A 57,671-nucleotide genomic window follows, 5' to 3' on the forward strand; every position below is an offset into this window, starting at 1 on the left:
GCCTACGCACGCTCGCTGGCGCGCAACAGTTCTGCGCGATACGCAGCTACCTGTCCACCGCAGCCAAACACGGCATGCAACAGCTCCACATCCTCATCAGCCTCGCCGAGCGACGCCCATGGATACCCGCAAGCCAATAACCTGACCAGTTACCGCCCAGCTACGTCTCGTCGAGATGATCATGGAAAACTTCTCCTACTCCGACGCCGTCGGGCAGGATCTCCAGCGCATCATGGGCGAACTCAAAACGTCAGTGGGCTGGTACTCATTCGACGCCAACATGTAACAGCAGGCTCATCAGTACCTGACCGAGGCCCTCAACCTTGCCTACATGACCAGCGATCAACTACTGGTCACCCGCACCCTCGCCAACATGGCCCGTCAAGCCGTTCATATCGGCCGCCCTCGCGAGGCTGTCCTGCTATCGCAACGCGGCCTTGACCACGCCAAGCGGACCGTCACACCCCGCGTCCGAGCACTGCTGTCAATACGCGAGGCCCAAGGCTGGGCCGCACTCAAACAAGCTGGACCGGCGACCGAGGCGATCCGGCGCGCCCACGATCAGTTCGAACGCGGGCCTGACGACCGCGACCCGGAGTGGATCTCGTTCTTGAACGAGGCCGAATTGGCCTGCTTGGAGGGCATGTGCCAGTCTGATCTCGGTCGTCATTCTACCGCCGAACGTCTACTCAAGCGCTCCATAGCTCTGCATACCGACGGCTATCGGCGCAACATGGGCATTGGACTAATCCGGTTGGCAAGCAATTCGCTATCCCTGCATGACCTGGACCAGGCAGGCGAGCACGCCGCGCGGGCCGCCACCGTCGCTACCGAGATCACCTCTACTCGCGTACGCCAGGAAATTACGTCGCTGGGCCGTCAGCTCGGCTCGCATAAGCGAGTGCCGGCTGTAGCCGACGCCTTGGAGCGCATCGCCGATATCTCTGTCCCGCAACGGAAGGGAAAGACCCTTGGATCTGGCGCGCTACGACGCCCGTGACGCCAGGCAACACCTGCCGGCTATCCTGGAGCTATACGCCGATGTCTACGGCGTACTGCCCTACGTCAACGACCCATTCTTCACGGTCGACATGTATGCCAAACGCCTCGACGGCGCGATGCAGATGGCAGGATTTGAGGTCGCTATTGCCAGCGACGGCGATCAGGTCATTGGAATCGGGCACGGCGTTACGCTGCCACCGGCAATCCCATGGTGGCAGAGCTTGCGGAACTCACTGCCTCCCCCTCTGGTCGACGCTGCTGATGAAGGACGCATATTCTGGCTTCGTGAATTGCAGGTGCGCGAGCCTTGCCGAAACAAAGGCATCGGCCACGCCATCCACGACTTTCTTTGCGCAGGTCGGAGTGAAGGCCATGCCGTCCTAACGGTCATCATCGATAACGAGCCGCCTCGTAGCGCCTACCTCCGCTGGGGCTACCAAATCGTAGGACGCATCCGGCACGCGCCAGAAAGCCCACTTTACGACGCCATGGCACGACCCCTGGGGTCGGATTAGCACGACCTCGTGTTGCGACGAGGGCGAACGGGTATGCTGGCGCCGCGCCTTGCGGACGACGGCGAGCGTCGACAGCTGCGCCGGCCCGAGATTGCCGCCGCGGCCGGAGGGCCAGGCCCGTCCGCGAAGCCCGGTGGGGCACCGCCCAAGACATCGAGGTACCCGGCGGCTACAACCTGTGCGACCGATGTTCAGGCGACCGTGGCGGTGATCTGGGACTTGGTGCGGCGCCGGGACAATCTCGACAGCCGTCCCTCCTGCTTGAGCCGGTTGAGGACCTGATAGAGGTGGGTGTCGTCCGGGAAGGTCGGCGACGCGGCGGGGGTGGCCAGATCGGCGTACGGGCTACCGAGGTTCGCGAGGACGGCGATGATTTGGTCCGTCGAGATGGCGTTCCCGAGCTGGTCGACCAGCAGGACCACCAGCGCCGCGTCGCGGGTCACCCAGGCGATCCGCTCCAGCTGGGCGGGGCTCAGCGGCACCTGGGCCGCCGCAGCGAACCGTCCGGCGGCCCGCAGCGCGTCGCGATGGTCGCTCGGTACGAACTCGTCCAGCCGGGACAGGACGGCCTGCCGGACCGTGTGGCTGATCGAGGCGCTGCCCAGCAACCGGGCCGTCATGGCCTCGTCGAGCAGGGCGGGCGTAACGTAGTCGGCGAACTTCGCCGAGCACTCGATGCCGTGCCGCAGCGTCTCCCAGCCGCTGGTCGCGAACTGCTGGAACAGTTCGGCGGTGTCGTCGCAAATCTGGTGGCGGAGCAGCTCGCCGAGCAGGGGGCCGTTCTCCGGCTCGACACGGCTCGCAGCGATCGACTCGGTCAGGGCGAGTGTGGCGACCAGAGCGGCACGGGTCTCGGGAGCGGGGATCGTCTCCCGGCTGCGAAGGATCGTCACGGCGACCTGCGTCTTCTGCTCGGCGAGTTGATCCGGCTCTTCTGCGGGAGCGGTGATCGCGCCTGCTTCGACGAGCAGGCCGGCCAGATCGTTGTCGACCCCGCCGGTCTGCTCGATGTACGCGGCGGTGTTGGTCACCGTCGCCGGGAACCGCCGGGACCGCGCCAGCACGGGCCAGACCTCCGCAGGTACCTCGCCGAGACGCTCGATCCTGCACTCCGTCGCCGCGGCGCGGCAGGCCCGCTCCGCCAGGCCGGTCTCCCAACCGGCGATCTCCGTGACGATATCCGCGAAGGTTCCGGGATCCGCGACCGTGACCGTGGTGGGCTCGTCGTTTTCGACCGCGGTGAGGTAGGCGGCGGGATTGGCGATGCAGTAGCCGTAGACGGTGGGATCGATCGCTCGGACGGTGTCCAGGCTTAGGGCCGGCGGATTGTGCAGCGCGCTGCGCAGGTTCCCCGCGGTGAGGGTGTACCTGCTATCGACGACGACCAGGGCACGTACGCCGTGATCGAGAACGGTCAGGTCGTCGATCACCACCTGAGCCTGCCCGAGCAGCGCGACCGCGTTGCGTGCCGACGGCTCGTTGACGGGCCGGGTCAGGCAGTCCAGGCGAGCGTAGTTGTCCTGGAGATAGGTCGTCACCTGCTCCTCGATCTGCCGGTCGAGGTTCGGGTCGGCGTGCGCGACTGCCTCGTCGACCAGGTCGAGGCGGCGTTCCGGCTGTAGGTCCGGGACCTGCAGGATTCGGCTCAGGATCGGCGGCCACGTGGCGGATAGTCGCCGGACCGCTTCCGCGGCCTGCGCTCCGCCGCTCAGGTAGGCCGGGAGGAAGGCGCGCTCGACCGGGCCGTCGATCTCGGTGAGGCGGTTGAGGACGGTGCGGGCGCCAGGGTGCTGATTCGCCAGCAGGTGGTCCAGGATCTCGATGTTGTAGGCGCTGTTCAGGTCGAGGAAGTCCGCATTGGTCTCCCGTAGGACGCCGGCGATGTCGTCCGGCCCGTTGAAGGCGTAGTAGGTGTCGGGGACGTTGGGCTGCACGTGCTGCACGATGAAGTTCATGGCGCGGATGGAGACGCGCTCGCCGTAGTACTGGGCCACGTAGAGGGCGAAGTTCTGGTCGATGAAGCCGCGGCGGATCAGGTCGCGGGCGACCTCGGAGCGAATCGTCTCCCCGAGGAACGCCTCGAAGGTGACCTCCGCCGAGTCACGGTCGAGGGTGAAGGCGGGGTTCGCGGCGAGGTCCGTGAAGTCGGCCTTCCGCAGCACCGTGATCTCGGCGTTCACCGCCTCACGTTCGGCGTCCAGCGCCTCACGTTCGCGGGAGTCCCAGTCGTCCAGATCGAGTTCGCCCCGGAAGAGCTCGCGGATGTCGGCCTCCGAGATGTGAACCTGCAACGGGGACTGGTACGCCGCCCTGAAGTTTGCGGTCAGTCCGTTTCCCTCGGCGATTAGCGCTCGCCAGAATCCCACGGTTCCGGCCTGGGCGTGGGTGAACGTTTCGGCGCCGATCATGTAGCTCTCGAGGGTGTAGTGATGATTGTTGCCGGAGCGTCGGATGACTTCGGCATGCCAGTTCAGGCGTTGGCCGAACCGTTCAGGCTTCTCCCGGAGGACGTGGGCCAGTGCCTCGGAGGCGGCGATCTTGCTGAGGCGGTCGCGGCGCCTAGCGATGGACTGATTCACCAGGTCGCGGCTGAGTTTGTAGAGCTTGTCGAGGTCGCTGCGGCCCAGCGAGACCTGCTCGAAGTCGGCCAGGTGGACGTTCTTGTAGACCATCATCGCGAAGACCGAGTCGGCGCGTAGCTGGGGTACACCGTGCTTCGCGGTGATAAGGCGGGCGGCGAACACGGCGTACTCGTTGCGGATGTTCTTCAGCAGCCGCATGTCGCTGATGTGCCGCGCGACCAGGTCGACCAGCTCGGGTGTTACCGGGACGAGCGCCGGGTCGGCCAGCAGCTGGGTGAGCAGGTCACGTGACGTGCGGTGGGTGATGAACGGAACCACCGGCACGACCAGGTCGAAGAACTTCGTGCGGTTCGCCCGCACCGACTCGGCGGAGGCGCCGTCGTCCAGCTGCATGGTGTCGTTGCCCAGCCGCTCGAAGATGCTGTCCTTGAGCGCGTAGACGAACCGGATCGTCCGGCCTCGCGCCGCGTGCGAGGTGTTGAGCAGGGTGTTCAGCTCGCGCAACGCCTCGAAGATGTGTGGGTCGTCGAACCGGTCGAGGTCCTCGAAGACGACGATGTCGAAGTTCGTCGACTCGAAGAAGTAGACGATCTCGTCGAGGTACTTGTCGAAGTAGCTGACCTCTACTGCCTCGAGCGCGACGGTGGCCCCGGCGGCGGACACCGAGGAGACGACTCGGTTGTGGATGACCTGCCGGATCCACGTCAGCACGGCCACCATCAGCAGCCCGAACAGCAGGACCGTCCCGGCCCGCACCGGCCATGGATGGTCCTTAGTGGCGCCGGGCAGGCGCGGGAAGCGGCCGAGGAGGAACAGGATCAGCGCGACCACCGCGACCTGCGTCGTGGCGAAGGCGACGGCCCGACGGAGGTTCGGCTTGTCGATGCGCCGGAAGTGCGAGCGGGGCAGCGTCCGCTGCGGCTGGCTGTGCAGCAGTTGTTTGACGAGCTCCTTTTCGATCCGGTTGGTGATCGACTGCTCGTCCTCGGATGGCCCGAGGGTCGACAGGGAGAGGTTGAGAACTCGTCCCGTGTGTTGGTCGGTGAACGCCTTCAGGACGCTCGACTTGCCCGCACCGTAGCGACCGGTCAGCGCGATGTTGCGGACGTCCGGTTCCTGCAGGGCGGCGGTCAGCCGTACGACATACTCCTCGTGCTGCTCCGGCTGAAACTGCGGCGTCAGGGGAAGCAGCGCGACATCACCGTCGGCAGACCTCGACGTCCCGACCCGCCAAGCCCGCAGCCGTTCCCACCAGCGCACGTTCTTCCCCTCCCCCTGTGACCAGCCAAGGTTAGGGGAAGCGCTGCGTCGTCCACGCGCGGTTGCCGCCGTCGAGCGGTGATATTGCGGACCATGATTGGGTGTCGATCTTGCCCGGCCCCCAACGGTGGAGCGGGAATCCGTTCGCTGGGCTGGGGAAAGACCGACATACTCATAGCCGCGATACCGCTCGCGGTAGAAGCTGACGCCTGCGCCTGTCGGCCTATCCGGTGCGGACGTCTACCATCGGCTGTTGCGGGTTCAAGCGGCCAGAACCTAGCGTTCGGGTCTGCCGATACGGCTACTGGTGAGCGGGTCGCCGTCGACCGGCTACAGGTCCCTGGTCTGGGCGACCAGAAATATGTGTCAGATTTCGGACACCGGCTTGCCCACGCCAGCGGTCCCCGCGACCACACACCGCAGACCCGGCCGCGCCCGCACCGTCGCCGGCGAGCATTTCATCCATGTGAGCCAGTTCCGCATCGCGCCCGACCAGATCCGCGATGTTCAACGGGAGCTGCGCCGGTACCGGGTCGGATCCCGATTTCGCCGTCGTCGTCCTCGCCGTGCCGGCCTCAGGATCGCGCTCGCCGCGCAGGATCGCTTGGTGGATGCCCCGCAATGCCGGACCCGGTTCGATGCCCAGCCGGTCGACCATCAGTTTCCGCGTGGCGGCGTAGCAGTCCAGCGCCTCGGTCGTGCGGCCTGACGCGTGCATCGCACGCATCAGCACCGCCGCCAGTGCCTCCTCTGTTGGGGATTCGGCCAGCAGCTCTGCGAGGGGGGTGACGAGGGCGGTCGTGTTGCCGAGCCGCAGTTCTACGTCTGCCCAGGTGACCATTGCCTCGATGTGCTGGCGCTGCCATCTTTGGCGTACGCGCTCGATCCACTCGCCGGAGAGATCGGCCAACGGCGTGTCCCGCCACAGCCCGAGCGCTTGCCGCAGCGACGCGGCACGCTGCTCGTCGGTGGCGTCCGCTCTTCTGGACTCGATGACGAGCCGGTCGAACCGCAGCGCGTCCACCCGGTCGGGATCGATGTCGAGCTGGTAGCCACGAGCTTGCCGTGTCAGACGCACCGGTTCGTTCCACTCCGGCGTACCTGCGCGTTCGATCGCGCTGCGCAGCCGAGCGACATAAACATACAGCGCTTGGCGTACCTTGGCGGGCGGCCGATCGCCCCAAACCCGATGAATCAGTGCATCAGCCAGTACGGGCCGGCCAGCCGTCACCGCCAAGGCGGCCAGCACACAACGCTGTCGAGGCCCACCTACGTCCACACCGCGGTCCTGAACGTGCACTTCGACTGGTCCGAACAGCCGTATGCGCATTAAGCCCTGGATCGGGCTGTGCCTGCCGGTCACTGGCCGTTCTCGGTGACGGTGGTGTTGGGGTGCCGTATGTCGGTCGCCTCGGTGACGTACCTAACGGTTGTGGGGCCGTCGCGGTCGGGCCGCTTACCGCCGCCTCCTTTCACACTCGGGGGAATGTTTGCTCCTCGGGTGGTGCGATAGACCGCTCCGGAGGCGGCGATGACGAGAACGGCTCCGGCGGCGTAGAGGGCGGTGCTGCCGAAGTGGTCGAAGACGAGTCCACCTGCTCCTGCACCGATCGCGATCGAGATCTGCACCGCGGCGACGAAGATGCCGCTGGCGGTCTCCCGCTGGTCTGGGACCATCCGGGTGAGCCAGAGCGACCACGCGACGGGTACGACCCCGTATGCCAGGCCCCATCCGAGCATGAGTCCGATGTGGGGCAGGGCGTCGGCGGAACCGAACGCGATGGCGAGACCGGCCATCGCCATCACGATGGGAGTGAGGGTCAACGTGAGACGGAGGTTCCGTTCCATCAGCACACTCGATGCCGCGGTGCCGAGCACGCCTCCCACGCCGAGCGCGAGGAAGGCGAGCGCGATGCTCCGGCTGTTGGTCTCCGGGACGCTTTCGAGCACCGGCCGGATGTAGGTCTGGTAGGCGACGTGGACGATGTAGAGCGCGGTCGCTGACAGGATGCCGACGGCGATACCGGGGCGCATCAGGACGTCGCCGATCGTTCTGAGTGTCGTGGCCGCGGTCGGCGCCAGGCGTGGCAGCGTCAGGAACTGGAAGAGGAGGACACCTCCCGACATTAGCGCCATCAACCAGAACGCGTTGCGCCATCCGATCGCGTCGCTGACGTAGGCACCCAGTGGTGCGGCGACGACCGTGGCGGCGGCGATACCGCTGAAGACGACCGACAGTGCTCGCGGCGCCCGTCTCTCGGGAACCATTCGGACGGTCGCCGCGGCAGACATCGACCAGAAGCCTCCGACGGCGATTCCGAGAGCGACGCGTCCGGACATCATCCCGACATATCCGGTGCTCCACGCGACCGCGATGTTCGAGATGGTGAGAAGAAGGCTGAGAATCAGGAGCACTACACGTCGATCGACTCTCGACGTCGCCGAGGGAGTCAGGACGCATACCACCATGGCGACGAGGGCAGAGATCGTCACGGATTGTCCCGCGAGCCCTTCGGAAACATCGAGGTCGGATGCCATGGTCGTGAGCATGCTGGCCGGCAGCAGCTCGGAGCCGACTATTGTGAACACGCCGAGCGACATCGCCGCGACTGCGGGCCAGTTCGCTCGGTCCGGATGGTGAGGCACGCTCATCGTGGCGCGCCCGTGCGTCGATTTGCGGTGGCGCGATCATCGTCGGCCCCGTGCGCAGCGGCCGATGCGGGCCGTTGACGGCGATCGCCCGGGCGGTTGGTGACGATCGAGGAGAGCCAGAATAGTTCGAGCCGCCGCCGTTCGAACAGACGCCGGGACAGTGCCGCTGCGCGCTCCGCCGGACTCCAGCGGGTGTCGATCGGCGCGTCTGGCAAGGCGCTGAGCATCTGGCAGTTCTTGTAACGGTCGGTGCCGCCGTCCCTCATGGCTTCCAGAGCTGAAGCGATGCCTACTGCTTGCTCCATCATCACGGAGTCTCCTCTGCTCACCCCACGGCCCCATGCGTAGGGCGGTACCGGCCTGGACGAAGCCCGAACTGTTACCGGTATACAGCGTTTAGACAGCAACATCTTATGGTGACCCTGAGGGCCGGGTCAACTAGTGAAGTTCGGTTTGGTGGAAACAGCCTTCAATCGTGCACGGCTTCGACTCGTCGGCGGCAGCTTCGCGCTGGACTTCGTGAGCACGCGGCCCGGCCCTTCCGCCTGGCGGCCGGACGACGACGTGCTGACGGATACGACGAGCTCGTGGAGTAATTCGGCGGTGGCGGCGTTGACAATTCGTACGTACGGTGAGGTCCTGGGCCGGGACGAGGATTTGGGTTCAGCCGGTGCCGATGGAGTCAAGCCGGCGACGCTGGAGCGGTACCGATGGTGGTTCCGCTCTCCGTCGCCTTCCTCGCCAGCGTGCTGGTGTCGCTGCTCGGCATCGTTGGCCTCGCCACCGGCGCTGGAGTCACCGGGTACATTGCCTTCGCCGACCCAGGGCTGACGCTGGCTCCCACCCGGTTATGTGCCCACGCTCGTGATCCCGATCGGCGCGGTCGTCCTGTTGGCCCCGGTGCTGGTGGGGCCGCTCACCCGTCTGCTGACGGCACCGTCGCGCGGAGCCCGGGCGCCGGGGCGATGGTGGTGCGCCTGAGCGCGCTCACGGCCCGCCGGCGTACCGCGGCGACCGCCGTGCCGGTCCTGCTGACCGTCGGCCTGGCGGTGTCGCTGCTCGGCGCGGCCGCGACGGCGTGCTGGCTGTGCTCAGCGCGGCGCTGCCGCACCTGCGTCCCCGCCAGCCGAGCCTGACCACCCGCGACCAGCCACGCGGTACTTCAACGCTCAGCGGATTTGATAGGTGGCCGAGTCGAAGTCAGCGAATCCGCCCTCAGCGCCTAGATCCTGCACCCACAGGCCGACGAAGGCGCCGGTGAAGCCCCAGGCTTCTGGCTCGCCGTCCGCCTGGTACGCCGCGTACTCGTCGGACAGGATCGTGGCGTCCAGCTCGGCGGGTAGTTGGTGCCAGTCGGTCGTCTCGTGGTCCAGCGCGTAGTCGAACCTGATCAGTGGGCCGTCGAGTCGAACCCGGAGGCGGATGTGGTCGGCGCCGGTGGTGTCGACCCGGCAGCCCGGGTGCAGGGTGCGCCGGCCGGCGTCGCACGACATCAGCTCGAGCACTCGCCGGTCGCCGTCGAGGCTTAGGTACGCGTAGTGCCAGTTGCGGGTGTCGTAGTAGGTGGTCAGGCCGGCGAGCTGCCGGAAGGTGCGCGGTTGGAACTGCATCGTCGTCTCGAGGGTGCAGCGCTGGGCGGTGACCCGGCGGGCCACGAGGCTGGGGCGTTGTCGCCCGACCGGTGACTGTCCACCGTAGATCCGAAGATGTGATGGTCGGGCGGTGAGCTCGATCCAGTCGGGGGTGGCCGGGCGGCGCAGGGTCGACCAGTCGGGGCCGAGCACCGGCGTCGTAAAGTCGTCATGGTCGATGCTCGTTTTCGGCTCCTCCGGCCCGTCCGATAGCCCACTTGGTGCAGCGACAATGTCGGCCGGCACCCCGCCGTCGATGCATGGCCAGCCGTCCCGGTCCCAGGTGACGACCTGGATCGCGGTCTCCCGGCCCAGCACGCACCGGCCCAGCGGCGCGTACGGCCGGGCCACCAGGTGGGCCAGGTACCATTCTCCGTCCGGTGTGGACACCAGGCAGCCATGCCCGGCCTTCTGCAGCCGCAGGTCGGGACGCCTCGCCGAGGTCAGCATCGGCGCGCCCGGTGCCGTCTCGTACGGGCCGAACAAGGTTCGCGACCGGGCCACCGTTACCTGGTGCTGCCAGCTGGTTCCGCCCTCGGCCGTGACCAGGTAGTACCAGCCGTCGTGGCGGTAGAGCCGCGGCGCCTCGGTCACGCCGGCGGGGGTTCCTTCGAAGATCAGCCGGGCCGGGCCGACCAGCGTCCCCGTCGACCGGTCGTAGCGCTGGATCTCGATGCCGGCGAACCGGTCATGCCCCACCCGCCAGTCGGCAGACATGGACAGCAGCCACGTGCCGCCGTCGGCGTCGTGGAACAACGACGGGTCGAAGCCGCGGGCATGCAACGGCACGGGGTCCGACCAGGGGCCCGCCACGTCGCGCGCGGTGATGACGTAGTTCTGGGAGTCCCAGTACCCGCTGGCGAAGCTGGCCACATCGGTGTAGACGAGGAAGAACTGCCCATCCACATGGGATAGATCGGGCGCCCACACCCCGGCTGAGTCACCGGCACCGTTGAGATCGAGCAGCCGCCGCTCGGTGAGGATGCCACCCAGCGGTCGCCAGTGCACCAGGTCGGTCGAGTGGTGCAGCCGGACGCCCGGGTACCACTCGAAGGTGGACGTGGCGAGGTAGTAGTCCGCGCCGACCCGCAGGATGCAGGGGTCTGGGTGGAAGCCGGGCAGCACCGGATTGTGGATCGACCCGTTCGTCATGACAGCTCCCGCTGTTACTAGCAAAGTCGCTTACGGTGGGAACGCTAGCGGAGGGCCGCCGGGCCGCACAACCGGTAAACTGCTGTACGATGGAAACCGCGAACGACGTCACACGGATGCGAACCGTCGGGGGCAACCTCACCCTCGACTACCTGAACACCCGCAGCGGCCCTCCCGTAGGGGCGCCCGACGACGACGTCCTCCTCAGCTACGACGACGTGCTGGCCTGGGCCCGGCACGTCGACCTACTTGCCGACCAGGAGGTAACGCGCCTGCTTCGACGGGCACGCAAGGACCCGGATGGAGCCCACGTCGCGTACCAGCGCGCGCTCGCCGTCCGCGAGCACCTCGATGAGCTGTTCCGGACCGTCGCCGCAGGTGGCCGGCCGGCGAGCCAACGGCTGGCGTGGCTACGCGACACAACCGCAGAAGCGCTCGCCCACGCGCAGCTCGCCCCCGGCCACGATCGCTTCGGCTGGCACTGGACCGCCGACCAGGACCTCGCTCGGCCCCTGTGGCCCATCGTTCACGCCGCTGCTGACCTGCTGACAAACGGCCCACTCGACCGGATCAAAGCCTGCGCCGGCTGTCGATTCCTATTCATCGACGAGAGCAAGAACCGCAGTCGACGCTGGTGCAGCATGGAGGACTGTGGAACCGCCGAGAAGATCCGGCGCTACGTGTCGCGCCGCGCCGCTACCCACACCCGTACCGCCCGCTAGCGCACCCGCCGCTCCGGGCCGGACGGTGATCATCCGCCGGTCATCGGTCAGCGTCCAGCTCCCGTCCGTGCCCTGGTCGAGGTGGACCACGACGGCATCCGCCCCGGTGTGCACGCGTACGTTGAGCAGCAGGCTCTCGAGGGCGCGCTCGAGAGCGTCGGCGTGCGCTGCGGAAAGTTTCAGGTCGGCGCCGAGGTCGAGCAACGCCTCGATGTTCAAGTCGGCGAAACCGGTCGCACACCCGCTCGATCATGGCTGCGAACACTACGGAGGGGTTGGAACCGGCCGCTGCGTAGGCGGCGGACCCATCCCCGTCCGGCGCTCGGCCACGCAAGTAGGAGTACCGGTCGCCGCCGAGTATCGCCACCTGCTGCCTAACAGCACGCTCGTCGACGTGCCCGACGTCGGACACGACATCGTCCGCGACCAGCCACAGGTCTACCACGAACGGATCACCCGGTTCCTCTCGGACTGGGCTGTTGACATCTGATCGGAGGGGTGTCACTGTCTTCTGACAGGGGGGTCAGAGAAAGTTGACACCCCCTGGAGAGGGTGTCGAGATGGAGCGTGCCGCGCCAACCGGCGATGAGCTGTTGCGGGTGATGGCGGCGCTGGCCAGCCCGCACCGGCTGCGGATCGTCGCGGCCTTGGCGCAAGGCCGTGCGTACGTGAGCGAGCTGGCCCGGCGGCTGGAGATGAACCGGCCCCTGCTCTACATGCACCTCCAGCGGCTGGAGGCTGCCGGCCTGGTCACCGGCACGCTGGTGACCGCCGCGGACGGCAGCTCGGTCAAGTACTTCGATGTGGTGCCGTTCGCGTTGGAGCTGACCCCCGAGGCGATCACGGCAGCGGTGCGGACGTTGAGCCGCGACGATTCGGGAAAGGGTGAGTAGAAGGTGGACATCGCGGAGATCAGCACCGTCGCGACGGCCGTGATGACGGTGGCACTGATCGGCATCGCTGGCTTCGTGGGGCTGGGGATCTATCGGGCTCGGCATTCGACTGCCCGGGAAGCGGAGTATCGGGCGCTGGCCGAGCGTGTTATGACCGCCCAGACCGAGGCGGCCGACGCCGCGCGGTCGACGGCCACCGAGATGAGCGCTGTCCGTGCCGAGTTGGCGCAGGTCAAGCAGCGCTTGGCGGCCCTGGAGTCGCTGCTGAGCCAGATCGGCTGACCACGTCCACGGGGGAGGAGACACCATGCGCATCGCCCTGTTGACGGCCGTCGCGCTGGTAGCGGCCGTGATGCTGCCGGCCAGCGCGGCGAAGGCGGCACCGGCCGACGAGCGGCTGGCCGAGGTCGAGCGCTATCTGCGCGAGCATCACGCCGAGATCCGCGCACCCGGCTTCGCGTACGCGATCGTTCGCGGTGACCGAGTTGTCGCCCGCGCCGCGTGGGGCGTCGACGGCGACGGCCAGCCGGTCACCGGGCAGACCCCGTTCGTGTTGGGCTCGGTGTCCAAGTCCTTCACCGCGTTGGCGGTGATGCAACTGGTCGAGGCGGGCCGGGTCGACCTCGACGCGCCGGTGCTTGGCTACCTGCCCTGGTTCCGCCTGGCCGACGAGTCCGCGTCGCGGCGGGTCACGGTGAGGCAGTTGCTCACCCACTCCAGCGGCATCCCGGGCGTGGCCACCCGAGGCATGACCGACCGGTACGACAACACGGCCGGCGGGCTGACCCGATTGGTGCGCGCCCTGGCAACTGTCGAGCCGACCCAACCGCCTGGTCGGTCCTACCAGTACAGCGACGCCAACTACATTGTCGCCGGTGCGCTCGTGGAGGCGGTCACTGGCCAGTCGTTCGGCGCCTACCTGCGTGCCCACGTGCTGGACCCGCTCGGCATGCGTGGCGCCGCCACCGCAGCCGAAGCCGACGCGCTCGGCGGCGTGCCGGCTGGCTTCCGCTACTACTTCGGACGGCCGAGGCATTTCGACCGGCCGTTCGACACCTCCGGCGTGTCGTACGGCTTCCTGGCCGCCAGCCTCGACGACATGACCCACTACGCGATCGCGCACCTTCGTGGCGGCGAGTACGGCGGCCGGCGGGTCCTCTCTCCACAAGGGATCGAGCGGTCGCACGCCGGCCAAGTGGCCACCGGCGCTCGGGGCGCGTACGGGTTCGGCTGGCGGGACAGCGCCCTCGACGGCACCGGTGCACGGATCGTGTGGCATGCCGGCGCGGTCGCCAACTCGTTCAGCCACATCCTGCTCGTACCGGAGGAGGGCCTGGCCGTCATCGTGCTCGCCAACATCTACGGCATCGCGATGGACGGGCCGTTGACGACCGCCGCGTTCAACACCGCCCGGATCCTGCACGGTGGGCAGGCCGTCGCGGTCGCCGAGGATCCCTTTTTCGTTTGGGCGCGGCGGGGCTTGCTCGTCACGGTCGCGCTGCTGGCGGTGGTCCTGGCCTGGAGCGTGCTCCGGGCCGTACGGCGTCCCCGCCCTCGACCCAGCAGCGGTTGCCACGTGGTCGCCGTCACCGCCGCCTGGGTCGCCGGCTGCGCCGCGCTGACAGCCGCGGCCGGATGGGCGCTGCCCGCCTCCTGGGACGGCGCGGGCCTGCCACAGGCGCTGCTGTTCGCACCGGACATCGGCCACACCATCATCGCCGTGATCGTTCTCGCCGCCGCAACGGCGCTCGCGCGCGTCGCGGCCGCCCTCCGGATCCTCGCCGGCCCAGGATGAGGTAGCGCCCCGGTTGGGCGCGGCGGCTGGCGAAGGTGCGCCGTACGACGCGGACATGTTCGCGTTTCGGTGACAGGTCGGATGTGGCTGATCGCGGCGACGACGCGTCCGACGGCGCCGTATGTGGCGACCTCGCGATGATGGCCGGCTGGCTCGACGAGATTGTCAAGGACACCTGAGTCACCCCTCGCGCGGCTGACCGCGATGGGCGTCCCGGCCAGGGGGTCTCGGCCGTCGACGCTGTCACGTACCGCAACGGCGAGTCCTACATGGATCTAATCCGCGGGCTTCGGCCGACCCGCTCGGTGGGCTCGTCAAGCTCACGGACGTCGGTCAGTTCGTTGCCGCGCCAGACCAGCCAGGCCGCGAATAAGAACACGATCACCACCGTTGCGATCCTTGCCCGGCGCGAGGGCCGGGCGCACGGATCGGCGTGGCGGCACGTGTCGACGGCTGGATGCCGCGGTTTGCCGGCGTGAAGGTTCGCAAGATCGTTAATGCGGGTCCAGGACGGCCGGGTGTCGAGCTAGTGGACGCGGCCGGCGTGCCGGTGGCTGATGTGGTGGGGTTCCTGCGGCTGTTGGTGGTGCGGGACTACTCGCCGAACACGGTGCGCGCCTACGCACATGATCTGCAGATTACGGACCTTACGCAGATCCCCTAACTTCGACGCCGTGAAGATCCTCTGCCGCAGCCGCCGTACGTTCTCCTCAACCGCCCGCCAGTCAATGGCTGGCCAGTCGAGCAGCTCGTCTTCCGGTCCGTTCACCATCGCGGCGCGCTCAGCGGCCGAGGCCGCGGTCGGTGCCGTCATGGTGTCCAACTTGCCCTTCGGTTCCGGTGTCGCAAGCGTCGAGTCTTCACAGGCTCACCTGACCCACGTCAGCACCCTTTCGGGTTCGGGCACGCCGCCCGTATCCGGCCAGTTATCCGGGACGACCGGCGGAGGAGCCGATCAATAGTTCTCCCGATTTCCTGCTGCCTTTCGGCGGCCGGCGTTCGCTTCTTGGATCATCCTGTTCCCGCTGGGCGATCCGCCCTCCTCACGGTCGGCGCACCGAGCGACGTCACCGTGCTCGGACCCAACGGGGTTGCCGTGTTCCGCACGAGCGAGACACGACCGGGGTGGGCGCCCCCTATACCCCGAGACTGGCGGTGTTCTCCGGTCGGTTTCGAGTCTCCCGACCGGCGCCTGCCGCGATTCCAGCGGCCAGTCCTCACCCCGCTACCGCTTCCCACCAGCGGGGCTTTCGATGACGAGGCATCAACAGGGGTTCACTTACGTTCGCCCGTCCGGTCTTCCCCTTCACCTGTAGCGTCCGGATGGGACGAACGCCCTTGGGCTTGACCACCTGAGCTCCGCACCCAGCCGTTACCAGCCACGCACGTCAGGCTGGGGACAGGCCATCGAACACTGACCCGGAGCTACACCCTCAACATCGCGAACCTCCACGGTGTGCTCACTCAACTCGGTGAGGTCGGCCCGGGGCGCGGTGCCGGCCTCTCAGCCGGTCCGTTACCCCGAGCCGCCTCCCGAACCCGGCGTGCCTGTTGGCCAGGCACCGGGCTCTCCACACGCCCCGGAGGGTTGAGGACGTTCCTCATGCTGTGCTGAGCCACGGCGTCGGGATCTTTGTCCCCCGGTATAGGTAGCGCTTAGTGCGCACCTTGGCCGGGTCGAACAGGATCACCTCGCCGTCGGTGGGCCACCTGCCGTAACGGCGGCGTAGTGCCCGCCATGTGGTGCGTCGATGTTTGCGGCCTTGCCACCCGATGACCCGCTTCCAGAGGTAGGCCCGCAGGTAGCGGAAGGTCGCGCTCGAACAGCCCCACCTGAAGTAGGCGGTCCACCCGCGCAGCATCTGGTTGAGCTGGAGGAGGAGTTCCTCCAGCGGCTGGTTCGTGTTCTGCGAGCAGATCGCCCTCACCTTGGCCGTGACGGCGGCGAGCGCCTTCTTGGCCGGATAGACGTAGACGTAGTGCTTGCTCGTGCCTCGTTTACGGTGGCGCTGGATACGCCAGCCGAGGAAGTCGAGGCCGTCATCGATGTGCGTGATCACCGTCTTCGCCTGGGACAGGCGCAGACCCATCCCGGCCAGGACCTGCGCCATCTCCTCACGAAGGGCTTCGGCGTGTTCCCGGGTGCCTGACACGGCCAGGCACCAGTCGTCCGCGTACCGGCAGAGCCGGTAGTTGGGCAGACCTTGACGGCGACGCTTGGCCCGTTCGTAAGGGCTGGCGGCCGGACCTCCGGGCGCTCGGGCGATATGTTCGTCCAGCACTGACAAGGCCACGTTCGCTAGCAACGGCGACAGGATATTTCCCTGCGGTGTACCGGTGTAGGTGTCCGTGCGCACGCCATCCTCGCTGAGGATGCCCGCCTTCAGGAACGCCTTCACCAGGGCCAGGACACGGTTGTCTCCGATCCGAGCCCGCACGCGGTCCATTAAGGACGAATGCGAGATCTCGTCGAAGCAGCTTTGGATGTCTCCCTCCACGATCCACTCATACGAGCGGGACGCGAAGTGATGCACCTCAGCCACCGCGTCATGAGCCCGGCGCTTCGGACGAAACCCGTAACTACACGGGAGAAAATCCACCTCGAAGATCGGCTCCAACACCAGTTTCAAGGACGCCTGGACCACCCGGTCCGTCACGGTCGCGATCCCCAACCGACGCAGCTTGCCGCCAGCCTTGGGGATCTTCCGCTCACGCGCCGGAAGCGGCCGGAAGCTACGGCTCTTCAACGCAGCCCGTAGCTCGTCGAGGAACTCCTCGACCCCCTGCCCGGCCTCGACGGAGTAGGCGGTCTGCCCATCCACCCCGGCCGTGCGAGCACCCTTGTTGCCACGCACCCGATCCCACGCCACCAGAAGAAACGCGGGATCGCAGACGAGGTTGTACAAATCCACGAACCGGCGATGAGGATCATTCATCGCCCACCGATGCAGCTTGGTTTGGATCTCCAGTACCCGCCGCTCCGCCACGCTCAACAACAACGGCTCAGACGACGGCGCGTCGGTGTTCACCAACGACCTCCTGGCATTCCAATCTCCTCACTGCCGACCTGCTGGCCCCCTTCGCCATGCGCACGCCTCTCGCGTGCTCGGACTACTACAGGGCCTCCGTCCCGCCCACGGCCATCAGCCGACGACGGACCTGCCCGTGACCGGACCGGATGCCCGGTCAGGAGGGCGGCCGCAGACGGTTCCCGCGTTCACCATCACCCGGTCGACGAGGGAGATGCCCAGCTCTACTCCGACAGCATCGCCACGCCTACGCCGCAGACATTCAACGTGGCCTCCCCACCGGCGTCGCATAACCGGTTTCGGAGTTGACCCCACCACCCGGCGGGAATCATGCGCTGCACTCCGGCCCACATCCACCAGGTTGGAGCCGGCGACACGCTTACGGAGCATCACCACTGGTTCCTCACGTACACCTTCTCGTCTCGCTTGCCGAACCCGCACCGTCTGGCAGTGCCGACGCGTCCCGGCGTTGTCAGGGCCGCTTGCCACCCGAACCGCGCGTCTCCACGGCCGAGCTGCCCCCAGCTTCAACCGACCTGCTGCGACAGGTCGGCGGCGGGTCCTTCCACCCCGCCCGGTAAGTGATGGCGCCTCGCGGCGCACTGCGACCTCGTGTCGCACCGGGAATTACGTGAGCGCCGACAGGGTTCAAGTCGACTGGTATAGATCGGCCCTCGGCCGGGTCAGCAGGCGATGCGGCGGTACTGGGACCAGCGCGCATCGTCCCTTGTCGGTCGGCCGATGCGGCACCAACTACTCGCACTTAACCCCACCCCGCCGCACCGCCTGAACACCGCCCAGACACCCCGGCGGCGATACTCCACGCCCACCCACCAGAACACATGCCATAAACAGTCCGAAAACAGACAGCCAACCCAACCCCACCGACACCACGACCACGCCAGACCGACCAAACCAACCCCTCAACCCGCCACAATCACGACCCGCCACACATCCGACGGCCCTGACTCGCTTATTTGAGGACTAGGCTCCTTCTATGTCTGTCAGTTGATCTCTCGATGGCGTTGAGGGGTGCGGTAGATCTGTCGGGCGAGGTACCGCTTGAGACAGCGGCGGATCTCACTGGGGTTGCGGCGTTCTGCCCGGCGTCGTTCGACGTAGGCGCGTGTCAGCGTCGTGGGTCATACGGGTGATCGTTGGGATGCGCAGGGCGCGGTTCGGCCGCCGGTCACCTGGGCGGCTGCCACGTGGAAAGCGGATCGGTTCGGCTCTCCGCGGAGACGAGATTGGCACAAGGTCCTCAGCAGGCGCCGATCGGTGTCCATGGGCCGGAGGCGGTGGCGCCGGGCTCCTGGTTGCGGGTCCACCAGGTGGCGGTCCACTGTTGTCCGTTGTGGACTGCGGTCTCGCCGCCGAGGTAGATGGACGAGGGCGTCCATTCGCGGACGGCGCCGTGCGGACAGGCGACGTTGTCACCGAGCTCTGCCCACGGTCCCCACGGCGAAGCGCCCGGGACCTGGTTGCTCGTCCACCACTGCGCCTGGTACACACGCCCGTCGTTGTAGACCAGGTCGCCGGCCTCGTACGTCTGTGTGGAGTCCCAGGTCGGTGCGGTCACCGTCCACTGTGCATAGAGCGTGGCCACGTCGGTGCCGCGGGTGGAGGCGTCGTAGGCCGTGGTCGTTGCCGTGACCGTCGTGCCGCTGCCGTCGCGGGCCGTGTTCCAGCCGGCGAAGGCGTAGCCGGTCCGGGTCAGGTCACCGCTTGGGGAGTCCAGCCCGACGTCTGTCCACGCAAGACCGGTTATGGTTGGCGGCACCGTCCCGGCGCCACCGGCCACGTCGTAGGTGAAGTCGGGCGGCGTTGTGTCGACCTGCACGGTCAGCTCGCGCCACGGCTCGACGTTGCCGAGCCGGTCGGTGCTGCGGAAGGCGATGGTGTGTTCGCCGTCCGTGGTCAGGTGCACGCTCGTGCCCTGCTGCTCGGTGCCGCCATCGACGATGTACGAGGTGCCTGCGACGCCGGCCATGTCGTCGGTCGCCGTCAGGGTCACCGTGACAGCCGAGGTGTACCACTCGTCCTCGCCTGCCGTGCTGCCGGTGCCGGCGACGGTGATCGGCGGTGTGGTGTCTGATACCTGGTCGAACCGCACGGCGTCGGCCACGACGTAGCCGTCGGACGTGCCCGTGTTGGAGATCCGGACGTAGTCGGTCCCGTCCCCGGCGAGCAGGTAGGTGCCGATCGGCCTCCAGCGCGAGCCGCTCTGCCGCTGGTTGACCGTGACGGTCGACACGCTGTCCTTTCCTTGGATGGTGATGGGCACGACTGTGGATCGGTTGCTGTGCGAGGGATACCAGACCGAGATCTGGTAGAGTCCTGGCGGCAGGTCGGGCGTGTAGGTGACGCTCTTCGTCCCGCGATTGGCGGCCCAGTCGTGCAGATAGTTCGGGCCGTAGTAGCCGCCGCTCGTGCCGAGGGCCCAGTCGCCCACGATGGTGACCTCGGTGGGGTCGGAGTTGTCCACGACGCCGCTGTAGAGCGGCGTTGCTGAGCCCTCCGTCGAGTCCGGGCCGGCGCCGAGCGTGTTGTAGGCGGAGACCGTGTAGTAGTAGGTCTGGCCCCCAGTCAGGCCACTCACCACGTGCTTCGTGGCCAGCCCGACATCGACGGTCGTGGTGTAGTTGCCCGGGGTCGTGCCGTACTTCACCACGTAGCCCTGGGCCTGGCTCGCGGGGTCCCACGACAGTTGCAGTTGCCCGCCGGCCGAGATGGTGTCGCGTAGCACGGGCGCCGCGGGCGCGGATGTCACCGGCGCGAAGCTGAAGCCGGCGTGGAATGTCGTGCCGAGCGACCCACCGGGCTCGACCTGCAGTTTGATCGTCGGACTCAGCTGGGTCACCGTGACGCCCGGGTCGAGCGAAAGTACCGAGGTCGCGGCGCGGTCGATCTCCAACGCGATCGTGCCGGTGTTGCGCTGCGAGGGGTCGGCGACCGAGATCTGCAGGCCGTCGGCGGTCTCGGCGGTCATGACGGCGGCGCGGGCGTTGCTGGTGACGCCGGCCGCGGTCGCTGGGTTCCAGAATTGGATTCCGGTGACCCCCAGGGTGTTCTCCTGTACGGCCTGCACGTCGGGCGTGTTGGCCAGCACGGTGAAGTCAGGGTGATCGCCGTAGGCGTCGACCTCGGCGGCGCTTTGACCGGGCAGGAGCGCGTACTGGTACGTCCCGTTCGTGGGGTTTGATCCGTGGTCGAGCCACAGGGTGAGGTATTGCGCGGTGATTGGGTCGGTCAGCGCGGTCGGTCGCTGGTCGATGTCGCTCCAGGCGCCCGTGCGCGACTGGCGCAGCGCGTCGACTGTGGCGCTCTTGGGGAAGTAGTAGCCGAGGTCAGCGCCCGGGACGTTTCCCGCGAGGTGGATGGTGCCGACATCGTCGAGTTGGGCGCTCCAGCCGAGGTTCGACGGCTCGACCGTGCCGTCGACGGTGAGTTGCTGGTCGCCTGCGCCGGCGAGCTTGCGATTGTCCACTGTGGTCTGGATGGCACGGTTGTCGGTACTGGTGATGCCGGTGCCGAGGGCCACGATCTCGTTGTCGAAGGCGAACCAGGACTTCTTCGCCCGTAGCGTGCTGGACTGGGCCAGCAGTTTCATCGACGAGGTGCCGTACAGGCCCAGGATCTCCGCGCCGCCCGCCTCGCGCTCGGCGTTGCGGTAGCGGTTCCCGTCCGCATCCGTGCGGGCGTGGGTGTCGATCGTCGTGCCCGGCAGGTGGTACGGGTCGACCGTCGGCCAGAAGTCGGTGTACTGGGAGATGTCCGGGTTGTACAGGTAGGTCATCCCCTCGCCCTGGTACCACCCGCGGACGTTCTCGTCGTTGATCGACTCGTGTGTGGCGATCCGATCCGACGACATGCTTAGGGCGAAGGTGTAGTCCGGCCGCCACTGGACGGCCCGATCCATCGACGCGTACTGGTGGTACTGGTCGGCGGCCCGCAGCGGTGCGACGCTCGCGTCGCCCACGATGGCCTTCGCCTTGACGATGTCCGGCAGGGAGGCGTACTGGAAGTAGTCGCGGTAGGTGTCGTCGAGGATCCAGCCCTTCACCAGACCCCGGAAGTGCGCCGCGTCGGCGGCCGGCGCGAACCCGACTACCCGCATGACGGTGCCGATGATGGAGTGCCCGCGGCTGTGGTCCGTCAAGTAGGAGCGGGAGACCTCGCGGCCCCGGGTCATGTCCATCATCAGGCCGCGGTACATGAGCGGCTCGAACGCGTCGTACACCCAGCGCGTGACGTTGGCACGGCCCGGGTCGGTGATCTCCCACGGGGAGCCCTCGAGCCAGTCGATGATCTCGGTGAGGTCCTCCAGCAGCGACGACCCGTACCCACCGTTGTAGGCGACCACCTTGTGCTGCACGAACGAGCCGTCCTCGTAGAAGCCGTCGCTGCTCGTTACGTAGAGAAATACTTCGTGGAGTTCGTCGCGGGCCCGGGCGATGCGCGCGTCGTTGTCCAGCAGGGCACCGCTGCGGGCCCACACGTTCGCGACCCAGACGAGGTTCGCGCCCGTCATGCCGGAGAAGTTCGGGAACTTCACCACCGGTCGCATGAACCGCTGGATCTGCTCGGCGGACAGGTCGGATCGCATGAGGTCGACGGCATCGACGAGCTGAGCGGGCACCCCGATGAACCAGTCCCACCAGTTCCCGCTCTGGGTCATGGTCTCGTTATAGGCATTCGCATAGAGCCATTCGAGCGCATTGACGATGTCGTCCCGCAGCGCCTGGTCGCCCGCCAGTGCCGAGCCGTGCGTCCGGTAGGCCAGCGCGAGGGACGCGACTCGGGTGTAGGACGTGGTCTTCTGCGCGGAACGGGTGACGTTGGCCGCGTCAGGCCAGAGGTAGATGCGGTCCGGCGAGGTGTCCATGGCGTCCCATAGGGCTTGGGCGTCAGCGGTGATGCCGGTGATGCGGGCGGCGATGTCGGGATCGTCGACGTCGTAGTCCGACCCGCCCGTCAGGCTGACCTCCCACTTCTGACGGAGTTGGGCGAAGTCCTCGGCGGTTGCCGCATTTGCCGCGACGACGGCGACAAGGCTACCTGCCAGGACGGTGGCGGTGGCGATGAGCGAGGCGATACGAGTTCTGGGCTTCATGCGGGGTTCTCCTCCGCGGGGACGTGGCGCAAAGCAGCGCCGCTGCGAAGGTTAGGAAGCCGACCCACGGATGTCAACGTGCCCACGGCCGCCAACGCGGCTGCGGAACGACCACGACGGCACGCGGCCATGTTCCTGGCTATCCTATGTGGACTGTCCGACTTACCCACGCCTGCGCCGAAAGGGGAGGCCCGTTGAACGGCGGTCAACTCGTTCCGTCCCCTATGGACGGGGCCAGCGCGAGGCGCTTCTCGCCGAAGCGGATCGGCTGAAGGCGACGTTTGACGCCTTGTGCTCGGGCACGCCAGCGACCCCTTCACCTCGTCGGCACGCCACGGCGAACGATAGAACGGCGGACCTGGGTCGGCTGCGGCCATGGCGATGGACGCCCCGACCCGCGAGCGCGCCGCGGGCAAGGTGGCGCACGGCCCCCGGTCGGCGACTCTGACACGCTGCCTGCCGCAACTCGGTCACGACGGGCGCCGCTCCGGTTGATGCCGCCGGGGGCCGAGGCGTACCGGGAGGCGAGCAGTCTCGGTTGACGCGCTCGTGTCGCCGTGGTTACCATCCCCGAACATCGCATCATAATACGAAGGAGATTTGGTGGCTTCCCCGAGGACCGGGTCGCGAGAACTGCGCTGCGACGTGCTGGTGGTCGGTGGCGGCGTCGGCGGAGTTGCGGCGGCGCTGGCGGCGGTCAAGCTGGGGGCCTCGGTCATTCTTACAGATCAGTTTCGATGGCTTGGTGGGCAGTTCACGAGCCAGGCCGTGCCACCGGACGAGTCGATCTGGGTCGAGCAGTTCGGGGTGACGGCCTCGTACGCAGATCTGCGCGAACGGATCCGCGCGTACTACCGTCGCAACTATCCGCTCACCACCGCCGCTCGCGCCCAGCGCCACCTGAACCCCGGTGCCGGCTATGTCAGCAAGCTCTGTCACGAGCCGAGGGTCGCGGCAGCGGTCATCGACGAGCTCCTAGCACCCGGCATCGGTTGCGGGCGCCTTCGTATGCTGCAGCCGGCCGTGCCGACTGTCGTCTTCACGGCGGGGGATCGCATCGAATCCGTAGAGCTGCTGGACCTGCGCTCTGGTGACCTGGTTCAGGTAACGGCCGACTACGTGCTCGACGCGACCGAGACCGGTGAGCTACTCGCGCTCGGGGGCGTCGAGCACGTCGTCGGCGCGGAGTCGCGGGACCAAACCCAGGAACCGCACGCAGCGCTCGTCGCGGATCCGACGAACCTGCAAGCGTTGTCGGTCTGCTTCGCAATCGACCATATCGATGGTGACCACACGATTGACAAGCCTGCCCGGTACGACTACTTCGCGGCGCTGGAGCCGGATGTCTGGGGCGGGCCCTTGCTGTCCTTCGTCGCCCCGGATCCACGGACCGGGCGGCCGCTGGCGCGAACGTTCGATCCCAATCCAGGTCTCGATCCCCTGGTCGTCGAGTCTGACCAGCGCACGAATCGTGGCGATGTGCCGCTGTGGCTGTTCCGCCGGATCGCAGCGCGGCACAACTTCGAACCCGGCTACTACGAGAGCGACATCTGCCTCGTGAACTGGCCCATGCACGACTATTTCCTCGAGCCGTACATCAACTCTGATGATCCGGCCCGGGTCGAGCATGACGCCCGCCAGCTCGCGCTCTCACTCCTGTACTGGCTTCAGACGGCGGCGCCTCGGCTGGACGGCGGAACCGGCTATCCCGGCCTGCGGCTGCGCGGCGACGTGACCGGCGGGCATCCCGACGGCCTGGCGGAGTCGATCTACCACCGGGAGTCACGTCGGATCGTCGCCGAGCAGACCATCCGGGAGCAGGATGTATCGCTGGCCATTCGAGGCGATGCGGGCGCAACGTCCTATCCGGACAGCGTCGGGCTCGGGATGTATCGGATCGACCTGCATCCCTCCACCGGAGGAGATCCGTACATCGACATCGCGTCGTGTCCCTTCGAGATTCCGTTGGGTGCCCTGATCCCGGTGCGGCTGGACAACCTGCTCCCGGCCGCGAAGAACGTCGGCACAACGCACATCACCAACGGCTGCTATCGGCTACACCCTGTCGAGTGGAACATCGGCGAGGTGGCCGGCGCCCTCGCCGCGCACTGCGTGGCGTCGCGCCGCCTGCCGCGACAGGTCCGCGCCGACCCGGCGCTTCGAGAGGGCTTCCAGCGGCTGCTCGGCACCCTCGGTGTCCAGCTTCGATGGCCGTCCATCTCCGGCTACTAGGCCCTCAGTCCCGTCCTATGTTCAATGGAGAGGAACTATGAGAACGCCCCACATTGCAGCGCTCGGCCTCGCGGCGGCGGTCGTCGTCGGCGCGTCGGCCTGCTCGGCGAGTGCCGAGGACAGCGGTCCGATCAGCCTTCGGATGACCCTGTGGTCATCGGCGCAACCGCACCTCGACCTATTCAATTCGATCGCGAACGACTACCTGAGCGAGCACCCGGACGTCAAGGAGATCACGTTCGACTCGCTTCCGTACGAGGACTACCTGACCACGCTCACCACCCAGATCGCCGGTGGCGAGTCGCCCGACTTGGCGTGGATCCCCGAAGCATCGTCGCCCGACTTCATCGCCGACAGTGCGCTTGCGCCGTTGACTGAGGCGTTTCGCGCCACGGAAGGATATGACTACGACGACATCCTCGAGCCGCTGACTCCGTTGTGGAGCCAGGATGGCCAGCTCGTGGCCTACCCATTCTCGAACTCGCCTTTCATGGTTTATGTGAACGAGGACCTCGTCGCGGCCGCGGGACTCCCGTCCGTCGCCCAGATGCAGGAGGCCGGTGACTGGACGTGGCAGGACCTGTTCACGGCGGCGGCGCAGATCCATGCCGTGACCGGTAAGCAGGGCCTGCTGGTCAAGAACTTCGACTACCAGGCCTGGCACCAGCTGCGGCAGATCTGGCAGGGCTGGGACGCGTACGCGTGGTCGGCTGACGGCAAGGAATGCCAGTTCACGTCACCGGAGATGGTCTCGGCGTTCGAGGCTATTCACGACGCGATCTTCGTCGGGCAGGCGATGCCCGGGCCGGGCACCACCGCCGACTTCGCCGCCGGCGATGTGGCGTTCCAGGTGGCGCAGATCTCGCAGGCGGCACCGCTGGCGAATGTCTCCTTCCCGTGGAGCATCACCCACCTGCCCACGGGTCCGGCCGGTGAGTACGCCATCGTCGGCCAGGCCGGCATGGGCGTTCTCGCCAGCGGCGAGCACGTGGCGGCCGCCACCGACTTCCTGGCCTTCCTCACCGCCCCGGAGAACGCGGCGAAGCTCGCCCAGTTCTTCCCACCGCCACGTCAGTCGCTGCTGACGGCCGAGACACTCGCGGCGGCGAACCCACTGATCAAGAAGGAGCAGCTCCAGGACGCGGTGGTGAGCCAGGTTCCGTTGGCCGCACGACCGCTGGTGCACACCGGTTGGGCTGAGATCCAGCAGACGGCGCGGGCCGCGCTCGACGCGATGTGGGTCCCGGACGCCGATGTCGAGCAGGTACTCGATGCGACGTGCCAGGCGATCGACCCGCTGCTCGAGCAATGACGACCCGCACATCGACCGAGCCGCCGGCCCGCGCTTCTGCGCGTGCAGGCGGCCGCCCCGCAGGCGGTCGCCGCCGGGAACGGCGGCTCGACGCGGCCTTCGGGTACGCGCTCATCGCGCCCCAACTGCTTGGCGTCGTGCTCTTCGTCTTCGTGCCGCTCGGCCTGCTGTTCTACTTCAGCCTCCACGAGTGGCGGGTTCTCGCCGGGTCCCTGGATTTCGTAGGGGCGGCCAACTACGAGCGGTTGCTGAACGATCCTTTGCTGCCGGGCGTTCTCCTCACCACCGCCGTGTTTTCGGTCATCCTCGTCGCCGCCAACATCGTGCTGGCGATGGTGCTAGCCGTCCTGCTCAACCGGCGGTTCCGCGGGCTGACCGCCTTCCGCGCTGTCTTCTTCTCACCCGTCGTCGTCTCGCTGGTCGCGTGGACGATCGTCTGGGGCTTCCTCCTGCGAGACAACGGCACGATCAACGGGTACCTGCAACTGTTCGGCATTGACGGGCCGAACTGGCTCCGCGAAGGCCCCAGCGCGCTGGCCAGCGTGATCGTGGTGCAGCTGTTCAAGACCGTCGGTCTGAACATGGTGCTCTTCCTCGCTGCGCTGCAGGGTGTTCCGTCCGAGCTGGTCGAGGCGGCCCGGGTCGACGGGGCGGGACCGGTGCGCACGTTCTTCAAGGTCGTGCTTCCCCTCATCTCGCCGACGGTGCTGCTCGCTTTGATCGTGACGGCCGTGGGATCGCTGCAGGTCTTCGCGCAGATCGACGTCCTCACTCAGGGAGGGCCGGGGCACTCGACCACGGTGCTCGCATACTACATCTACGAGCAGGCATTTCTCTTCAACAAGTTCGGCTACGGGTCCGCGCTGTCGCTGGTGCTCTTTCTCGTGGTCCTCATCCTGACGGTGATCCAATGGCGTCTTCGCACCCGGTGGGTGTTCTATGAGCAGTGAGCGCGTGGGATCCGGCCGTCGACGAGGCCCGCGTCGGTTCCGCTGGCCGGTGCTCGTGTTGGTGGTCGTGCTCGCGGTCATGGCACTGCCGTTCGCCTTCCCCACGATCTGGATGGTCACGGCGTCGTTCAAACCGGCGGCGGAGATCTTCGTCTATCCGCCGACACTTCTGCCACGAGCGCCGACCGGGGCCGGCTACGTGCAGGCCTTCGTCGACCAGCCGTTCGCCCGGCAGTACTTCAACAGCCTCTACATCGCCGCGGTTGTCACGCTGGGCAGCATGACCGTCGCGTCGCTCGCGGGGTACGCCTTCGCCCGCGTGCGCTTTCCGGGTTCGAACGTAATGTTTGTGGCCGTCGTCGCCGGACTACTGGTGCCGTCGGAAGTGACGATCGTGCCGATCTTCCAGATGTTCAACGCCGTCGGGATGAACAACACGCACTGGCCGCTCATCCTGGTCTCGACGTTCGGCGCGCCCTGCGTGATCTGCACCTTCATCATGCGGCAGTTCTTCATCGCCTTGCCAGCCGAGCTGGAGGAGGCTGGGAGACTGGACGGCGTGAGCCGGTTCGGCTTCTGGTGGCGAGTGGCGCTGCCGCTGGCCCGGGCACCGCTGGGCGCGGTGGCGATCTTCGCCTTCCTGCACGCGTGGAACATGTACCTTGAGCCGACGGTGTTCCTGTCGTCGCCGGAGCTCTTCACCCTGCCCCAGGCGCTCACCCGGTTCGTCGATGTGCTGGGCAGCCCCACCTGGCACGTGCAGCTCGCGGCGGCGACCATGACGGCGGTGCCTGTGCTGCTCGTCTTCCTTGCGGCGCAACGGCAGTTCGTCGAGGGACTCGCTCACTCCGGTTTGAAGGGCTGACGACAACAGTATGGATGGACGAATCAAGGCTGCGCGTGCGCACCACGACGTCGTGGTCGTGGGGGGTGGACCGGCAGGGATCGCGGCGGCCGTGGCGGCGGCACGGCAGGGCGTCTCGGTCGCGCTGCTCGAACGCTTCGGCGCGCTCGGCGGCAACCTTACCTCCGGCCTCGTGGGTCCATGTATGACGTCCTTCGATGCCGATGGATCCACGCAGGTGATTACCGGCATCTTCGACGAGTTCGTCCGGCGGATGGAGGCGATGGGGGGTGCCATCCACCCGTCACGCACGCACGCCGGTGACGCCTACGCAGGTTTCATCGTCTATGGTCATGACAAAGTGACCCCCTTTGAACCAGAGGCGGCGAAGTTCGCCGCGACGGACCTCTGTCGAGAGGCCGGGGTCGAGGTCAGCCTGCAGACGGCCGCCGCCGACGCCGAGCTGACCGGTGATCGTGTGACGGGCGTGATCGCGGCCGAGAAGGGCGGGATTCACGCCTGGCCGGCATCGGTCGTTATCGACGCGTCCGGCGACGGTGATGTCGCCGCCGCCGCCGGCGCGCGGATGCTGCATGGTCGCTCGTCGGACGGCCGCACGCAGCCAGCCACCCTCTTCTTCCGAGTCGCCGGCGTCGACGACGATGCCGTGGAACAGTACGTCGCCGACCACCTCGACGATCACCGGCCATTCGCGTCGATCGTCGCGCGGGCGCGCGCCGAGGGAAGGTTCCCCGCCCCGCGGCGGGGCGTCGGCCTGTACAAGACGCTGCGGCCCGGCGTCTGGCGCATCAACACCACGAGAGTGCTCGACGTCGATGGAACGGATTCGAAATCGCTGACGGCGGCGACGATCGCCGGTCTGGACCAGGCCCGCGCGCTGCTCGAGTTCTTCCGCAGCGATCTGCCGGGATTCGAGAACGCCGAGCTGTTCGACACCGCCGCGACGCTCGGTGTGCGCGAGACCCGGCGGCTGGCCGGGGTCGAGACCCTGACGGTCGACGACATGAGGCGACCCCCCGATAGTCGAGCCATCGCCTACTGCGGCTACCCGGTGGACATCCACGATCCCACGGGCGATGGCGGAGGAGTGCTCGAGGACGGGCTGCTCGCGACCGTGTACGGGATCCCCTACGGCGCCCTGGTTCCGGAGCGGATCGACGGCCTGCTCGTCGCCGGGCGCTGCCTTTCGGCCACGCACGAGGCGCTGGCCGCCGTCCGCGTCATGCCCCCGGCGTTCGCGACCGGCGAGGCCGCGGGCATCGCCGCCGCGATCGCGGTGCGGGCGGGGATCCCGCCGCGCGAGGTGAGCGCCGCGGAACTGCGTAGCGCGCTGGCGGCGGCGGGTGCCTACATCCACGACACGACGACCGACACTACGACCATGAGGAGAACTGCATGACTCTCGTGCCCCGTGACTATAGAGGGTTCAACTACTCGGGATCCTGGGGAACGAGCGCGCTGGATCTCTGGCAGCACCATGACCACGGTTTGATGGCGGTGGAGATCGCGCGCGGAAAAGGATACTTCCCTGGCTGGAACGTGGCCCGATGGTGGCTCTCACACGAGTCTTATCAGCGCAAGCCCGCGCGGTTCCTCGCGAACTTCGAAGCAGGCCTGAACATCTTCGCCGACCACGGCATTGCGGTGATGCCGGTGCTCTTCAATCGATGGCGCGACCCGACCTGCGACTTCGGGGGAGTCCCGCTCGAGCACATCGTGCCCTGGTTCACCAACCAGGGCAACGCGCCGGACCTCTTCCAGGACGACGACCTCGCGAGCCGCGACGTCACCCGGGTGCAGCTACTGTTCAGTGACTATCTGCGCGCCGTGGTCGGCGAGCACCTCGACGACCCGCGGATCGCGGCGTGGGACATCTGCAACGAGCCCTTCTCCGGGCCCTATCTCCACGACGACTCCTCAGAGGTGCGCGCCGCGGAGGTGCGCTGGCTGGACTGGTGCTATCGCGCGATCAAACGCCTCGGGGCAGCGCAGCCTCTCACGGTCGGGAACCGGCAGTACGTGAAGGCGGTGCAGCTCACCGAGCACATCAGCGACTTCTTGACCTTCCATCCCTACTACGTAGGATCGCTGACGGATCGCGAGAACCAGGCCCGGTGGGAGGATCGGCTCGACCAGATCATGGCGATCGGGCGAGCGGCCGGCAAGGAGGTGGCGGCGACCGAGACGATCTGGGGAGCGCTCGACGACGCGGCACATGTCGCGCTCGCGGAGTACACGCTCGGCGAGCTGCGCAAGCGCGATCTCGGATTCATCGTGCACGCGCTGCACCACAGCCTCGTCGCCGACCTCCACTTCCCGGAGTATGGGCCGGTCGGTCCGCCTGAGTGCCTGCACTTCATCAACGCCGATGGCTCTCTGCGCGCGGGCCACGAGATCTTCAACCGGTTCGTGTGAAGCGGCTACTGTTCCCGGTCGCCGCCGACTATGGCGTCGACGTGTAGGCCGCGATCGCGGCGGCCGCCGAGGCGTGTGGCGCGATGAGCAGCTTGCCGGTTGTTGCCGTTGATTGAGCTAAATACTCAATTGCCTCGCCGTACTGGTCGATGCCGTACGTGCTCGTCACGAGGACACCGGGACGGACCGTTCCGGCGGCGACGCTCCGGACGACCTCGGGCCAGACGTTCGGACTGCCGAGCGAGCCCACGATCTCCTGGTCCTGGACAACAAGGTCGTCGATCGGGATCGGGAGGCTCGTCTGGCCACTGAGCCCGACGAGCACGGCGCGGCCGCCCGTGTCCAGGCGCCGAATGGCCTCCGCGACCCCGTGGGGCGTGCCGGCGGCCTCGACGACATAGCGGAAGCGCTCGCTGTCCCCGGGCGGCCGGCACCCGAGGGCCTCGACGCGGGCCCGTCGTTCGGGGCGGCGTTCGGCTACGGCGACCTTCAGTCCGAAGACTCCGGCGAGCAGCGCGGCGGCGAGGTAACCCAATGTGCCGGCTCCGACGACGAGTACCGTTTCGCCGGGTCGGGGGTTCAGGCGGAGGATGGCGCGGTAGGCGACGGCGGTTGGCTCGATCAGCGCGGCGTCGTCGAGGGGTACCGGTGTGGGCACCACATGCGCCGCCCCGGCGGGGAAGCTGATGAACTGCGACATTGCGCCAGGCCGTCTCATGATTCCGGTTTCGGTCCGGCTCGGGCACTGGTGGTAGTCGCCCCGGATGCACACCTCGCAGGAACTGCAGCCGATGCTGCACTCGCCGACCACGTGGTCTCCGACGGCGAAGCCCGGTGTGTCCGGTCCCGCATCGATGACGACGGCGACCCACTCATGCCCGGGGACGAGCGGACGGGTAGCCCGGCCGTTGCGCAGATAGACCATGGAGCCGTCGAGCAGCTCAAGGTCGGTGGCGCAGATTCCCACCCGCAGTGGCGCCAGGAGGAGCTCACCGTTCTTGCGCCCGGGTATCGGCGCTTCAGAGATCTCGAATGTCTCGGGTGCTGTGATGACAACCTGGCGCATGAGGCGGCCGGACGTCATCGGGCCGCCCCGTCCGGACGATCGAACAGATCCTCCGGATGCTGACGGATCCGCTCGAGGTGTTGCCGCGTCGCCTCGCGGGCGGCCTCCGCGTCGCGATCGCGAATGGCGTCCAGGATGGCCTGGTGCTCGGCGATCGACACCTGCAGCTTGACCACATACGCAGACGGAACCCGGTACGACTCCCGTAGACACTCGTTGATCGGCTCGACCAGCAGCGACATGATCGCATTGCCGCTGGCACCGCCGAGAAGCAGGTGAAAGTTCAGGTCGTCGCGGAGACCGGCCTCGTAGTCGTCACGGTGCCGTTCGGCGGCGTCGATCGAAGCCTGCAGCATCGCGAGGTCGTGATCGGTCCGGTGCTGTGCGGCCAGGCCCGCAATGCACGTCTCGACGAGGACGCGCAGGTCCATCAGCTGGTCGAACGCATCCGGCGTGGCCTTGAGCAGCAGTGCATAGTGCCGCGCGATGGGCGTCGTCGATGGGCGGGTCACGGTCATGCCCCGACCGGGCCGGATGTCGACGAGTCCTCGCTGCTCGAGGATGCGGGCCGCCTCCCGGATGACGGTCCGGCTGACGTCGTGGCGCTCCGTCAGCTGGGACTCTGTGGGGAGCTGGGCTCCAGGCTCCAGGCGCGTCGCAAGGATCTCGGCCTGGATCTGGTCGGCGACTAGTTCGGGGAGCCGTCCGGGTCGGGCGGTCGCTGCCATGACACTCCTATCACGCGCGTCGGAACTCCTCTATTATATGATGATCCGATCAAGCATCCCGGGGCAGGGGCCATGAGTAACATGCGGCATGTCGTGGTGACAGACCACCCGTCCGACGACGTCCATCAGGAGCGCGCCGTAGCGGCCAGGTTCGGCGTCCCAATCACGGTGAACGACTGCTCCACGGAGGCCGAAACGGTCGCAGCGACGCGCGGCGCTTCGGCTCTGCTGGTGAACCTGGCACCCATCACGGCTGCGGTCATCGAAGGGCTCGCCCCGGGCGCATCGGTCATCCGGTACGGCATCGGCTACGACAACATCGATGTCACCGCCGCCCGGGCCCGCGGTATCCGGGTCGCCAACATCCCCGACTACGGCGCTGAAACGGTAGCCGACCACGCACTCGCCCTCATGCTCGCGCTGGTACGGCGCCTGCCCGCCTACGACGCAGCACTCCGGAGCGGTTGGTGGTCCGGCGCTGGCGCCTTCGGGCCGGTGCGAGGGCTCCGCCGAACCACCGTAGGTCTGATCGGGACGGGCCGAATCGGACTGGCCTTCGCCCAGAGACTCCGCCCACTCGGTGTCAGGATCATCGCCCACGACCCGTACGTCAGTCGCCTTGCCCTGTCCGCACACGAGATCGAGAATCTCCCATTTATTGACGTTATCGAGGCGGCGGACGTCGTCTCGCTCCATCTGCCGCTCACCGCCCAGACCCACGGCCTGCTGGGGGCCAGCGAGCTGGCTCGCATGCGCGCGGGCGCGCTCCTGATCAACACATCGCGTGGTCCGTTGGTCGACGAGCGGGCGCTCGCCGAGGCCCTGCAGACCGGCAACCTCGGCGGGGCAGGGCTGGACGTATTTGCGACCGAGCCCCTCGAGCCAACGTCGCCGCTGCCCGAGCTGCCCAACGTGATCCTGACCCCGCACATCGGCTACTACAGTGACGAGTCGATTGATCGGCTTCATGAGCTTGCCGCAGCGGAGCTCGAACGGGCTCTCGCTGGGCTCCAGCTCGTCGGCCAGGTTGCTTAAGCAGACCGAGGCGTCGTCTCGGTCGGCACTTGTAGGTCAAGGCGTCACGCACTGCGGCTCGCGGCTTCGAGCAGTTCGAGGATGTGGCGGTAGGGCTGCCCAGTGGCACGGGTGAGAGCGATCTCGCAGGTGCGGTTGACCGATGCGTGGGCCTGGTAGCCCGCGGCGACGACCTCGGCGGCCTCACGGCTCGTGGCTGAGGCGGTCAGCGCCGGGTGCAGCAGTCCGCGGTCTCCGGCGAAGGCGCAGCAGCCGGAGTCGACCGGCACGTCCACCTGCTTGGCAACAGCGGCAGCCACCCGAGCTGCCGCGCCGTCGATCCCGAGTCGCGCAGACGAACAGGTCGGGTGCAGCACGAGGCGGCTGATCGGCCTCTCCACCCGGATTCGGGGCAGCACCTGCTCATCCACAAAGGTGACCGCATCGACAACCCTGATGCGAGCGTCGACAGAGGCAAGCATGCCAATAAATCCATCGGTGCAGGAGGCGGCGTCACACACCACGGGTAGGCGGCCACCGTCGGTGGCTCTCCAGAGCCGGCCGACGACCCGACGTCGCATCGTCTCGTACCCCGCGGTGTGGCCCTTCGACGACCACGGGGTACCGCAGCATAGTCCGGCCACACCATCGGGGATGCGAAGCCGAACCCCGCCACGCTGGCTCAGCGCAAGCACGGCTTCCTGAACGCCCACACCTCCGAGGGCTGGCCCGAAGATGGAACCGATGCACGCGGGCAGGTAGACGGCGGCCGGGTCATCGGCGGGCCGCGGACGGCGCGGGCGGCCACCGCGGGGTAGGTCTGCCTGCCAGAGCGGCACGCGTTCGGGCCCGAGGAGCGCCCGGCCGAGCGCAGTCGTGCGGGTGACGATCGGGGCCGGGAGGTGCTTCGCGATGGTGAGCGCGCCACTGCCAAGGCGCGTGGCCGGACCCCATACGCGCGCGGCCATGTTCCAGACCGTTCGACTGAGCCCGCCCCGCCGTTGCCCGCGCAGGCGCTTGATGAGCTGACCTGTGTCGATATGTACCGGGCAGGCGACCTGGCACATCCCGTCCGCGGCACACGTGTCGGTCCCGTCGTACCGGTACTGCCGGCGCAGCTCGCGCGCGAGCGCGGCATCCCCGGCCTCCTCGGCCCGAGCCAGTTCGCGGCGCACCACGATGCGCTGCCGTGGGGTGAGTGTGAGGTCCTTGGACGGGCAGGCCGGCTCGCAGTAGCCGCACTCGACGCAGCGGTCCACCTCTGCCTCGACCGGCGGGCTCGATTTCAGGTCGGTCACATGCGCGTCGGGATCCTCGTTGAGCAGCACTCCTGGGTTCAGCACGCGATGCGGGTCGAACAACTGCTTGACGTGTTGCATGACCTCATACAGCTCGTCACCGTACTGGCGTCGCACGTAAGGCGCCATGACCCGGCCGGTTCCGTGCTCGGCCTTGAGGGTTCCCTGCTGGGCGAGCACGAGATCGACCATCGCCTCGGTGAAGGCGCGGTAGCGCCTGGTCGTCCCGCCTGGGTCGAAGTTCTCGTTGAGCATGAAGTGGAGGTTGCCGTCTTTGGCGTGACCGAAGATCACGCTGCCGTGGTAGTCGAACTGGTCGAACAACTCGACCAGCCCGTGGCAGGTCGGCAGCAGGTTCGCCACCGGCACCGCGATGTCCTCGAGCAGAGCGGTGGTCCCCGCGGGCCGGTCGCCGGCCACGGTCGCGTATAAACCTTTGCGAATATGCCACAGGGCCGCTCTCGTCGCCGCGCTGGTGGCGAACTCCGTCGCCGTATCGAAGCCGAGCTCGGTCATGGTCGCCTCGGCGCGGGCAAGTCGTGCGCTCAGTGTCTCCGCGTCGGCCTCCTGGTACTCGACCAGCAGGGCCGTGTGGCGTTCCACATCGAGGGCGAGCAGCTTGGCATCGGCGACGGGGGCGCGCTGCGCAACCCGCAGCGAAGTGGCATCCAGCAGCTCGACTACCGCCGGGTCGGTGGCAACGAGCGCCGGCAGTGCCGCTGTCGCGTCGGCGAGCGTGGGGAAGATCAGGAAACCGGTCGCGACCGCGGGCCGGATCGGGACGGTGCGCAGCGTGGCCTCAGCGACGAACGCGAGTGTGCCCTCGCTACCCACCACGAGGTGCAGCAGCATGTCGACCGGCCGGTCATAGTCGACAAGGGTATTGAGCCCATAACCCATCGTGTTCTTAATAGAGAACAGCCGCTCCAGCGTCTCGATCGACTCCGCCTTGGCCCGAATCCGATCACGTAGGCTGCTCAGCCCTCGCCACAGCCGGGGCTCCAGCGCTCGCAACACTCCGTCGGCGTCGGCGGCTCCGGTGTCGAGGATGGTGCCGCTGGGCAGCACGAGCACGGCGGACTCGATCGTGTGGTAGACGTTCTGCGCGGTGCCACACGCCATGCCGGACGAGTTGTTGGCGATGGCGCCGCCGATGGTGCACGCCACCTCGCTCGCCGGATCAGGCCCCAGCTTTCGGCCGTACCGCAGCAGCCTCGCGTTCACCTGCCGGATCGTCGCGCCCGGTTGCACCCGGACCCGTGCTCCGTCGTCGAGAACCTCGATGTGCCGGAAGTTTCGCCGGACATCGACCAGAATCCCCCCAGTCGATGCCTGGCCGGACAGGCTCGTGCCGGCGGATCGGAACGTCAAGGCGAGGCCCAGCCGGTGGCTCGCCCGCAACAGGGTGGCGACCTGCTCCGCGCTGGTCGGCGCGACCACCGCCTCGGGGATGATGAGGTAGTGCGAGGCGTCGTGCGCGAAGGCGAACCGATCGATCGTGCGGGCCCGCACACCGTGGGGAACCAGCTCCTCGAGCGCAGCCAGGGTTGCGGTCATCTGGGGCCGATGACGGTCTGCCGCTGCGACCCGAGTCCCTCGATGCCCAGTTCCATCACGTCGCCCGGCTGAAGCCAGACTGGCGGCTGGTGGCCCATGCCGACGCCCGGCGGCGTGCCGGTGTTGATGAGGTCGCCCGGCTCGAGCACGAGGAACTGGCTGATATAGGAGACGAGGTGAGCCGGGCTGAAGATCATGGTTGACGTCGATCCGGACTGCCGGCGCACGCCGTTGACATCGAGCCACATCTTCAGGTTGCGCACCTGGGGAATCTCGTCCGGCGTGACCAGCCACGGTCCCGCCGGGTTGAAGGTCTCGGCTGACTTGCCCTTGACCCACTGACCGCCGCGCTCCATCTGGAACGCTCGCTCGCTGACGTCGTTGACCACCAGGTATCCCGCGATCGCCGCCAGCGCCTCCGACTCCGACTGTAGGTACGATGCCCGCCGGCCTATCACGATGCCCAGCTCGACCTCCCAGTCCGGCTTTGTGTAGCCGCGTGGCAGTCGCACGTCGTCGTTGGGTCCGATAAGTGTGTTGGGCGCCTTGTTGAACAGGATCGGTTCGGCGGGGATGTCCTGCCCGGTCTCGCGGGCGTGGTCGATGTAGTTGAGCCCGACGCAGACGATCTGATGGGGTCGGGCGATAGGAGGACCGAGCCGCTGCCCGCCGACTGGTGACATCTCACCCGCCGCCGTCCGCGCGGCCGCGACCTCGGCGAGACCGTCGAGCCCAGCGTCCGAGCCGAAGAACATCTCGCCGAAGTCGTGAACGACGTCCGACACATCGACGTAGTGCTCATCATCGACGAGGACCGCTGGCCTCTCGCGGCCGGGTTCGCCGATCCGAAGGAGTCGCATGTCGTTGCCCTTCAATCTAATCCGAGGGGGAAGGACGGCCGCCATGGCTGCGTGGGACGCCCGATCACCCCGACGTCGGCGGCGAAGAGCCGACCGCCGTTCGGTCCGGGCGAGCGACCTTCATACCTGAGGCTCGCGGTCGTGATCAACAGCGAGCTGAGCTGCGTGCCGACAAACGACGAGCTCGACGTGAACGGCGCGTCTACCTCAACGATGCGGTGCAGGTCGCCGTCCGGCGAGTAGCACCGTACCTGCCCGGCCCCCCAGACGGCGATCCATAGATTCCCCTCTGAGTCTGCGGTCATGCCGTCCGGCAGCCCGTCCGGGATCGTGAAGGCGACCCGGCGCGGCCCCACGTCGATGCCGTCCACGTCGTAGTCCCGCACCCAGACAGTACGTCGCAAGGTATCGATCGAATAGAACAGCGACCCATCGGGTGACCAGGCGAGGCCGTTGGACAGGCTGAGGTCATCGTCGAGAACACGAACCCTACCGTCGTGTTCGACTCGGACCAGCCGCTCGTGCCCGAACCTGCCATCGAGAGCAAACGTTCCGACCAGGTACCGTCCGCCTGGATCCGTGCCGCCGTCATTGAGCCGGCTGCCGACTCCCGACGGAACGATCGCCAAAGACCCGACGACGTCGGAGGCTCGATCGATCCGCATGAGCGCTGTTGCTCCCGCCACCAACAGTCCACCGTCGCGGGCATGGACAGCGGCACCGGCTGTCCCCGGAGCCTGGGCGACCAACCGCTCGCCAACGAGTTGACCGTCGTAGCGGGCCTCGTAGACTCTGCCCAGCTCGATGTCTACCCATCGGACGAGTTGGGCTTCGGCGTCCCAGGTCGGCCCCTCGGCCAAGACATGGGTGGTGCTCGCTGGCAGGACCTGAGCGCGCGTCACGGTCACCACGCGATACCCGATTCGTCAACACAAGCACAGAGATGTGCGGAGTGGGCGGACGAGCAGTTCATCCATGTACCTTCTGTTTTCAGACTCGCAGTGACGTCATGCCACCATCGACGCCGAGAATGGCGCCGGTGATCGCGCCCGCCGCTGGTGACGCCAGGTAGGCGATGGCCCCAGCCACCTCGTCGGCCGATACCAGGCGGCCCATCGGCTGGCGAGCCGCGAGCGCAGCCGCGGCAACGTCCGGCTCCGGCGCTGTCGCAAGGAGCCTCGCCACCCACGGCGTGTCGGCCGTACCCGGCGCAACGGCGTTGACCCTGATGCCCTCGGCGACGTGATCGGCCGCCATCGCCAACGTCAACGCCGCAACCGCACCCTTGCTCGCACTGTAGAGCGCCCGCGAGCGCACGCCAACGAACGCCACAGCAGAGCACGTGTTGACGATGGCGGGATGCGCCGACCGTCGAAGCTGCGGCAGCGCCGCCGCGGTCACTCGCACAAGCCCGACCACGTTCACGTCGAGGACACGGTGCCACTCGTCGACCCCGTTGGCGGCAACGTCGCCGGCAGCGCCGACAGCAGCGTTATTGACCAGAACATCGATGCCTCCATGGTCGGCGACGATCTCGGCGACCGCCTGACCGACGCTGCCGGAGTCGGTGACATCGCAACGATGTGCCGACACCCCTTCCGGGGTGCCCTCGACAACCCGATCCAGGATCGAGACCCGTGCACCCCGCTCAACCATCAGCCGTGCCGTTGCCGCCCCGATTCCGCTCGCGCCCCCGGTGATGACGGCAACGAGACCTGACAACTCGCCCATGTGATTAGTAGTATCATCATCTGAAGCATCCAGGCAAGGTCATCGGGCCCGATGGACGGCGCGGATGTCGACGAGCTCCGACTTCGCCGTGGTCGGCCTGCACGCATTCGGCCTCAGGGAGGAGCACGGCCACCGCAGCCCAGCCGCCGTACGCACAACTTCATCACCGGCCAAGCAGCCGCGCTCGATGTCGGCGACGTGATCAGCCTCGCCGGAGGCTGGCGCGTCTCGTACATTGACTGCTATGACATCGCCGCCTGCGCGGCCGAACGTTGACAAGACCAGACCCGCCTAGCGGCGTGCACCTACTGACCGGCCCGGAGGCGCTGACCAATGCGCAGATCGCGCCGAAACTCGCCGCGACCCTGTACCGGCCGGTACGGTCCGTCGAACTGACCGCCGAGCAGTTGCTGGCCCGGCTGACCGCCAGTGCCCGCCCGACGGGTTCGCCACCGTCGTAGTTGCCCTGTGCAACGACGTTGCCACCGGTCGCTCGCCGGACCGTAGGTTACGGCATACGAACCGCTTCACGACTGTGTTGGCGTCCCAGTTCGCGGCGCCGATTGTTCAGGAGCGGCAGGCGGACCCGGCGGCTAAGGCGGCTCGGAGGAAGGCAGCCGTGGCGGCGAAGAGGGCGGCGTCGGGTGCGGATGTGCGGCCGTATCGACGGATGCCTGCGGCGGAACACGTGCTGGAGGTCTACCGCCGGGCCGGCTCCGTCGCCGCGGTCGCTCAGCATTTTGGCGTGCCCCGGTACACCGTGGACGGCTGGGCGCGGCGGCTACGTGCTCAGGGATACGCGATTGGCCGGTGAAGCCGTTATGGGTGAAATCTCCTGTAGCGCTTGAGGCCCAGGCGTGCGGCACCCGGTGGTGGCGGCCGCGGTCGGCGGTCTGGTGACGGCGGTACGCGACGGTGTGAGCGGTGTGCTCGTCGACGTCATTGGGCAGGTCAGCTCTTCCTACCAACGCTGCCAGGAACGCACGTTGCGGTCGCCGAAGTCCCAATTTGAACCGACTGCCTCTTCTTTCAAATCAGCCCGGCGGGGTCTTTCAATGGTTGTTATAACCTGGCTTTGAGCTGCGCAAACGCCCATGATCGCACGGAAGTCTATGTCATTTGGCTGTCGATGGTTGGCGTGGTTTCCGGGGGTAAACGAGGGGTGGGTCAGCTTCTTTGGCGATCTCGGGGATGGGCGTGCCGCAGTCGCGCAGTGCCTGGGCGAAGACGAGCGTGTCGTCGTCGACCACCTTGGGTCGGCCGCCGTGGTTGTCCCGCGCGGCCCGCGATCCGCTGGCCTTCGCGGGTCTTTCGCGGATGTAGTCGCGCGGTCGAGTTGGGCGGCCATGGCGCAGACGGCGAAGATCCTGGAGCCCACGCCGGTCGGGTCGTAGACGCCGGTCGGCTGGCCCGTGAGAAGTTCGAGTTCGATCCCAGCCCTGTCAGCTGCTGGCAGCGAAGGCGCGACGGGAGGTGCGTCAGCTCGCGGGGCCGGCGATGCCGACGTGCGCCGCCAGCTGGCCGGCCTGCCAGCGCAATGGTCGACCATGGCACAGCGGCCCCGGTCGCTCGGGTTGAGCACTACCGACCACGCCTGTCATCAAGAGTCAGGCGGCTTCCCGCGTTCTGTCTACCGTCTCTACGACGCCGAGCAAGAGCTCCTGTAGATCGGGGGGAAGCTCGCACGGGGGCTATTCGGGCCCAGCGCTGTCGGCGGCAGTTGAGAGCCGCCGGTCAGGCAGCAGCGAGCAGGGCTGCCTCTTTGTCCGAGTAAGCTCCGGTCGGCGGAATCTTGAGGCGGGTTTTCCGCGTGCACCGCCCGGGCACTGGACGATTGTCAAGGATGTGCACTGATGCTGGGCGAGTACAGGCAGGTCGAGCAGGCACCTTTCGGGCCGAAAGAGCGGCAGGTCCACCGTCTGCTCGGCCTGCTGGGTCGTGGCCCAGCCGCCCAGTATGCCGACGCGATCCGCATACTTCGTGGGGTGTCGCCGCTGGAGACCAGCTCTCATGTGGTCGCGCACATGGCCCGCGAGATCGAATCGGCAGTACGTAAGATCCTCGCCGAGCTCATCCCAAGGGCGGAATGGGCCAAGTTGGAGGCGACGAAAAAGCAAGGACAGAGAGACCCGAGTATGTCGCTGGTCGTCGATGCGATCTGGTCGGCTTTGGGTCTGGATGGCGGTGATCCGGTTCGGGAGATGTGGAAGTCGGGCCGTTGGCATAAGGCTGCCCACCGTCGTGGGCTGCTTCCGCCTCGCCCGGCCGACAACGAGCTGGTCGACCGTTGGAACAACCTCGGAGCAGTGTTGTGGAAGGTACTCGGCGGCTATGAGGCGATGTTCGTGCGAGCGTTGCCTGCGATCGATGAGTTGGCCGTCGCGGACCCGGTCACCAAGGACCATGTGTCCCGCCTGATGAACCAGGTCCCGAACAGCGTGCCGGCGTTGAGTCGTTTCTTTGAGCGGGCCACGCCGGCCTGGTTCGAACCACTTCGCGAGGCGGGGTACTTCGCGTCGCCACAGCGGCTGCAAGCCGACCCGGATGGCGCCATCAGCTACCAGCCGTGGCCGCCCGGACGTTACCTCACTCGGATCGCGAGGGATCGGAGCCGTTCTCAGGCAGTCATCGACGTGGTCCTCGCGTTGGACACCGACAACCCGGAAGCCGCCGAAACGGTGGCCGATGTCGCCTTGGCGGTACCCGCAGCGATGGCCGCTCGACTAGCTTTCAAGATCGCATTGCTGCTGCGGTCGTCGGTGCAGTGGCGGCTTCCGTCGAAGGCGGTCAAGCTCCTGCCCGTCCTCGTCGCTGGCGGACAGTCTGAAGCCGCCGCGGCGCTCTTGGCCGCGCTGCTGCCGGCGCCGACCCGCCGGGGACGGCGCAGCGGGCACCTTCCTCGGGATGTCGTTACACACCTCTTCCCCGAGTTGGGCATGCCCGGGGTCGCCGCGATTGCTGGCAGGCTGGCGGAGCAGCCGGAGAACCCCCTCGACGATCTGGCTCAATCAGAGGTGTGGTGGCCGGTCATCGATTCATCTGACGTGCTGGATGCACGCGACCAGCTGGTGACCACGCTGCGCGACGCCGCGTTGTCCGTCGCAGCTGACAGCGGAGCAGCCGATGTGGTACGGGTGCTTAAGGCACATCCGGACAGCGTCTTTCATCGCTTGGCCTTGCATGTGCTCCTACGTTTCCCTGAGCCGACGCTCGTCGCCACGGCGCTGGTCGACGCTGAGGCTTTCCACGACATCGAGCGCTTTGTCGAGTACGGGGAGTTGCTGCGAGCACACTTCGCTGAACTTTCCCGCGCGGACCAGAACCTTCTCCTGGACTTTGTCGATCAAGGGCCGCAGCACACGAACGACCCGGCCGCCGTGGAGCGTTGGAGGCACCGCCAGTTTGCCCGGTTCGGGGATGCCTTGCCTCAGCGATACCAGGCCGAACGGGCCGCGCTGGTTAAGAATCTCGGCGAACCTGGCGCCACCTTCAATCGGGCAGGGACCGGCGAACGGTCGGACCTGCTCGCGCTATCCAGTGCGCCGCTGCCCGCATTGGACACGATGAGCGATGATGACCTCATCGCCTATCTGGCGGCTTGGGTGCCAACTGGCAAGTGGGAAGACCCGAATATCGACGACGCGCAACGGGAGATCGCTGCGGCGGCGGAGCGAGACCCTCGCCGCTTCGCTGCCCTGGCACCACGATTCATCACCCTCGACACCGTCTACGCCGCCAGTCTTTTCGCAGGGCTACGCCAAGCGATTGCCGTGCCCGCGGAGCCGGATGGAGACGCTACACCCCGATTCGATTGGCAGCCGGTGCTGGAATTCGGCGCATCCGTCATGTCCGAACCGCGTCGGCTTCCCGATCGACCTGGGTACCGCGATAGCCACCGGGATACCTTCTGGGCCTGGGCTCGGCGAAACCTCGCCGGGCTGCTCGCCGTTGGCGTGCAGCGCGAGCTGCCGGAGGCGCTCCTCGACCAGGCCCTCGAACTGATCATCCAGCTCTTCCACGAACCGGATCCGATCATCCGTGACGACGGATCCGGCGAGGACTCACATCCTGCCAGCGACGTCCGCCACGAGGCATTCGGCGCCCTGTTGCGGTACGCCGTCCGCCGACACGATCCGGCAGCGCCCGCGCTGCCCCAGGCCGTCCGTCAGGTACTCGACCAGCATCTCGACCCTGATGTCGACCCCAGTCCCTCGATCCGTGCCTTCTACGGTGGAAATGTCAACCTTCTAGCCAGGCTAGACGCAAGCTGGACTCACCAACGCATCCGGCAGATCTTCATCCACACCACCGAGCCAGGTATCGCTTCGGCAGCCTGGAACGCCTATCTGCGATCCTCAGGCCCCGCCGAGGTGACAGCTCACCTTCTACGCGCGTTGTACGAGCAACACCTCACCACGGTCACCGAGTCGCAGGAAGTCAATACCGATCCCGACCGCCCGGAAGACCGCCTCATACAGCACCTCGCGATTCTCTACCAGCACGGCGCCATGCCACTGGACTCCGCGCCCTTCGCGACATTCCTCGACCACGCTGCGCTGCCCATGCGTGCCCGCCTGATCGAGGTTATCGGCGAACAACTGCCAATGCATCAGCGCATCGAGCGGGCCCAAGCTGGCCGGCTACAGGCGCTCTGGACCAGACAGTTCGACATTGCCCGACGAGCCGGAGGCGACCTGGCCGAGATCGCCGGCTTCGGCCTATGGTTCAGCTCCGGAGCCCTTCCAGACGAGTGGGCGCTGCGACAGCTCAACTACGCGCTCGCCGCCGGAGCCACCCTCACATCCTGCTACGACATCGCCGTACGGCTAGCGGCCCTTCCACCAGAGTGCCTACCCCAAGCCGTCGCCGCCATGGCACTGCTGATCGACGCTCCCGACGAACCCTGGTTCATCACCGGCGCCACCGACGAAATCGCTGCGGTACTCCAAAACGGCCTACACTCCGCCAACCCGAGCACCCAACAGCTCGCGAGCCACACCGCCAGCAGACTCGTCGCCCGCGGCCACGCCAGCTTCACCGAACTCTAACCCGATGGGCTGGCGCCGATCACCACCCACAAACCCAGCTCCCCGGCAAGCGCCGCGGTCCGCTCGATCTGCTCGCGTACCTGCACCCAGTCGACGTTTCCAGCCGGACAGAGCCTGCTTGGCCTGCGGCGACCCCGGGTACGCGGAGATGGCCCCCTCCGGGAAATGGACCAGCTGCACGCGCTGCTCATGCGCTTGCCGCATCAGCGTGCGCACCGCCGAACCGTTCGCGGGCCGCGTCGCAACTGACCGGGCTCTGCGCGGCAGCGATCCGAATAGTCCTGTCCATGGAAGGCCGCGCTAGGCATGGGTGGTGAACGCGTGGCGGACTTCGGTCGGATGCTGGGTCCACCAGTGCAGCAGCGCCTCCCCGGACAGAAACAGTTCGTCGCAGCCGTGGTCGTTGCGGTCGTAGTGGAAGACCAAGTGCCTCGTTGACTGAACTAGGCTGGCGTGTTTTCCCTGCTCATTGCCCATATGATCTTTGTGGTGCTAGCTTCTGCCGGTGATCGGGGAGGCGGCGAGCGACCGCGACTTGGCGACCTTGGTGGTTCCGCAGTGGGGGCGGCTCGACGATGCCGGTGATGCCGCGGAGCCGTACCGGTTGCTCGACGACGGTAACGAGGCGATCGAGGCGGTCACTGTCTACTTTCGGGAGTTGCTGGCGTCTGGGTGCGCGACGACGACGCTGCGCTCGTACGGAATGGATCTGCTGCGATGGTTCCGCTTCCTTGTCGCCGTCGACGCCTGCTGGGATCGAGCCGGCCGCGTCGAGGCGCGTGACTTCATGATCTGGCTGCGGGTGGCGGACAAGCCGAAGCGGACGCACTGGCGGCGTCAGCGCGATCCGGAAACGGCCCGGGCAGCACTGTCGTCAGTAGCGTCTGCTGGCGGATCGGTGCTCGCGCCAGGGGCGCCGAATCCGGTCACGGGCAAGCCGAACCTGGGCCGGGGGTACTCGGCGGCGACGCGGGCTCACGCCGAGACGGTGCTGCGGGCGTTCTACGACTTCCATTTGGAGCGCGGTACCGGACCGATCGTGAACCCGTTCCCGCTGGAGCGGGCTCGACGGGGCAGTCGGGCGAACGCGCACCACAACCCGCTCCAGCCGTTCAAGGCAGAACGCAAGGGCCGCTACCGCCCGCGTGTTCAGTCGCGAGTGCCGCGGCGCATTCCCGACGATCTGTTCAACGCGCTGTTCGCTGTGCTGACCTCGCATCGGGATCGCGCGTTGTTGGCGTTTTGGGTCTCGACGGGGGTCAGGGCGCAGGAGCTCCTCGACGCCCGTCGCCGCGACGCGGACCCGGGTCAGCAGCTCATTTCGGTGGTGCGCAAGGGCAGCCGCGTCGTGCAGCGGCTGCCGGCCTCGGCGGATGCGTTCGTATGGTTGCGGCTCTATCAGGAGCAGCTGTGGCGTAGCGGCGTGCCGCGGGATGCCGGCTCATGGCTGTGGTGGACGCTGCGGCGGCCGTGGCGTCGGTTGACCTACCCAGCGGCCAGGGCAATGTTCGGGCGAGCCAACAGCCTGCTCGGGGCAAACTGGACGCTGCACGACGTGAGGCATACCGCGGCGTACCGCATGGCCCGAGATCCGCAGCTGCCACTCACCGATGTGCAATGGGTGCTTGGGCACGCCTCGCTGAGCACGACGCAGATCTACACAGTTGCGTCGCAGGAAGAGGTGATCGCCGACGTGCTGGCCCACCATACCCGCCGGGCGAGCACGCCGGCGGTCCCGGCGCCTGCTGCGCCGGGTTACGACCCGGCCAGCCTCAACGTACTGTTTGGCAATCTGCCGTGACCGCTGCATTTGCTGCTGAACGGGCGCCCACCCCGGATGCGTCGGACATCGAGGCCACCGTGGCGGCGGAGGAGTTGCTGCGGCGGTTCCCGCCGCGCCCGGACGAGGGCTGCTGGCCCCGGTCGATGCTGAGCACGGACGAGGTTCTCGCCCTGCTGGACAGCCCTGGGTTTCGTGCTCCCACGCCGCAGCTGCGACGCAACCGTAGACGTGGGACAGTTCTGCTCCTACGGTGGTTGGCGACATTTCCTGGCGACTCGTGGCAGGAGCGCTGGCATGCCAGCGGCGTCGAGGCGCATGACGGCAAGCGCTGGGAGACGGCGCCCGTGGACTGGCTTGCTGGGCAAGGTGTCCGGTCGAGCGGAAACGAGGCACTGCTCGGGTCCGGGCTGCTGATGCTGATCTGCGCCGATGCGCTGCGGCCGAGCATGGCGTGGATGTACAGCCGGCATCTGCACCAGCTCACCCGAGCGATGCAGGCGCACCGCGATCCCGTCGCTCTGGCGCGGCTGCGGGACGCGTTCACCGCGCGGAAGGTCCGCGCCGATCTGGTCGGGCGATGCCTGCTGAAGATCGCCGTCATCATGGCGCGTAAGGGCGGCGGCGTCGCGGACATTACCGTCGGGGACTGCGTCGAGGCCGCGGACGCCCACGATGAGGCGCAACGACACGGGCAGGGCTCGTCGCTGGTCTACGAGGTGCTGCGCTCACTGGGCCAGTTCCCGACCGACGCACCCGCCCACATCCGCGCCTTCCGGTCCGCGAAGGGGCAGCGAAGCGTCGAGCAACTCGTGGATCGGTACAACATCGCCTGCCGCCCGGTACGGGATCTGCTGGTGGCCTACCTGAAGGAACGCCAGCCCAGGCTGGACTACACCTCCCTGGAGGCGCTGGCACGCACGCTCGCCGGCCCGTTCTTCTGGCAAGGCTTGGAACTGCACCACCCAGGCATCAGCTCCCTGCGCCTGGCCCCAGAGCTCGTCGAAGCGTGGAAGCAAAGAGCCGCGACGAAGCTGCGCCGGATCCAACAGCACGACGGAACCTGTGTGGAACTCCAACAGCCGCGGGCCAACTCCAAAGCGCTCCTGCTGTTGGTCCGGGCGTTCTATCTGGATATCGCCCAGTGGGCCGTTGAGGACCCGGCCCGGTGGGGGCAATGGGCGGCGCCGTGCCCAGTCGGTGACGCCGACGTCGACCGGCGCAAAGACAAACGGCACCGCAAGTCGCGCACCGACCAGCGCACCCGGGAACGACTGCCCGCCCTGCCGCTGCTGGTCCAGCACGTTGCCGAGCAGCGGCGGCGCGCGGCGGCGCGGCTGCAAGCGCTGCTGTCCACGCCGCCGGGCGAGGTGTTCAGCGTCGAGGGCGAAACGCTACGCCGGGTCAAGCTGTCCCAGCGCACCGACGGCGTCTGGGCGCAGGACTACACCGCAGGCGCGAAGCGCCGCAACCTCGCCTTCGAGGAGCACCAAGCCTTCTGGGGCTGGGCGCTGGTGGAGGTGTTGCGCCACACCGGCATCCGCATCGAGGAACTGACCGAGTTGACCCACCACAGCATCACCCAGTACCGGCTGCCGACCACCGGCGAACTGGTGCCGCTGCTGCAGATCGCCCCATCCAAGACCGACGAAGAACGTCTGCTACCAATTGACTGAACTACCTGGAGCGTTTTCCCAGGTCAGTGACCGTTTTCTGGCTGTGTCGTTGGTCCTTCCGTGGATGGGATGCACGAGCCGTCGCGGGACTTGGCGGTCATGGTTGTGCCTCGAGTTGGCTACCTCGCCGAGACCGGTGACGTGTGCGATCCGTACCGGCTCGTTGATGGTGATGGAGCCGGGGTGGAGGCGGTCACCGTGTACTTCCGAGATCTGCAGGCGGCCGGCCGCTCGACAGCGACGTTGCGTTCCTACGGACTGGACCTGTTGCGCTGGTTCAGATTTCTGTGGGCTGTCGACGTCCCGTGGAGCCGGGCGACTCGGGTGGAGGCACGGAACTTCTGCCGCTGGATGCTGGTAGCTGGCAAGCCGCTCCGATCGCACTGGCGTCATCAGGGCGCGTCGCCGGTAGCACAGTCTACTGTGGAGTCTTATGCGCCGTCGGTGCGGGCGCACTGTGAGACCGTGCTGCGTTGCTTCTACGAATTCCACCTCGAAGCCGGTAGCGGGCCGATCATCAACCCGTTCCCGCTGGACCGGGCGCGGCGACGCGGCAGGTCGCATGCCCATCACAACCCGATGGAGCCGTTCCGCAGCGAGCGCAGCGGGCTCTACCGGCCGCGGGTGCCATCCCGGGTGCCGCGCAGCGTCTCGGACGACGAGTTCAATGAGATCTTCGCCAAGCTACCCTCCCACCGTGACCGGGCGTTGGTCGCCTTCTACGTCTCGACCGGTGCCCGGGCCTCGGAGTTATTGTCGGCCACGTTGGCCGGTGTCGACCCCGGCCGTCAGCTGATCACGGTGGTGCGCAAGGGAACCCGCGAACTACAGCAACTGCCGGCCTCCACGGACGCGTTCGTGTGGTTGCGGCTCTACCAGGTGGAGATGGAGGGCTTGATTCCCAAGGGGCGGCGGCAGCCACTGTGGTGGACGCTGCGCCGACCGGTGCGGCCGCTGACCTACCACGCCGCGCACCGGATGTTCGAGCGGGCCGGCCAGGCCGTGGGAAGCGCAGCGACGCTGCACTCGTTGCGGCACACCGCCGCCTACCGGATGGCCGAGGATCCCGCGCTGCCGCTCACCGACGTTCAGTTCGTCCTCGGGCATGCCCTGTTGAGTACTACGCAGATCTACCTGACTCCCCGCAAGGAGGAGGTGATCCGCCGGGTCTTGGCCCATCACGCCGAGCAGACGCGGCAGGCTGCCCAGCGGACGCGTCCGGCTCCTGCGCCCGGCTATCGGCCGGAGACGCTGGACGTGCTGTTCGGGAGCCGGACCACATGACCACGATGGCCGCGTTTCCCGGCATTGCGTCTCGTCCGTCCAAGGCCCAACGTGAGTCCGCCCGCACCGGGTTCCCACCGCGTCCCGTGGCGACGGACTGGCCGCAGACCCGGCAGGAACGCGATGCGGTATGGCAGCGGCTCACCAGCGGGGCGTTCGTCCTGAGCAACCCCAACAGCCAGGAACGGCGGGTGCGTGGGCTGGGCTGGCTGCTGGAGTGGTTGGCAGACCAGCCCGGTCAGACCTGGCAGCAACGCTGGATGGCCAGCGGCGCTGACCCTCTGGGCGGCGAGTGGCGGCAGGCGCCGATCGCCTGGCAGCGGGCGCGTGGCCGCGAGTCGCGATGGCTATGGCATGAACTGTCGGGTGCGCTGGTCGTCGCGATCTGCGGCGACCTGGTCCGTCCCTCGCTGAGCTGCCTGGTCGCCGGAGCGGCCGGCAAAGGCTCGCTGACCCGCAACCTGGCCCGCCACCGTGACCCGCAGGGCTTCGCACGCCTGCGCCAGTTGTGCGACGCCGACCCCCACGTATCCGACACTGCGGCAAGCCTCACCCTGCGGCGCAGTGCCGAGATCATCGCCGCGAAAGGTGGCCTACTGGCGGACATCACCGTCGGCGACGCGCTGGAGTTGATGGACCACGAGGCCGAGACGTTCACCTGCCCAACCCGCGATCACAAAGTCTTCTACCGCATGCTGCGCGAGATGGGGAACTTCGGAATCGAGGCGCCGCAACGGTTGCGGGCGTTCCGCACCGCGGGCCAACTCACCCCGGCCGAACTCGTCGACCGCTACCAGCTGCAATGCCGCCCAATCCGTGACCTGCTTGTGGACTACCTGTCCGAACGCCAGCCCGCCCTGGACTACACCAGCCTGAAGAACCTCGCCTACTACCTGGCACAACGGTTCTGGGCCGATCTCGAACAGCATCACCCCGGGATCGAGAGCCTGCGCCTGCCGCCAGACGTCACGGAGGCGTGGAAGCAACGCCAGCGCACCAAACCCCAGGTAATCACCACGGCCACGGGTGAGAAGGCCGTCACCACGGCCGAACGCGTCGGCTACCGGCAATGTCTGACCCCGGTTCGAGCCTTCTACCTGGATTTGTCACAGTGGGCCATCGAGGATCCAGCCCGATGGGCGCAGTGGGCAGCCCCCTGCCCGGTCAGCCAGGAGGAGATCAGCACACGCAAGTTCCAGCGTCAACGCAAGGCACGCATGGACGCGCGGACTCGGGAACGGCTGCCGGTCCTGCCGGTGCTGGTGCGCACTGTCGACCAGCGGCGCAAGACCGCCGCCGAACTCCTGCTGGCCGCCAGCCAGACCGCGCCTGGCCAGCCATTCACCGCTGCCGGTCAGACGCTGACCCGCTCGATGACCAGGACCGCCGAGAAGGTTTGGGCCAACGACCCGGAAACCGGCAAACGCCGCGACCTCGGCCACGAGGAGGACCACGCGTTCTGGGCCTGGGCCGCCGTTGAAGTCCTTCGGCTCACCGGATGCCGTGTCGAGGAGCTGCTGGAGATCAGCCATCACAGCCTGATCCAGTACCGCCTGCCCACCACCGGCGAGATCGTGCCGCTGCTGCAGATCGTCCCGTCGAAGACCGACGAGGAGAGACTCCTGGTCGTCTCCCCGGAGTTGGCGGACGTGTTGTCCACCGTCATCCGCCGCGTCCGCGAGCCAGACGGAACCGTTCCGCGCGTGCCCGTCTACGACCGCTACCAATGCGTGTGGCGCCCACCGTCGCCGGTCCTATTCCAGCGACGGTTCTCCAGCGAAATCCGAGCGATCAGCGACAGCTCGCTGCGGACCATGCTCAACTCCGCCCTAATCCACACCGGTCTGACGGACCCCACAAGCGGGAAGCCCTTGCACTACTCGCCCCACGACTTCCGGAGAATCTTCATCACCGACGCCGTCATGAGCGGCCTACCACCGCACATCGCCCAAGTCATCGCGGGTCACCGAGACATCAACGTCACCCTCGGATACAAAGCCGTCTACCCCGACGAGGCCATCCAAGCCCACCTGGCCTTCCTCGCCCGAAGGCGGGCCCTACGTCCGGGCGAGGAGTACCGCGTGCCCACCGACAAGGAATGGGAGGAATTCCTCGGCCACTTCGAACTCAGGAAGGTCGCCACCGGCACCTGCGGGCGCGCCTTCGGGACGCCCTGCGTCCACGAGCACAGCTGCCTACGGTGCAGCATGCATTGGCCCGATCCCGCCCAACGCACACGCATCGCCGAGATCCGCGACAACCTGCTGGCCCGCATCGCCGAGGCCGAGCATGAAGGCTGGCTCGGCGAGGTCGAGGGCCTCAAAGTCAGCCTCGCCGGAGCCGAGGACAAGCTCGCCCAGCTCGACCGCAGGTCCCGCAACGGCGCTACCGTCGAGCTCGGTTTGCCCACCGTCAGAGACGAGCAACGTTGAACGGCACAGAACGCGACGAACCGAGCCGAGACCTCAACGCCTGGACCATCGAAGACCTCGAAGCCCATGCCGCCGCCGAACACGGCCACGAGCTGGAACGAGTACGCGTCGCAGCCCAGGCCGGAGCCTACCGGCCAGGCCAACCGCGCCAGGCCCGCCTACGCTGGGCCAAGCTGTCACTGCACGCGAACGAGCGGCTGCACGGCGACGAACCGCGGGATCGGGCCCGATGCTCGCCCACAACTTCGCGCTCCGCACCTGGATCATCGAGCACCTCGGCCCCGACACCGATCCGGACTGGGATCCTGAATCCCTCGCCGCCGACACCCTCGCAGCGCTCACCCTCGATCCCACCCAGCTCGCACGATATCCGCAGGCTGGCGCGACCTCCCGATCGAGCAGATCGGCGAGCTACGCCGACACAAAACCATGACAGCCCACTTGGACAGACTGGTCGACATCCTGCAGCCCGGACCGACCAAGGACCGACTCGTCGCCTGGACAGAGGTGCGCAAACTGCTGCCGTGAGCCATCGCCCCGCCAGCGGGCTACGGGACTCAGTCGCAAGATCGTAAGTTCAGAGAATACTGGTCGACCCCGAACTGGCCGATGTGCTCAGCGCCATCGTCACCCGGGTCAGACAGGCCGACGGCAGCATCCCCAGCATCGCGGCCTACGACTACACGGAGAAGGTGTGGAACCCGCCAATGCCGCTACTGTTCCAGCGCACCTTCGCCGGACAGCAGCGCCCGATCTCGCCGGCGGCTTGTCGCGCCCTGCTCACCGCAGCCATCGCCGCGTCCGGCCTGACCGACGTCGACGGCGAAGCGTTGCGGTATCAGCCCCACGACTTTCGAAGGATCTTTGTCACCGACGCCGTCATGAACGGCCTGCCCCCGCATATTGCCCAGATCATCTGCGGACACAGGAACATCAACACCACCATCGGCTACAAAAACCCTCGGGAATTGCGTCAGACGGGTGAATTTCTGCGCTTGGCCTGCTGAGTAGGGGTTCTGAATGTGTCCCCCGAAGCGGTGGTTTATGCCGTCTGACCAGTATCTCGTGGCGGTCGAGCCCGTTGGATGCATGATGCCGCTGTCAAACGGGTGCGGCTGGTTGGCGCGGAGGGTGGCGTGGGACGAGGTGGTCTGGCTGGTGCGGCGCAGCTTCAGCTCGTCTCCGGCGTGGTGCAGTTGCGGCCCGAGGACGCCATGGTCGACGCGATGTTGAAGGGCTGGCGGGCGCAGCAGGCGGCCCGGGGGTTGCGGGAGGACACGATCACGCCGCGGGAGCGGTTGGTGCGCCGGTTTCTGGAGTTCACGAACGAGTATCCGTGGAACTGGGCTCCGTCGCATGTGGACGAATGGACGCAGTCGCTGACGAGTGAGAGTCACCTTGCGCCCTCGACGATCCGTGGCTACCAGACGGACCTGCGGCTGTTCAGCGAGTACCTCACCGACGGCCGGTATGGGTGGGCGGTGGAGTGCGAGAAGGCGTTCGGCACGTTCCCGGTGGCGATCTGCCACGAGTGGAACACCATCGCCCACCTCAACGAATACGAAGGCAGGCCCGAGGCCCGGCCGATGACCCGGGAAGAGTTGCAGCTCTTCCTCGACTTCGCCGACGAGCAGGTAGAACGAGCCGTCAGCAGCAAACGCAAGGGCGCGCTGGCCGCCTACCGCGACGCCACCCTGTTCAAAGTCATCTACGGCTGGGGGCTGCGCCGCACCGAGACGTCGAAGCTGGATCTGGTCGACTTCGGCCGCAATCCGGCAGCGCCGGAGTTCGGCCGGTACGGCATGCTCCACGTCCGCTACGGCAAAGCGGTGCGTGGCCAGCCGCCGCGGCGGCGCAACATCGCGGCGGTAATGGGCTGGGCGGTAGAGGCGCTCGCCGACTACGTGGAGAACATCCGCCCGCGGTTCGGCTGCGAGGACCACCCGGCGTTGTGGGTGACCGAGCGCGGTGGACGGGTGAAGCCGGCCGAGATCAACGCCCGTTTCGTTTCCTACCGTGATGCGCTTGGCCTGCCCAAAGAGCTGTCGCCCCACTCGCTGCGCCACTCCTACGTGACGCACCTGACCGAAGACGGCGTTGATCGCCGGTTCATCCAAGAGCAGGTCGGCCATCGCTGCGACACCTCGACGGCGATCTACACCCATGTCAGCGGGGACTTCATGAACACCGCACTGCGCAAGGCGCTGACCCCGGCTTTCACCGGGACGGGCTGAGCTGGAAGGGATGCGGCGATGACACCCAAACTCGACTACCGGTGGCACCTGCGGCAGGTGATGGCGGCCAAGGGGATGTTCTCCACCACCGACTTGATCCCGCTGCTGGCACAGCGCGACATCGACCTGTCGTCCAGCCAGGTCTATCGGCTCGTCGTCGACCGGCCCGAACGCCTCAGCCTCAAGATCTTGATGGCGTTGCTGGACATCCTCGAATGCACGATGGAGGACCTCATCGAGCCGGTCGCCGTCGCCGCACCGGCTCGCCGGAAGAAGGCCGCCGGTGGAGAGGAAGCCGGGGTCGGCGACCTGCGACCGAAGCGAGCTCGCATCGCCCCGGTCAACGGCTGACCCGTGCCCGTCTTCGCCTCGTTGGTGCTCGCCGACCCGCTCGGCGTCATCGTCGGCCTTGTCACCGGCATCGACCCCTCGCTGGACACCGCGACCGTTCAGAAGATCGCCGAGACGACCGCCGCGGGCCGAGCCAAGCGACGCAAGCTCGCGCAGGCCCTGCTCGACAAGCCGTCGCTGCTGGTCGACGGCCGCTCGCCGGCGCCGCGAGCGGCCGGTGACCTGCTCATCGCGCTGCGCCGGGCCGGTTCCACCGCCGTGTCGGCACCGGTCTGCACGAAGTGCGGCAAACAGCTGCGCACCCTGCAACGGCGCGGCGAAGACTGGTACTGCGGTGTCTGCGGCCCGATTCGAGAGTCCTGCGTCGGCTGCGGCAAGGTCCGACGCGTGCACTCCCGCGACCGGGCCGGCCAGCCCTGCTGCGTTGCCTGCCGACCCGACGGCCAGGACGCGACCGACACGGTGGTCGGCATCGTCGCCGGCATCGACCCCGCTCTGGCGGCCGACGTGGTCGCCTCCGCGGTCATCGTCGCGGTGAGCCAACCCGGGCAACGCCAGCAACTCGCCTGGGCGCTGCAGGACCGACCCGACCTGTTGACCGGCGCCGGCGCCGAAGCCCCCGTTCCGTCGGTGCTGCGCCTCATCGACCTGCTCTGCGACGCGGGTTCCACGAAGGTCGTCCGGCCGCCCTGCCCACACTGCGGACGCGTGCTCACCCTGGTCAAACCCCGCGACGGGCTGCGCCTTTGCCGCAACTGCGTCGCCAAATCCCGAGCCGAGACCTGCGCCGGCTGCGGAGTCGTCCGGGAAGCCGCCACCCGCGGTGAACACGGCGAACCACTGTGTCCGAACTGCCTGATCACCGACCCCGCCAACCAAGAGATCTGTCTCGACTGCGGCCGCCGCCGGCCCGTGAGCATCCGCACCCCAGACGGGCCGATCTGCCCCTCCTGCCGGACCGAGCCCGTGTTGACCTGCGCCATCTGCACACGCGTCGCACCCTGCGCGATCAACCAAGCAACCGGTGAACCGTGGTGCAAGGCATGTCGACAGCGGTGGGCGCGGTGCAGCCGTTGCGACCAGGTCCGCGCAGTGCGCGGCGGTATCCGAACCCAGCCGCTCTGCGCCACCTGCACCCGACCCGAACCAGGCTTCTGGCGCAGCTGCCCAGGCTGCGGTCTGGAAGGCCAGTTCGGCAGCGGACCCTGCACCCGCTGCAACATCGACGCCCGCCTGCGCGAGCTCCTCGACGACGGCACCGGCAGCGTCCGGGCCGAGCTGACGTCGCTGCACCACAACCTGCTGCACGCCGAACAGCCCGACACCGTGTTGTCCTGGCTGGCCAAGAATTCCGGCGCCGCCATCCTGCGCGAGCTCGCCGCCGCCGACCGCGCGCTCACCCACGAAGCACTCGACGAACTGCCGGACACCAAGCCGCTCAAACACCTGCGCGCGATCCTCGTCGCCACCGGCGCGCTTCCCGTCCGCGACGAACACATGGCCCGCCTGGAGCAGGCGGTTGCCCGCGCTATCGGTCAGCGCGACAACCCCGACGAGCAGCACCTCCTGCGCCGTTACGCGATTTGGCACATGCTGCGTCGCCTGCGCAGCCGCAACCGGGGCGCCGAGACGACTTCGATCCAGGCCGCGAACCTGATGCGGCACCTGCGAGGTGCCCTGCAACTGCTCGACTGGCTCACCGCCCACCAACTCACCCTGCAGACGGCCCGCCAGGGCGATCTCGATAGATGGCTGACCAGCGACGGACCCAAGCACCACCGCGAGGTTGGGCACTTCATCCGCTGGGCCAAAACCCAGAAGCTCACCAACCTCGAGCTTCCCGCCATCAGGTGGGCAGGTCCCCAGGAGGCCATCGACACCGAAGCCCGCTGGGAGCAGGCCCGTCGGCTGCTGCACGACGACACACTCAAGCCCGAAGACCGAGTCGCCGGCCTGTTCGTCCTGCTCTACGCCCAGTGGCCCGCAGCCATCTGCCGACTCACCATCGACCACGTCACCACCGACGACCAGACAGTCCAGCTGCTCCTCGGCGACGAGCCCGTCGAGCTGCCCGAACCTCTCGCCGGCCTCGTCCTGCAACTGGTCGCCACCCGCCGAGGGCACGCCCGGCTCGGCGACCGAGGCACCTCCCAATGGCTGTTCCCCGGAGGCGAACCCGCGCGACACGTCAGCTCCTACCGCCTCACCGAGCGGCTCCGCCACCTCGGGCTGCGGACCGGACAAGCCCGATCCGCAGCGCTGTTCCAACTCAGCACCGAGCTCCCAGCAGCGTTGCTCGCCCGGATGCTCGGCATCCACATCAGCGTCGCGGTCAACTGGCAACGGGCCTCGGCCGCAGACTGGGCAGCCTACGCGGCAGACGTCAGCCGCCGGTGAAGATAGGCATTCAGACAGTTCCAATATCCGACGTCGCCAGAGGCCGTCTACCCTGCTGAGGCCATCGAAGCACACCGCGCGTTCATCGCCAGACGACGGGCGACCCGACCCAGCGAAGAATACCGGACCCCGACCTCAGCCGAATGGGACTCCTTCCTGGCCCACTTCGAGCAGCGCAAGGTTTCTGTCGGAACCTGCGCGAGAGCCTTCGGCACACCATGTATTCATGAACACGCATGCGTTCGGTGTTCGCTGCTGCGGGCAGGGCCCGAGCAACGGCCCCGCCTGATCGAGATACGCGACAACCTTCTGGCCCGCATCGCCGAGGCCGAACGGGAAGGCTGGCTAGGTGAAGTCGAGGGTCTGCGCATCAGTCTCGCCGGAGCGCAGGACAAGCTGATCCAGATCGACTCGGAGATCACCCGGCGCGCCGGCACGGTGTATCTGGGTCTGCCGTCCTTCGCGGTATAGGTAGTCCGGATCCAAAGGTCAAGCCTCATCTGTTGATTCTTCGGCGGACCTTGGTCCAATAGCGGCGGAGACGTCCGCTAATTCCTCGTGCGAGAGACGTGCTAGCAGTGGTACCGCAACTTCCGCTAGCTCAATGACGTAATACATGGCGTTGCTGTTACCCGCTGCCGTTCCTTCTCGAAGGTTGCAGCGCACGGTCTTCCCGGAACTGCCCACCCTCGCAATTGCCTCAACGACGCTGGCTCCCTGTATTGCAGATTCCACCGCGATTAAGGTTTGATCAGCGGAAACATCCGGACGTTCTTCTGAACCGTATGAGATCGTAGAGTCTCCATTGGACATCTTAACTTCGCTGATCATAACCGAAGCCATGTCGGCTCTAGTTTTCAGTTCCGTAGTGGTCACAAGCGGCACCGAAAGTGAACTGTCAGGAAGTTCCCTAACGTACCTCGGTGCGAAGTGAATTCGTCGAGCGCTTGTCCGCATCGTCAACGTACCGTTGACTACTTCCCATCTTGGGGAATCGACGCTGGCGGACGCATTGATAACTCGGCAAGCTTTAGCTGTTAGGCGGTACGCGCAGCCCGCCAGAAGGCGTTGTAGGTTATCGCTCGGCGGAAAGTCGCCAAGCTCGCACAGACGCTCTGTTCTAAGTCCACGACCAATCCTATCCCAGAAACCTGGGTCGGGCAGATCTGGAAGCTCAAGGATAAATCGGAGGTTTGCAGCGTCGAGGATTGCGGTTGTCCCGGTAGCCGCGGGAAACTGCGAGGGTGAAGCTCCCGAGCCGATCCACACAGCGTGAAGCAGTCTGTTAAGTTGGGATGCTCGATCCGAGTCAAGAGCAGTTTCGGCGGCCTGCACTGCAATGCTTGTCAGTTCGTAGTCGGCATGTTGTGCACCCGCGAAGCCAGCTCCCACCTCCTCACTTATTCGCGTTGCCCGATCGGAAGAAATGAGTCCTCTTCCTCCTTGCAGAAGTGCATGTGACAACAAAGAAACAACGGGTGCAGTGTCGGTCTGCCGATCCAACGCCTCGAGACCGTACGGATCAGTGATCAGAGTCCGCTGCTCGCTACTCTGCTGTTCTAGGTCCGCACTAGTGTTGTCATCAACCTCGATCGGAACGAGCGGCATCAAGATAGGTCGCTCAGAGGCGAGCATATCAAGGTCCTGGAGCAGGTCCCACGCACGGTACGAAGTGCGCAGGAATACGCTCCTGGATTCCGTCTCGCCAGGCCAGGAAAGAATGAGATCAGGTACGAACGTGTGGTTAAAATGATCGGTTACAGCTACCTTCACGCGCTCGTCTGCCGCGTGAATATTTTCGACAACGGCATTTTTGATAGCCGAAATTCGCGACCTCGGATCCTCGTCAGAGGCTAAGTATCTGATGACGTCAGCAAACTGGCTCACATCAGACCCCTCTCGATACGGCGCTGCACAAGAAAACCACGTTCCTCATCGTCAATGAGAAGCCGCTCCTGCTTGTCGGACAGGACGACGAGCCAGAGCCGTTCCTGCAACTCCTCAATGACGCCCATCTCCAGCTTTGATCGCACCTCGTCAGCATCGGTAGTTCCAAACAGTCGGTTCCCATTCGCGACGCATCCATCGAGGATGG

Annotated in this window: 43 protein-coding genes and 2 pseudogenes (1 of these 45 running past the window's edge); 27 read left to right on the forward strand and 18 right to left on the reverse strand. The window is 67.1% G+C overall.

Annotated elements, in window-relative coordinates:
- Positions 1 to 301: 301 nt before the first annotated feature.
- Together ACFFIA_RS30605 and ACFFIA_RS30610 are read left to right on the forward strand one after the other, a co-directional pair.
- Positions 302 to 1,000: pseudogene (locus ACFFIA_RS30605) on the forward strand (NsdA family TPR-like regulatory protein); the annotation flags it as partial.
- On the forward strand, positions 972 to 1,517 hold the full coding sequence (locus ACFFIA_RS30610) for a GNAT family N-acetyltransferase (RefSeq protein ID WP_377257462.1): 546 nt from the start codon (positions 972 to 974) through the stop codon (positions 1,515 to 1,517). The pseudogene ACFFIA_RS30605 and the gene ACFFIA_RS30610, both read left to right, overlap by 29 nt.
- A 191-nt stretch (positions 1,518 to 1,708) precedes the next feature.
- Here the strand turns inward: ACFFIA_RS30610 and ACFFIA_RS30615 are convergent, their stop codons facing one another.
- From ACFFIA_RS30615 to ACFFIA_RS30630, 4 genes are all read right to left on the reverse strand, one after another.
- Positions 1,709 to 5,359 (reverse strand): YobI family P-loop NTPase, encoded by a 3,651-nt coding sequence (locus tag ACFFIA_RS30615; RefSeq protein WP_377257464.1) that lies wholly within the window; start codon positions 5,357 to 5,359, stop codon positions 1,709 to 1,711.
- 301 nt (positions 5,360 to 5,660) lie between these two features.
- Positions 5,661 to 6,689 (reverse strand): AfsR/SARP family transcriptional regulator, encoded by a 1,029-nt coding sequence (locus ACFFIA_RS30620; protein WP_377257703.1) that lies wholly within the window; start codon positions 6,687 to 6,689, stop codon positions 5,661 to 5,663.
- 29 nt (positions 6,690 to 6,718) lie between these two features.
- Positions 6,719 to 7,960 carry an MFS transporter gene (locus ACFFIA_RS30625; protein ID WP_377257466.1) on the reverse strand — a complete coding sequence of 414 codons (1,242 nt, stop codon included), beginning with the start codon at positions 7,958 to 7,960 and terminating at the stop codon, positions 6,719 to 6,721.
- 47 nt (positions 7,961 to 8,007) lie between these two features.
- The gene (locus ACFFIA_RS30630; protein WP_377257468.1) at positions 8,008 to 8,322 is read right to left on the reverse strand and encodes a hypothetical protein; all 315 of its coding nucleotides are present in this window, start codon (positions 8,320 to 8,322) and stop codon (positions 8,008 to 8,010) included.
- Positions 8,323 to 8,721: 399 nt separating this feature from the next.
- Between ACFFIA_RS30630 and ACFFIA_RS30635 the strand changes: the two genes are divergently transcribed.
- The gene (locus ACFFIA_RS30635) at positions 8,722 to 9,147 is read left to right on the forward strand and encodes a hypothetical protein (protein WP_377257470.1); all 426 of its coding nucleotides are present in this window, start codon (positions 8,722 to 8,724) and stop codon (positions 9,145 to 9,147) included.
- 33 nt (positions 9,148 to 9,180) lie between these two features.
- On the opposite strand, the gene ACFFIA_RS30640 is transcribed toward ACFFIA_RS30635, so the two are convergent.
- The gene (locus ACFFIA_RS30640; protein WP_377257472.1) at positions 9,181 to 10,794 is read right to left on the reverse strand and encodes a glycoside hydrolase family 43 protein; all 1,614 of its coding nucleotides are present in this window, start codon (positions 10,792 to 10,794) and stop codon (positions 9,181 to 9,183) included.
- 89 nt (positions 10,795 to 10,883) lie between these two features.
- Between ACFFIA_RS30640 and ACFFIA_RS30645 the strand changes: the two genes are divergently transcribed.
- The 4 genes from ACFFIA_RS30645 (at position 10,884) to ACFFIA_RS30660 (ending at position 14,204) form a co-directional block, all read left to right on the forward strand.
- A complete protein-coding gene (locus tag ACFFIA_RS30645) occupies positions 10,884 to 11,516 on the forward strand; it encodes a CGNR zinc finger domain-containing protein (RefSeq protein ID WP_377257474.1) in 633 nt (210 codons plus the stop codon).
- 560 nt (positions 11,517 to 12,076) lie between these two features.
- A complete protein-coding gene (locus tag ACFFIA_RS30650; RefSeq protein ID WP_377257476.1) occupies positions 12,077 to 12,409 on the forward strand; it encodes an ArsR/SmtB family transcription factor in 333 nt (110 codons plus the stop codon).
- Between the two features lie 3 nt (positions 12,410 to 12,412).
- A complete protein-coding gene (locus ACFFIA_RS30655) occupies positions 12,413 to 12,691 on the forward strand; it encodes a hypothetical protein (protein WP_377257478.1) in 279 nt (92 codons plus the stop codon).
- Between the two features lie 25 nt (positions 12,692 to 12,716).
- A complete protein-coding gene (locus ACFFIA_RS30660; RefSeq protein WP_377257480.1) occupies positions 12,717 to 14,204 on the forward strand; it encodes a serine hydrolase domain-containing protein in 1,488 nt (495 codons plus the stop codon).
- Between the two features lie 265 nt (positions 14,205 to 14,469).
- Here ACFFIA_RS30660 and ACFFIA_RS30665 read toward each other — a convergent pair whose 3' ends face one another.
- Positions 14,470 to 14,592, reverse strand: coding sequence for a hypothetical protein (locus ACFFIA_RS30665; protein ID WP_377257482.1), 123 nt, complete (start codon positions 14,590 to 14,592; stop codon positions 14,470 to 14,472).
- A gap of 138 nt (positions 14,593 to 14,730) precedes the next feature.
- The gene (locus ACFFIA_RS42615; protein ID WP_512700728.1) at positions 14,731 to 14,976 is read right to left on the reverse strand and encodes a reverse transcriptase N-terminal domain-containing protein; all 246 of its coding nucleotides are present in this window, start codon (positions 14,974 to 14,976) and stop codon (positions 14,731 to 14,733) included.
- Here ACFFIA_RS42615 and ACFFIA_RS42620 point away from each other — a divergent pair.
- Positions 14,879 to 15,166, forward strand: coding sequence for a hypothetical protein (locus ACFFIA_RS42620; protein ID WP_512700729.1), 288 nt, complete (start codon positions 14,879 to 14,881; stop codon positions 15,164 to 15,166). The genes ACFFIA_RS42615 and ACFFIA_RS42620 overlap by 98 nt on opposite strands.
- A 639-nt stretch (positions 15,167 to 15,805) precedes the next feature.
- Here ACFFIA_RS42620 and ltrA read toward each other — a convergent pair.
- A complete protein-coding gene (ltrA, locus tag ACFFIA_RS30675; protein WP_377257484.1) occupies positions 15,806 to 17,233 on the reverse strand; it encodes a group II intron reverse transcriptase/maturase in 1,428 nt (475 codons plus the stop codon).
- A 1,261-nt stretch (positions 17,234 to 18,494) separates the two neighbouring features.
- Positions 18,495 to 22,346 carry a polysaccharide lyase family 8 super-sandwich domain-containing protein gene (locus ACFFIA_RS30680; protein WP_377257486.1) on the reverse strand — a complete coding sequence of 1,284 codons (3,852 nt, stop codon included), beginning with the start codon at positions 22,344 to 22,346 and terminating at the stop codon, positions 18,495 to 18,497.
- A gap of 603 nt (positions 22,347 to 22,949) precedes the next feature.
- On the opposite strand from ACFFIA_RS30680, the gene ACFFIA_RS30685 reads away from it, so the two are divergent.
- The 6 genes from ACFFIA_RS30685 (at position 22,950) to ACFFIA_RS30710 (ending at position 30,120) form a co-directional block, all read left to right on the forward strand.
- Entirely contained in the window at positions 22,950 to 24,578 is a 1,629-nt protein-coding gene (locus ACFFIA_RS30685) for an FAD-dependent oxidoreductase (protein WP_377257488.1), read from the forward strand.
- On the forward strand, positions 24,541 to 25,890 hold the full coding sequence (locus ACFFIA_RS30690) for an ABC transporter substrate-binding protein (RefSeq protein WP_377257490.1): 1,350 nt from the start codon (positions 24,541 to 24,543) through the stop codon (positions 25,888 to 25,890). Before ACFFIA_RS30685 ends, ACFFIA_RS30690 begins: the two co-directional genes overlap by 38 nt.
- Positions 25,887 to 26,840: a carbohydrate ABC transporter permease gene (locus ACFFIA_RS30695; RefSeq protein ID WP_377257492.1), complete on the forward strand. Its 954-nt coding sequence runs from the start codon at positions 25,887 to 25,889 to the stop codon at positions 26,838 to 26,840. The genes ACFFIA_RS30690 and ACFFIA_RS30695 overlap by 4 nt, the downstream gene beginning before the upstream one ends.
- A gap of 61 nt (positions 26,841 to 26,901) precedes the next feature.
- Complete coding sequence (locus ACFFIA_RS30700; protein WP_377257494.1) at positions 26,902 to 27,705, forward strand: carbohydrate ABC transporter permease; 804 nt, start codon at positions 26,902 to 26,904, stop codon at positions 27,703 to 27,705.
- Positions 27,706 to 27,715: 10 nt separating this feature from the next.
- Complete coding sequence (locus ACFFIA_RS30705; RefSeq protein ID WP_377257496.1) at positions 27,716 to 29,104, forward strand: FAD-dependent oxidoreductase; 1,389 nt, start codon at positions 27,716 to 27,718, stop codon at positions 29,102 to 29,104.
- Positions 29,101 to 30,120: a glycoside hydrolase 5 family protein gene (locus ACFFIA_RS30710; RefSeq protein ID WP_377257498.1), complete on the forward strand. Its 1,020-nt coding sequence runs from the start codon at positions 29,101 to 29,103 to the stop codon at positions 30,118 to 30,120. The genes ACFFIA_RS30705 and ACFFIA_RS30710 overlap by 4 nt, the downstream gene beginning before the upstream one ends.
- A gap of 28 nt (positions 30,121 to 30,148) precedes the next feature.
- Here the strand turns inward: ACFFIA_RS30710 and ACFFIA_RS30715 are convergent, their stop codons facing one another.
- Together ACFFIA_RS30715 and ACFFIA_RS30720 are read right to left on the reverse strand one after the other, a co-directional pair.
- Positions 30,149 to 31,204, reverse strand: coding sequence for a zinc-dependent alcohol dehydrogenase (locus tag ACFFIA_RS30715; RefSeq protein WP_377257499.1), 1,056 nt, complete (start codon positions 31,202 to 31,204; stop codon positions 30,149 to 30,151).
- Positions 31,201 to 31,914, reverse strand: a complete 714-nt coding sequence (locus ACFFIA_RS30720; protein ID WP_377257501.1) for a FadR/GntR family transcriptional regulator — start codon at positions 31,912 to 31,914, stop codon at positions 31,201 to 31,203. Before ACFFIA_RS30720 ends, ACFFIA_RS30715 begins: the two co-directional genes overlap by 4 nt.
- Positions 31,915 to 31,986: 72 nt before the next feature.
- Here ACFFIA_RS30720 and ACFFIA_RS30725 point away from each other — a divergent pair, with 72 nt between their 5' ends.
- The gene (locus tag ACFFIA_RS30725) at positions 31,987 to 32,949 is read left to right on the forward strand and encodes a C-terminal binding protein (RefSeq protein WP_377257503.1); all 963 of its coding nucleotides are present in this window, start codon (positions 31,987 to 31,989) and stop codon (positions 32,947 to 32,949) included.
- A gap of 44 nt (positions 32,950 to 32,993) precedes the next feature.
- On the opposite strand, the gene ACFFIA_RS30730 is transcribed toward ACFFIA_RS30725, so the two are convergent.
- The 4 genes from ACFFIA_RS30730 to ACFFIA_RS30745 form a co-directional block, all read right to left on the reverse strand.
- Positions 32,994 to 35,783 (reverse strand): FAD-binding and (Fe-S)-binding domain-containing protein, encoded by a 2,790-nt coding sequence (locus tag ACFFIA_RS30730; RefSeq protein WP_377257505.1) that lies wholly within the window; start codon positions 35,781 to 35,783, stop codon positions 32,994 to 32,996.
- The gene (locus ACFFIA_RS30735; protein ID WP_377257507.1) at positions 35,780 to 36,643 is read right to left on the reverse strand and encodes a fumarylacetoacetate hydrolase family protein; all 864 of its coding nucleotides are present in this window, start codon (positions 36,641 to 36,643) and stop codon (positions 35,780 to 35,782) included. The genes ACFFIA_RS30730 and ACFFIA_RS30735 overlap by 4 nt, the downstream gene beginning before the upstream one ends.
- A gap of 11 nt (positions 36,644 to 36,654) precedes the next feature.
- On the reverse strand, positions 36,655 to 37,551 hold the full coding sequence (locus ACFFIA_RS30740; RefSeq protein WP_377257509.1) for an SMP-30/gluconolactonase/LRE family protein: 897 nt from the start codon (positions 37,549 to 37,551) through the stop codon (positions 36,655 to 36,657).
- Positions 37,552 to 37,633: 82 nt separating this feature from the next.
- Complete coding sequence (locus ACFFIA_RS30745; RefSeq protein WP_377257511.1) at positions 37,634 to 38,374, reverse strand: SDR family NAD(P)-dependent oxidoreductase; 741 nt, start codon at positions 38,372 to 38,374, stop codon at positions 37,634 to 37,636.
- Between the two features lie 299 nt (positions 38,375 to 38,673).
- On the opposite strand from ACFFIA_RS30745, the gene ACFFIA_RS30750 reads away from it, so the two are divergent.
- The 3 genes and pseudogenes from ACFFIA_RS30750 to ACFFIA_RS30760 all read left to right on the forward strand — a co-directional run bounded on the left by ACFFIA_RS30750 (position 38,674) and on the right by ACFFIA_RS30760 (position 43,422).
- Positions 38,674 to 38,835 carry a hypothetical protein gene (locus tag ACFFIA_RS30750; RefSeq protein ID WP_377257513.1) on the forward strand — a complete coding sequence of 54 codons (162 nt, stop codon included), beginning with the start codon at positions 38,674 to 38,676 and terminating at the stop codon, positions 38,833 to 38,835.
- Between the two features lie 376 nt (positions 38,836 to 39,211).
- Positions 39,212 to 39,312, forward strand: a pseudogene (locus ACFFIA_RS30755) (glycosyltransferase); the annotation flags it as partial.
- Between the two features lie 915 nt (positions 39,313 to 40,227).
- Positions 40,228 to 43,422 (forward strand): hypothetical protein, encoded by a 3,195-nt coding sequence (locus ACFFIA_RS30760; protein ID WP_377257515.1) that lies wholly within the window; start codon positions 40,228 to 40,230, stop codon positions 43,420 to 43,422.
- A 300-nt stretch (positions 43,423 to 43,722) separates the two neighbouring features.
- Here the strand turns inward: ACFFIA_RS30760 and ACFFIA_RS30765 are convergent, their stop codons facing one another.
- Positions 43,723 to 43,848 carry a hypothetical protein gene (locus ACFFIA_RS30765; protein WP_377257517.1) on the reverse strand — a complete coding sequence of 42 codons (126 nt, stop codon included), beginning with the start codon at positions 43,846 to 43,848 and terminating at the stop codon, positions 43,723 to 43,725.
- Between the two features lie 79 nt (positions 43,849 to 43,927).
- On the opposite strand from ACFFIA_RS30765, the gene ACFFIA_RS30770 reads away from it, so the two are divergent.
- The 9 genes from ACFFIA_RS30770 (at position 43,928) to ACFFIA_RS30810 (ending at position 55,576) form a co-directional block, all read left to right on the forward strand.
- Positions 43,928 to 45,223 carry a tyrosine-type recombinase/integrase gene (locus ACFFIA_RS30770; RefSeq protein WP_377257519.1) on the forward strand — a complete coding sequence of 432 codons (1,296 nt, stop codon included), beginning with the start codon at positions 43,928 to 43,930 and terminating at the stop codon, positions 45,221 to 45,223.
- A complete protein-coding gene (locus ACFFIA_RS30775) occupies positions 45,220 to 46,878 on the forward strand; it encodes a hypothetical protein (RefSeq protein ID WP_377257521.1) in 1,659 nt (552 codons plus the stop codon). The genes ACFFIA_RS30770 and ACFFIA_RS30775 overlap by 4 nt, the downstream gene beginning before the upstream one ends.
- Before the next feature lie 69 nt (positions 46,879 to 46,947).
- Entirely contained in the window at positions 46,948 to 48,162 is a 1,215-nt protein-coding gene (locus ACFFIA_RS30780) for a tyrosine-type recombinase/integrase (protein WP_377257523.1), read from the forward strand.
- A complete protein-coding gene (locus ACFFIA_RS30785) occupies positions 48,159 to 50,594 on the forward strand; it encodes a tyrosine-type recombinase/integrase (protein ID WP_377257525.1) in 2,436 nt (811 codons plus the stop codon). The genes ACFFIA_RS30780 and ACFFIA_RS30785 overlap by 4 nt, the downstream gene beginning before the upstream one ends.
- A gap of 229 nt (positions 50,595 to 50,823) precedes the next feature.
- Positions 50,824 to 51,027, forward strand: coding sequence for a hypothetical protein (locus ACFFIA_RS30790; RefSeq protein WP_377257527.1), 204 nt, complete (start codon positions 50,824 to 50,826; stop codon positions 51,025 to 51,027).
- Positions 51,028 to 51,205: 178 nt separating this feature from the next.
- Positions 51,206 to 51,601 (forward strand): tyrosine-type recombinase/integrase, encoded by a 396-nt coding sequence (locus ACFFIA_RS30795; RefSeq protein WP_377257529.1) that lies wholly within the window; start codon positions 51,206 to 51,208, stop codon positions 51,599 to 51,601.
- 78 nt (positions 51,602 to 51,679) lie between these two features.
- On the forward strand, positions 51,680 to 52,828 hold the full coding sequence (locus tag ACFFIA_RS30800; protein ID WP_377257531.1) for a tyrosine-type recombinase/integrase: 1,149 nt from the start codon (positions 51,680 to 51,682) through the stop codon (positions 52,826 to 52,828).
- A gap of 18 nt (positions 52,829 to 52,846) precedes the next feature.
- A complete protein-coding gene (locus ACFFIA_RS30805) occupies positions 52,847 to 53,179 on the forward strand; it encodes a helix-turn-helix domain-containing protein (protein ID WP_377257533.1) in 333 nt (110 codons plus the stop codon).
- A gap of 3 nt (positions 53,180 to 53,182) precedes the next feature.
- Entirely contained in the window at positions 53,183 to 55,576 is a 2,394-nt protein-coding gene (locus tag ACFFIA_RS30810; RefSeq protein WP_377257535.1) for a hypothetical protein, read from the forward strand.
- A 489-nt stretch (positions 55,577 to 56,065) separates the two neighbouring features.
- Here ACFFIA_RS30810 and ACFFIA_RS30815 read toward each other — a convergent pair whose 3' ends face one another.
- Positions 56,066 to 57,463, reverse strand: coding sequence for a hypothetical protein (locus ACFFIA_RS30815; protein ID WP_377257537.1), 1,398 nt, complete (start codon positions 57,461 to 57,463; stop codon positions 56,066 to 56,068).
- Positions 57,460 to 57,671 carry the 3' end of a hypothetical protein gene (locus ACFFIA_RS30820; RefSeq protein ID WP_377257539.1) on the reverse strand. It continues 409 nt past the right edge of the window, so only the last 212 of its 621 coding nucleotides appear in the window; its start codon lies beyond the right edge, outside the window — the gene reads right to left on this strand; its stop codon occupies positions 57,460 to 57,462. Before ACFFIA_RS30820 ends, ACFFIA_RS30815 begins: the two co-directional genes overlap by 4 nt.

The organism is Phytohabitans kaempferiae, assembly GCF_042433955.1.
GTDB lineage: Bacteria > Actinomycetota > Actinomycetes > Mycobacteriales > Micromonosporaceae > Phytohabitans > Phytohabitans kaempferiae.

Excerpts from the sequence above, each read along its gene's own strand:
- ACFFIA_RS30730 (WP_377257505.1), bottom strand. The coding sequence starts at position 35,783 with ATGACCGCAACCCTGGCTGCGCTCGAGGAGCTGGTTCCCCACGGTGTG.
- ACFFIA_RS30800 (WP_377257531.1), top strand. The coding sequence starts at position 51,680 with ATGCATGATGCCGCTGTCAAACGGGTGCGGCTGGTTGGCGCGGAGGGT.
- ACFFIA_RS30650 (WP_377257476.1), top strand. The coding sequence starts at position 12,077 with ATGGAGCGTGCCGCGCCAACCGGCGATGAGCTGTTGCGGGTGATGGCG.
- ACFFIA_RS30780 (WP_377257523.1), top strand. The coding sequence starts at position 46,948 with ATGCACGAGCCGTCGCGGGACTTGGCGGTCATGGTTGTGCCTCGAGTT.
- ACFFIA_RS30660 (WP_377257480.1), top strand. The coding sequence starts at position 12,717 with ATGCGCATCGCCCTGTTGACGGCCGTCGCGCTGGTAGCGGCCGTGATG.
- ACFFIA_RS30790 (WP_377257527.1), top strand. The coding sequence starts at position 50,824 with ATGCTCGCCCACAACTTCGCGCTCCGCACCTGGATCATCGAGCACCTC.
- ACFFIA_RS30720 (WP_377257501.1), bottom strand. The coding sequence starts at position 31,914 with ATGGCAGCGACCGCCCGACCCGGACGGCTCCCCGAACTAGTCGCCGAC.
- ACFFIA_RS42615 (WP_512700728.1), bottom strand. The coding sequence starts at position 14,976 with ATGGTGAACGGACCGGAAGACGAGCTGCTCGACTGGCCAGCCATTGAC.
- ACFFIA_RS30715 (WP_377257499.1), bottom strand. The coding sequence starts at position 31,204 with ATGACGTCCGGCCGCCTCATGCGCCAGGTTGTCATCACAGCACCCGAG.
- ACFFIA_RS30735 (WP_377257507.1), bottom strand. The coding sequence starts at position 36,643 with ATGCGACTCCTTCGGATCGGCGAACCCGGCCGCGAGAGGCCAGCGGTC.
- ACFFIA_RS30680 (WP_377257486.1), bottom strand. The coding sequence starts at position 22,346 with ATGAAGCCCAGAACTCGTATCGCCTCGCTCATCGCCACCGCCACCGTC.
- ACFFIA_RS30645 (WP_377257474.1), top strand. The coding sequence starts at position 10,884 with ATGGAAACCGCGAACGACGTCACACGGATGCGAACCGTCGGGGGCAAC.
- ACFFIA_RS30695 (WP_377257492.1), top strand. The coding sequence starts at position 25,887 with ATGACGACCCGCACATCGACCGAGCCGCCGGCCCGCGCTTCTGCGCGT.
- ACFFIA_RS30725 (WP_377257503.1), top strand. The coding sequence starts at position 31,987 with ATGAGTAACATGCGGCATGTCGTGGTGACAGACCACCCGTCCGACGAC.
- ACFFIA_RS30705 (WP_377257496.1), top strand. The coding sequence starts at position 27,716 with ATGGATGGACGAATCAAGGCTGCGCGTGCGCACCACGACGTCGTGGTC.
- ACFFIA_RS30710 (WP_377257498.1), top strand. The coding sequence starts at position 29,101 with ATGACTCTCGTGCCCCGTGACTATAGAGGGTTCAACTACTCGGGATCC.
- ACFFIA_RS30805 (WP_377257533.1), top strand. The coding sequence starts at position 52,847 with ATGACACCCAAACTCGACTACCGGTGGCACCTGCGGCAGGTGATGGCG.
- ACFFIA_RS30640 (WP_377257472.1), bottom strand. The coding sequence starts at position 10,794 with ATGACGAACGGGTCGATCCACAATCCGGTGCTGCCCGGCTTCCACCCA.
- ACFFIA_RS30635 (WP_377257470.1), top strand. The coding sequence starts at position 8,722 with ATGGTGGTTCCGCTCTCCGTCGCCTTCCTCGCCAGCGTGCTGGTGTCG.
- ACFFIA_RS30785 (WP_377257525.1), top strand. The coding sequence starts at position 48,159 with ATGACCACGATGGCCGCGTTTCCCGGCATTGCGTCTCGTCCGTCCAAG.
- ACFFIA_RS30620 (WP_377257703.1), bottom strand. The coding sequence starts at position 6,689 with ATGCGCATACGGCTGTTCGGACCAGTCGAAGTGCACGTTCAGGACCGC.
- ACFFIA_RS30745 (WP_377257511.1), bottom strand. The coding sequence starts at position 38,374 with ATGGGCGAGTTGTCAGGTCTCGTTGCCGTCATCACCGGGGGCGCGAGC.
- ACFFIA_RS30625 (WP_377257466.1), bottom strand. The coding sequence starts at position 7,960 with ATGTCGCTCGGCGTGTTCACAATAGTCGGCTCCGAGCTGCTGCCGGCC.
- ACFFIA_RS30760 (WP_377257515.1), top strand. The coding sequence starts at position 40,228 with ATGCTGGGCGAGTACAGGCAGGTCGAGCAGGCACCTTTCGGGCCGAAA.